We start from the raw sequence: 55,988 nt of genomic DNA, 5'->3' as shown, positions 1-55,988 counted from the left end.
TCCGGGTTCGGGGCGAGCGGCTCTTCCGGGTTCGGGGCGAGCGGCTCGTCGGGGAAGAGCGGTGAGGGCTCGTCGGGGTTCGACGGGGAGGGGGAGGTGTCGGTCATGTCGGTGTCCTTTCGCTGAATCACGCCATGTATAGGCGAGTTCAGCAGGGCGCGACCGCGGTGTCTGCTCCCTTGCGCTGCGGTGAGGGATGTGGTGAGGCGGGTCTTCCACGCCTGCCACCAAGGACGACTGTGGATAACTTCGGACCCGGGTTGCGGATTGTTGCGAGGATGCCGGGGTGAGTCGTCCTTCCGCCCTCGTCGCCGAACGTGTGCGGATGCGTCTGCGGTCCGAGGGGATCGATCCGACCGTTGATCCGGACTCGGCGTGGCGGATCACCCATGCGGAGGTGCGTCGTCATGATGACCTCGCCCTGGCGCGGGGGGAGGCGCTGATCGAGGATGAGGCGGCATGTGTGCGCGACGTGCTGGCATCCCTGAGCGGATTCGGGGCGCTCCAGCCGCTGCTGGACGATCCCGAGGTCGAGGAGATCTGGCTGAACGGCACCGGGCACGTGCACGTGGCACGGGAGGGCGTGGCGGAACGGACCCGGCTGCGCCTCGACGAAATCGCGGTGCGCGACCTGGTGGAGCGGATGCTGCAGTCCACCGGACGACGCGTCGACATCAGCCAGCCGTTCGTCGACGCGTCGCTGCCCGACGGCTCTCGCCTGCACGTGGCCATCGCCGATGTCGTGCGCGGCTCCTGGGCAGTCAACATCCGCAAGTTCCTGCCGAAGTACCGGTCGCTCGAGGCGTTGACCCAGCAGGGCATGCTGCCCGCCGACGTGGCGGAGCTGCTGCGTATCGCGATGAACGATGGCCGCAGTGTCATCGTCTCTGGAGCGACGCACGCCGGCAAGACGACCGTGCTCGGTGCGCTGCTGGCCTCGTGCGCCGGATCTCAGCGCATCGTGACCGTCGAGGAGACCTTCGAGCTGGCCGTGGACGGCCCGGACCTCGTCGCACTCCAGGGGCGTCAGGCCAGCCTGGAAGGCACGGGAGAGATCACCCTGCGCCGCCTGGTCAAGGAGGCACTGCGCATGCGGCCGGATCGCCTGGTCGTCGGCGAGGTGCGTGACGCCGAGGCCCTCGACCTGGTGCTCGCGCTCAACACCGGCGTGCCGGGCGCGTGCACCGTCCACGCGAACTCCGCCACGGAGGCGCTCGAGAAGCTGAGCATCCTGCCGTTGCTGGCCGGCCGCAACATCGACCGCGGGTTCATCGCACCCGCGCTCGCGGCATCGGTGGATCTCGTGGTGCACTGCGTTCGCGACCATGCCGGGGGTCGGCGCGTGCACGAGATCGTCGCGCCCACCGGCGATGTCGAGAACGGACGCATCCTCACCGACAGCGTGTACCTTGCCGGGGTCGCGTCGTGACGTTCCTGATCGGGGCGGTCTTCGCCGCCGGCGTCCTCCTCTGCGTGTCACCGTGGATGTGGCCGCCGCGGCCCGATGCCACCCCGACGGTCCCCAGGGCGCGATTGGTCCGGCTGATCGCCGAGGCGGGGTACGACGACGTGGCGTCCCGCGCGGTCATCGTCGTGATCGCCGCCGCCGCGCTCATCGCCGCCTCCACGGCATGGTTGCTGACCGGGCTGCCGGTGCTGGTGCTCCTCGCCGCGTCGGCCGGAGCGATGGCGCCGATGATGTTCCTGCGTGGACGACGGTTGCGACTGCGCCGCCTGCGTCGGCAGTTGTGGCCCGACGTCTGCGATCTCCTCATCGCGTCGATCCGTGTCGGACTCTCGCTCCCCGATGCCGTGGCGAGCCTGGCCGAGTCCGCGCCGTCGATGCTGCGACCCGCATTCGCGGTGTTCGCCAGAGACCTGCAGGCGAGTGGCCGATTCGAGACAAGCCTCGACCGGCTGAAGTCGTCGTTGGCGGATCCGATTGGCGATCGCATCGTCGAGACCCTGCGGATGGCACGTCAGGTCGGCGGCACCGAACTGGTCGGTGTGCTTCGAGCGCTCTCCTCCTCCGTACGCGCGGACGCCGCGCTGCGGGGCGAGGTCGAGGCGCGACAGTCATGGATCCGTGGCGCGGCGGTTCTCGGCGCCATCGCACCGTGGGTCATCCTCGGCCTGCTGGTCATGCGTCCGGAGGGAGCCTCGGCATATGGCACACCGGAAGGCGTGATCGTCATCTGCATGGGCGCGGGGGTCTCGGTCATCGCCTTCCAGATCATGGTCCGTATCGGCCGGCTCCCGGAACCTCGGCGGTGGTTCGGGTGAGCGTGTTCTCTGCACTCGCCGGTGCCGTGCTCGTCGGTGGGGCCTTCGCGGCCGGTGTGCTGAGCATTCTCACCGCCCTCCCGCGCTGGAGGGCCGCCTCGCTGAGCGTGCGGATCGGGCCCTACATCCGTGACGTGGTCGCGGATGAGAACCTTCCGCGGGGAGTTCTCCCGCTCGCGGGTACATTGCCCGCGAGCGCCCGAACGCTGTGGGGTCGATCGCGAGATGCGTTCGCGCGCATGGTGGGTGGGGGAGAGGCGCTTCGACAGCGAATCTCCCAAGCGGGTGCCACCTTGGAACCGGCGACGTTCCGCGGCAGGCAGTTGGGCTGGGCGCTCGCCGGTATCGGTGCGGGTGCGGCCGTTTTGATCGTGCTCGCCCTTCTCGGACGATTTTCCGTTCCCACCGGTGTGATGCCGTTGCTGTGCGGCGCGGCCGCCGCCACCGCATATGACCTGCAGCTGTCGGCGCGAGTCAAGGCGCGCCGCGTGCGTCTCACCGAGGAGCTTCCGACGACTCTCGAGTTCCTGGCCCTCTGCCTGTCGGCCGGCGAGGGATTCCTGGATGCTCTGCGTCGTGTGGCCGCAGTCGGCTCCGGCGAGCTGACCGGTGAGCTTCGCCGGGTGGTGCTCGCGGTCGGCACCGGATCGCCGCTGTCCGACGCGCTGAGCGAGATGGCGCGACGCCTCGACCTGAGCGCGCTGTCGCGCGCCGTCGACCAGGTGATCGCCGCCCTCGAACATGGCGCGCCGCTCGCTGCAGTGCTGCACGCGCAGGCAGGAGACGCGCGCGAAGATGCGAAGCGAACGCTGATCGAGCAGGCGGGGCGCAAGGAGATCCTGATGCTGCTGCCGCTCGTCTTCCTCATCCTCCCGTTGTCGGTGTTGTTCGCCGTCTATCCGGGACTGTTCATCCTCCGACTCGGCATCGGCTGATCGGCTGATCGGCTATGAAAGGACGACCATGATCGCACCACCGCAGGACACCCATCGCGGCCAGAGCACCCGTCGACGCCTTTGGCGCTCTGTGGTGAGCCGTCTCGATGCGTTCGCCCGCGACGAGACCGGAGACGTACCCGGGTGGGTGCTCGTGACATTGATGACGGCCGGGCTGGTCGTGCTGATCTGGGCGGTCGCCGGCCCCGCACTGACCGCGCTGTTCGAGCAGGCGATCCAACGGGTCTCCGGGCTCTGACGTGCGCCTCGCGCGGTCACTCGCCGACGACCGAGGGTCCAGCCCGGTCGAGTTCCTGCTGGTCGGGACGCTCCTGACGGCACTGACGCTCGGAGTCCTCCAGCTCGCACTCGCGGTCTACGTGCGCAACGTCGTCCACGACGCGGCGGTGGAGGGTGCGTATCACGCGGCCCTCGCCGACACGACGCAGGAGGAGGGGATCGAGCGCACGAGGGAAGTCATCACCCGCGCGGTCGGCGCGTCGTATTCCGAGGACATCCGGATCGGCTCCTCGGGTGCTCGGGGTCAGGAGACCGTCGACGTGCGAGTGCGCTCGACCTTTCCTCTGCTCGGGCTGATCGGCGTGCCCTTCGCGATGGAGGTGGAGGCACATGCACCGGTGGAGGCGTTCGGCGGGCGATGACGCCGGTTCCGCGGCACTCGAGTTCATCACCGTCGGTGTGATCCTGCTGGTGCCGCTGATCTACCTCGTCGTCGCACTCGGCACCATCCAGGAGCAGATGCTCGGCGCGGAGGCTGCCTCCCGCCACATCGCCCGTGCCATCGCGCAGGCTCCCGATGTCGCGTCCGCGGCGGCACGCGGCGACGTCGTGCTCGCCGACGTGATCGACGAGTACGGCCTCGATCCGGACGCCGTCGATCTGTCGCTGTCGTGCACGCCGTCGGGCGTTGAGTGTCCCTCGGCAGGAGCGACGATCACCGTCCTGGTCAGCACCCGCGTACGGCTCCCACTGGTACCGGAGGTGCTCGGTCTCGAGCGTTCCACGGCGATCCCCGTGCAGGCGGAGGCTGTGCAGAAGGTGTCGCGATCGTGGGGCGCCCCATGAGCAGAGACGCGCGCGGGTCACGGGAGGCTCTCGGGAACGACGAGGGCACCACACTGCTGCTCACCCTCGGATACGTGCTGCTCGCGTTGGCGGTGATCTTCGTGTGCGTGTGCGCCACGGACCTCTACCTCGCTCAGAAGCGGCTGGACGCGCTGGCCGATGCCGCCGCGCTCGCCGGGGCTGACGGGTTCACCCTGGTGGCGGTCGACGACGCCGTTCGTGCGGAACTGACCGATGCCGGCGTGGAGGAGCAGGCGGCGGCGCTGGTGCAGTCGATTTCGGGTCCTGCCTCGATCGTGGCCGCGGGAACACCGGATGGTGTCTCGGCGCAGGTCACCGTCGTCGCGGACTGGCGTCCCCCGCTGCTCGGCCCGTTCATGCGTGAGGGCGTCGAGTTGGAGTCGACCGCCACGAGTCGCACGGCTCTTCGCTGAGGGTGCGTCGGATCACCGAGGACGCTTTTCCAACGGTACGAACGCGACGAGAACTCCGGCCGCGAGAGCTCCGAGCCCGCCGAGGGCCATGTCTCCGATCGTGTCCTGGTAGGTCACGAAGATCTCGGCGGTGACGAACGTGCGTCCGGCCCATTCGATCATCTCCCAGACAGCGCTGACGGCGAGACCGAGGATCGTGCAGAGGACGATCGGGATCCGCGGACGGAACTCCGGCGCGCCCTGAGGCACGACGACACCGAGCCTGGCGAGCACCGTGTAGCCGGTCGCAGCGATCGCCCCGGTGCACACGAAGTGCACCACGAGGTCCCACCCCGGCACCGTGCGGTAGAGGTCGAAGACGTTGCTCGCCCCCGCGACGAGCACGATCACGCCGACCGCCAGGTCGACGCCACCGCGCATCCCGAGCGCACGGGGGAGCATGAGCGCGGGCGTGGTGAGGGCGAGGATCCCCGCGTCGGTCGGCGTGGACCAGATGGCCGCGACGAGGACGCTGAGCACTCCGATCACGCGTACGGCATCGGCACCGTACTCCGCGACCGTGCGCGGGGGTCTCAGGAAGTCCGCTTTCACGGCGCCTCCTCTTCGGGTGAGTCGGCAGGGCAGGAGGCGAGGTTGAACAAGGCCTGCACCGGCAGATGATCCGAGGGCCACCCGCGCTCGTACTGTCGCCCGTTGATGCCCGCGCGGCGCACAGGCAGTTCGGGCGAGGCGAGGATCGCGTCGATGCGCCGTCCACTTCGTGGGGCACGGTAGCGCGCGAACGTACCCCAGGCCGGGGTGCACCGCGCCGCGGACGCCGTCCAGGAGTCGGAGAGCAGGCCGCCCTCCTGGAGAGCGCGCCACGGGGCTGAGCCGGCACGCGCATTGAGGTCACCGAGGACGAGGACGGGCGACGTCGCCTCGCTCGCGCGGCCGCGGATCGTCTGTGCCTGGCGGAGCCGTGCCCACGGGGAGAACGCGTCCAGGTGGGTGTTCAGGACGGTGATCTCGCGGCCCGTGATCCGATCGCGGAGGATCGCCTCGACCACGATCCGCGGAGCGGCGCTGAGCCACGACGACGAGCCCTCCCGCTCCGGGTGACGCGACAGCGCGCACTGGCGCCAGTCGCGCAGTTCGAGCCGCTCGGCGTCGAAGAACAACGGGCAACCCTCACCCCGTCGACCGGGGCGCCGGCCGTGTCCGACCATCCGATACGACGGGCCGAGCGCGGCGCCGATGAGCGATGCCTGTGCAGGCAGCGCCTCCTGCACGCCGACCACGTGCGGTCGCTCGGCGCGCAGCAGCGCCGAGACGCGCCGTTGTCTCGTGGGCCACCGGTCAGCACGCGGCCAGGCCAGCGTCCCGAGGTCCCGCCGTACGTTCAATGTCATGACGTGCAGGTCGCCGTCGCGGTGAGAGCCGAGAAGAGGGGCGGTCATCGCCGGGCTCCTGGAGCGGGAACGCCGAGCCGATGGAGTATGCGCCGCAGCACGAGGCGCACCCAGCGCACCGGAGGGAGATCCTCGGGCCAATGCACGACCACGGTGCGGAAGCCGGCGGCGATGCGACGCAGAAACGAACGCCCATTCCCGAACGGCCGCATCGAGATGCCCATCCCTGTGCTGCGGATCCAGCGGATGCGGTGGCGTTCGCCCACGTGGAAGGCGAGGTCGAGGTCGTCGTGCAACGCCGGGTCGTCGCGGTGCACGTGCTCGCGCACCGCGAGCCAGGTCGAACGGCGCAGCGCGAGGTTCGAACCGAAGAGCGGGGAGTGCCCGAGCGCGACCCCGCACACCAGCGCATACGCGAGGAGATATGCCGCGGCCAGGGGGCGGCGGAGCGCCCGGGGGCCGTCGATGAAGTGCGCACCGCCGGTCCACGCCCCGACCCGCGGATCCCGTGTGCACGCGGCCATCATCGACTCGATCCACCGCGGATCCGGCACGCCGTCGGCGTCGAGACGCAGGATCACTTCGCCGGCCGCCGCGTCGTAGCCGGCAGCACTCGCCGCCGGAATGCCGTCGTCCTCGCATCGCACGACGCGAGCCCCGTGCCGCACCGCGACGTCGGCCGAGGAATCGGTGGAGGCGTTGTCGACGATGATGATCTCGTCCGCGGGCAGTGTCTGCACGGCGAGGGCGCGCAGGCATCGCTGCAGCGCGGCCGCGTCGTCCTTCACCGGGATGACCACGCTGATCGTGGGCTCGGGGTCGGCTGGTGTGGCGCGCTGCACATCGTCTCCTCGCGTGTGGACGTCTCAGCCTAGGGAGTGCCCCTGGCCGGGACGAGCTGGTTGACACGCGGCTCATCTTCGAGCAACGCGGCGCGCAGCGCCTGGACGCGCTCGCCGACTCCGCCGCGCTCTCAGCGCGGATCGCGCAGCTGCTCGAGCAGCCCGTCGAGCCTCGGCTCGAGCTGCGGCGGTATCTCGGCAGGCAGGGCGTCGACCGGCCACCAGCGCAGATCCTCGGACTCCTCGCTGACGGTGAGCGCCGCATCTCGATCGACCACGACGGCGATCCCGATGTCGAGGTGCGAGGTGCACGTACCGAAGCGAGACGACAGCCCATGGTGGTCGAGGTCATAGGCGAGCGGTGCGACCGGGGGGTCGACCAGGAGGCCGGTCTCCTCGCGTAGCTCGCGAAGCGCGGCCGCCACGACCGACTCATCCGTGTCGTCCACGTGACCGCCCGGCTGCACCCAGAACTGACCCTTGCGATGGAAGACGAGCAGCGTGTGCTCGAACGACGCATCGAAGACGACGCAGGACGCGGTGAGATGGTCGGGGCCGGAACCGCGATGCACGGGCCCGTGATCCGGCCGGAAGAACGAGGCGAAATCCGCCTGTGCGCGGATCTCCCGGTCCGAGCGGGGCTCGAAAGTCGAGACCAGGCGATGGGCCTCAGCCTGCAGGGCCGAGATCATTCGTCTTCCTCCTCCGTCGATGTGCCGCCGGAGTCCGGCCGCTCCCGCGGCACGAACCGGGGGATCCAGCGCAGGAACCCTGCCGCGCCGACGAGGCCGATCACACCCATGGCGGCTGCGGCGAACGGAAGAGCGGCCACGGCGGTGATCGCCGAGACCAGCAGTGGCGCGATCGCACCGCCGGCATCCGTCAGCGTCCGCCAGGATCCGAGGAATGCCGCGGGTTCCCGCTTCGGGGCGACGTCTGCGCCGAGGGTGAGCAGGATGCCGCTGGACAAGCCGTTGCCGACGCCGAGCATCGCCGCGAACATCCCGAACCACAGCACCGCCGCATCGAGATCGTGGGTGAACGAGAGGGCGAGGAAGCCGGCACCCATCAGCACCATCGCGGGCATCGCCGCCCACAGCCGTCCGAAGCGGTCCATCACCTGGCCGCTCGCATAGAACAGCGCGAAGTCGATCGCTCCGGAGACGCCGACCACGAGGGCGATGGTCGAGGCATCCAAGCCCAGCGAGAGCCCCCACAGCGGGAGCACGACCTGTCGGGCCGATCGCACAGCGGACAGAGAGGCGGCGGCCAGCCCCAGTCGCCCGAGCACCGCGCGCTGGCGCCACATGGTCTGGAAGATCCCCAGGCGCTCGATCGTCGGGATCGATCCGCTCACGGCCTCGCCGGAGTCCTCCAGATAGCGCTCGTGCGTGGTCGTCGGGACGGGAGGGATCGTCTTCTCCGGATCGGGACCGAAGAGGACCAGGACGACCATGACCACGAGGCAGCCCAGGAAGAACCAGATCGCCGCGGCCTCGCTGCCGAACAGCTGCAGGAGCCCCGCGGGGACGAACGGTCCGATGAAGATGCCGAGCCGGAAGCTCCCGCCGAGCAGCGAGAGGGAGCGGGCACGGAAGGCGACCGGCACCCGGGTGGTCATGAAGGCGTGACGCGCGAGGCCGAAAGCTGCCGCACAGATGCCGAGCAGGAAGACCGACGCCGCCAGCACGCCGAGCGACGGCGCGAACACCATCCCGACCCCGGCGATGATCGCGATCATGCCGGCGATCACCATCGTGTACCGCTCGCCGATCCGGCCCACCGCCCACCCGGCAGGGAGGTTGCCGCACAGCTGGCCGATCACGAGGGCGGATGCCACGAGTGCGGCGAAGGCCACGTCGGCACCCATGGAAGCCGCCAGCACCGGGATGAGCGGGATCACGGCGCCCTCGCCGAGCGCGAACAGGACCGTCGGCAGATACACCATGGGTCCGAACTGTCGAAGGACCGCCGATGCACTGCTCACGTCTTCACGCTACTCCGGCCGATGTGCCGTCGAAGACGACGTCCCCGCGTAGGCAGGCGGCACGTTAGGCTGAGGTGTCATGCTCGAACTAGATCTCTCCGCCGAAATCCAGGCGCTCAGGCACACCTTCGGCGACATCAGCGAGGTCGTCGATGTCTCCCGTCTCCGCGACGACATCGCGCGTCTCAGCGAGGAGGCCGGCGCCCCCGACCTCTGGGACGACACCGAGAACGCGCAGAAGGTGACCAGCGCACTCAGCCATCGTCAGTCCGAGCTCGCCCGCATCACCGGCATCGCTCAGCGACTCGACGACCTCGAGGTGCTCGTGGGTCTCGCGAACGAGATGGGGGATGAGGACTCCGCGCAGGAGGCCCGCGCCGAACTCGCCGCGCTCACCGACCTCATCAACCAGCTCGAGGTGCAGACGCTGCTCGACGGCGAGTACGACGAGCGCAGCGCCATCATCACGATCCGCTCCGGTGCGGGCGGCGACGACGCCACCGACTTCGCCGAGATGCTGATGCGCATGTACCTGCGCTGGGCCGAGCGGCACAAGTACCCGGTCAAGGTCATGGACACCTCGTATGCCGAGGGCGCCGGCATCAAGTCGGCGACGTTCGAGATCGACGCGCCCTACGCCTTCGGAACCATCTCGGTCGAGGCCGGCACGCACCGCCTCGCGCGCATCAGCCCGTTCGGCTCCGCCGACAAGCGCCAGACCTCGTTCGCCGCGGTCGAGGTAATCCCGCTGATGGAGGAGGCGACCGAGGTCGACATCCCCGAGAGCGACATCCGAGTCGATGTGTTCCGTTCCTCCGGCCCCGGCGGTCAGTCGGTCAACACGACCGACTCCGCTGTGCGTCTGACGCACCTTCCTACCGGCATCGTCGTATCGATGCAGAACGAGAAGTCGCAGATCCAGAACCGCGCCGCCGCCATGCGCGTGCTGCAGACCCGCCTACTGCTGCTGCAGAAAGAACAGGAAGCAGCGAAGAAGAAGGAGCTCGCGGGTAACATCACGGCGAGCTGGGGCGACCAGATGCGCTCGTACTTCCTCTACGGTCAGCAGCTGGTGAAGGATCTGCGCACCGGCCAGGAGTCGGGCAACCCGGCTGCGGTGTTCGACGGTGACCTGGATGATTTCATCTCCGCGGGCATCCGCTGGCGTAAGCGCAAGATCGAGGATTGAACCTATGAAGAAGGCCCCGGATCACTCCGGGGCCTTCTTCATTTGAGTGTCGTCAGTACCCGGCACCCTCGAGGCTGCCGGTCACGTCTTCATAGCTGAACAGGATGCACTGGACCGCGCGATCGTCTGCGCGGGCCCAAGACGTCTCCGTCGGCTGATAGGTGTAGAAATCCAGCACCGAGTCTTCGTAGGCGATGCCGACGTATGCGTCGAACTGCGCGGCACAACCATCCCACGCCGCCTCGCCGAGAGCATCGTCGCCGGGGAACTCCTCGTCGTCGACGTCGAAGATGAAGTACACCTCGTCCGTGTGCGGCTGATCGCACGGGACGACAGGAAGCTCGTAGATCTGCCCCGTGTCCCCGTAGTCGACGAAAGGCAGGCAGTCGCCGATCTCGAGTTCGGCGAACGGCACCATGTCGGCCCCCTCGATCGAGGAGGGATCCGTGCCCTCTCCGGCTCCCTCGTCGTCATCGGCCGGGACCGAGACGGTTGCGATCAGAACCAGCGACACGGCGAACGCGAGCACCGCTCCGAGCACGGAGACCGCCAGCCCAGCGATCCCCGGCCACTTCCGGCCGCGCAGGAACAGGGAGACGAGCGACAGCACGAATCCGACGCCGAGAAGCGCCCAGCCGACGATCGAGGTCAGCGGGATGCAGGCGCAGACGACGCCGACGACCACGACTGCGAGACCGATGAGCCCGAGCACCGATACCCCGGGCGTGGGCGGCTGCGGTGCCGGCGCTACCCACGCCCCGTCGGGTGCGCCGACGCGGTCGGGCGCGATCACCCGTTCGGTCGACGTGCCCGACGGGGGCAGCGTGTAGGGCGGGGTGAACGGCGCCATGGCGGGAGACGACGCGTCGGAGGGAGCCGGCTCCACAGACGGTCGTTCCGGGGCCACCGGCGCTCCGTCAGAGGTCCGCACGTGTGCGGTCCACTGTGTGCCGTCCCACCACCGCAGGCTGCCGGTGCCGTCGTCGTACCAGCCGGCAGGCGTCGTCATCAGATGGTTCCGCTCGTCAGACGGCTCAGGGGGCGAAGCACGCGGTGACGGCTTCGGTATCGCCCAGCACCTCGGCGAAACCGTACGCGGCGTCGACATCCGTCAGCGTGCCGTCGCTCTCCGCGATCGCGCGCAGCGTCGAGTTGTCGAGATCGGACTCGACGAGCAGATCCGAGAGGCAGGTGATCTGCGGCTCGGTGTAGCCCTCCGTGCCCTCGGCAGCCAGGATCGCGGTCAGGCCGACCGCCACCTCGGCCGAGGTCGGACGCGTGCCGTCGTCGGCGCCGTCGGTGCCGTCGGTCTCGCCCGGCTCGGTGGCCTCGATCGACGGCGAGGAACTGGGCAGGTTGTTCAGCTCGTCACTCGCGTTCTGGGCGATCGCGAAGAAGAAGACGAAGAACATCACGGCGCTGATGATGCCGCCGACCACCGAGAGGATCAGGCCGGCGATTCCCGGCCACTTCTTCCCCTTCAGGAAGAGCGAGATGAGGGAGACGATGAATCCTGCGCCGAGGAGGATGAAGCCGATGAAGCCGATCAGCGGGATGAACGCCAGGATCGTGCCGACGGCGGACAGCCCGAGTCCGACGAGTCCCAGAATCGAGAGCTTCTTGGGAGCTTCCGGTTCTGTCTGGAGGTAGGGCCCGGCCGCCGGATAGGCGGGCTGCGCATCCACACCCGGGTAGGCCGGCGCGGTGCCCGGGTAGCTCGACGCGGGCTGGTCGGGTGTGGCCGGTGCGGAGTACGCGGGGACATCGTCGCCGAGCGGCGTGGTCGCCGCGGTCGGCGCCTCGGCGGAGTCGTGGAGCACGGTGTCATCGGTGGACGGCGCTTCCGGTGCGTCGTAAGACGGCGCTTCGCCGGCGGTGGGAGCCTCGGTCGGCGTCTCGATCGCGGACGATCCCTCCGCTGCTACCGGTGCTTCCGATGCCGAGTCGGCCTCGGTCGCGGAGGCCGCCTCCGGAGCGAAGTGCTCCGTCCACTGCTGACCGTCCCACCACCGCTGGCGTCCGCTGCCGTCGTCGTACCAACCTGCTGGTGTCGTGCTCATGGGTCCCCCTCGAAGACGATTCGGCCGCTCCATGGTGCGACCGCACCCTTATGTATAGCAGTGGCCGGTGACTTCCCAGGGTGTTCAGGATGGGGAGCAGTCCCCATCGTCTCCCGAAGCGGACGCGCCGGTGCGGGGTGTCGCTCGCGGTGAGCCGGAGGGCCGCGCTTAGGCTCGAAGCGTCATGATTCGGTTCGAGAACGTCACGAAACGCTACCGCGGGACGTCGAAGCCCGCCCTCTCCGGTGTCGACTTCGAAGTGCAACGCGGGGAATTCGTCTTCCTCGTCGGCGCCTCGGGCTCCGGCAAGTCCTCCTGTCTTCGCCTGATCCTGCGCGAGGACGTGCCGACGGCAGGCCGTGTCGCCGTGCTCGGCCGGGACCTCCGCTCGCTCGCCAACCGCAAGGTGCCCTACTTCCGGCGCCACATCGGTTCGGTGTTCCAGGACTTCCGCCTGCTGCCGTCGAAGACCGTCTACCAGAACGTCGCCTTCACCCTGCAGGTGACCGGCTCCTCGCGCGGCTTCATCCAACAGGCCGTACCCGAGGCGCTCGCGCTCGTCGGCCTCGACGGCAAGCAGAAGCGCATGCCGCACGAACTCTCCGGCGGAGAGCAGCAGCGCGTCGCGATCGCTCGCGCCCTCGTCAACCGTCCGCAGGTTCTGCTCGCCGACGAGCCCACCGGCAACCTCGACCCCGCGACCTCCGTCGACATCATGCAGCTTCTGGCCCGTATCAACGCCGGAGGCACGACCGTCCTGATGGCCACGCACGAGGCCGGCTTCGTCGACCAGATGCAGCGCCGAGTGATCGAGCTGCGCGACGGGGAGATGGTGCGAGACGAGGTGCACGGTGGCTACGGCGACACGTCCAACATCCCGCGTCTCGTGCCGGAGCAGGTGCGCGGTGCGGCCGCAGCAGCGGCACTGACGGCGGTGCAGGAGGTCCAGCGCCAGACGGCGGACCTCTCCTCGGTCCGCGCGGCTCTCGCCGAGGAGCTCAGCATGCAGCGGAAGGCCGCCGCCGCGGAAAGCGGTTCGGCCGCAGTTACAGACGCCCCTCAGACGGTCGAGCCGCCGGAGTCGCCCTCCGTGCCGGAGCCCGAGACGGTCGCGGATGTCGTCGAACCGCCTGTGGTGGAACCGCCCGCTGTCGTCGAGCCGCCGACCGCGGTGGAGCCGCCGGCGGTCGTCCGACCTCGCACCCACCCGATCACCCTCCCGACCGTCGACGTCGCCGAGCTCGGAGTCGCCGACCGACTCGGACTCTCGGATGAAGACGACGAGGAAGTGGGCCCGACCTCATGAGAATCGGACTCATCCTGACCGAGGCCCTGGGTGGCCTTCGGCGGAACATCTCGATGGTCATCTCGGTGATCCTCGTCACCTTCGTCTCTCTCACCTTCGTCGGTGCGGCGATCCTGATGCAGTCGCAGATCGGTGTGATGCGGGGTTACTGGGCCGAGCGTGCCCAGGTCGCCGTGTACATGTGCTCCGCGGTCTCGGAATCCGACACGTGCATCGACGGTGCCGCGAGCGAGGAACAGGTCGCCGCAGTTCGCGCGCAGCTCGAAGGGGACGCGCTGGCGCCGCTCATCAGCTCGCTGACCTTCGACACCAAGGAGGACACGTACGCCAAACTCGTCGATCAGCTCGGCGAGGATCAGGCGAGTGTCCTCACGGCCGACCAGGCGTTCGAGGTCTTCTTCGTGACGATGAAAGACCCGGGGCAGTCGCAGGTGCTCACCGAGGCATTCAGCGGCCAGGCCGGGGTGGAGCAGGTCAAGGATCAGCTCCAATATCTGGAACCCCTGTTCTCCGCCCTGACCGTCGCCACGTACATCGCCGTCGGCATCGCCGTGCTCATGCTGATTGCGGCGACCCTGCTGATAGGTACGACGATCCGATTGTCCGCGTATGCGCGGCGCAAGGAGATCGGCATCATGCGGCTCGTCGGTGCCTCGAACCGGTTCATCCAGACACCGTTCGTCCTCGAAGGCGTGTTCGCCGCGTTCCTCGGCTCGGCGCTGGCCAGTGCCGCGGTCGTGGCCGGGATGCACTTCGGAGTGAACGGCTACCTGCGCGGTCGGGTCCCGTTCATCACGACGTGGGTGACGATGCAGGATGCGATGCTCGTGGTGCCGGTGCTGATCGGCATCGGCATCGTGCTGGCCGCGCTGTCCGCCGGCTTCGCGATCAGGCGCTGGCTCCGTACCTGATATCCTGAAAGGCTGCTCGGTCGGAAAGATCGATCGAGCTCATCACGGCAACAGGAGAGCATCATGCCCAGGGAACGCGGAGAGAAGGTCGTCGCGACCAATCGTCGCGCACGTCACGACTACACGATCGAGAAGTCGTACGAAGCGGGGATGGTGCTCACCGGCACCGAGGTCAAGTCGCTGCGCCAGGGGCGCGCCAACCTCAGCGACGGCTACGCGTTCGTGAAGGGCAACGAGGTCTTCCTCGACTCCGTGCACATCCCGGAGTACTCCCAGGGCCACTGGACCAACCACTCTGCGAAGCGCATCCGCAAGCTGCTGCTGCATCGCGAGGAGATCGCCAAGATCGCGCATGCCGTCTCGGCAGGCGGATACACCCTGATCCCGCTGAAGCTCTATTTCTCCGACGGCCGGGCCAAGGTCGAGATCGCCCTCGCCAAGGGAAAGCGCGAGTACGACAAGCGTCAGACCCTGCGCGAGCGCCAGGACACCCGCGAGGCGGATCGTGCCATGCGCCTGCGCAATCGCGTGGGCGAGTAGCGGCCGGTCGTCACAGCGTCGGCTCGAACCCGAACACGCGGCCGAGGAAGGTCAGCTCGCGCTCGAGCGCGTCGATGATCGTGTCGGCGCTGCGGAAGCCGTGCCCCTCTGCGGGGTAGAGGACGTATTCGTGGTCGACGCCCCGCGCGGCCAGCGCGTCTCTGATCGCCTCGGACTGCGACGGCGGGACCACCCGGTCCTCCCCGCCCTGCAGCAGCAGCACGGGGACTCCGATGCGATCCGCATGGGTGAGTGGTGATCGTTCGACGTAGACATCCTCGTACTCGGGGAGGGGCCCCACGAGACCGTCGATGTATGACGCCTCGAAATCGTGGGTCTCGGCGACCAGCATCCGCAGGTCGGCCACGCCGTAGCGGCTGATTCCCGCGGCGAAGGCTCCGCCGCGTACCAGCGCGGACAGCACCGTCCAGCCGCCCGCCGAACCTCCGCGGATGGCGATGCGGGACGGATCGGCGAGCCCGGCATCCGCGAGCCCCTGTGCGGCGGCGATCACGTCATCGACGTCCACGACCCCCCACCGGCCGTCCAGACGTTCGCGGTAGGCGCGCCCATAGCCGGTGGACCCGCCGTAGTTGACGTCGAGCACCCCGATGCCGCGGCTCGTATAGAACGCGTTGGCTCCGGACGCCGCACCGGTGACGTGAGCGGTCGGCCCGCCGTGCACCAGCACCACGTACGGAGGGAGTTCATCGGCGGAGGCTGTCGCGTCGGGGTTCGCCGGCGGGTACGCGAAAGCGTGCACCACGCCGTGCCGCCCGTCGACGTCGATCGGCACGGCATGCGGCATCCAATCGGCATCCACGGGCTCGCCTCCACGCACCACGACGGTCTCGCCGGAGTCCACATCGACGCACCACAGGCCGGCGGTCACCCCGGAGCCGTTGCCGGACAGCAGCACGCGGGAACCGTCGACGTCGTCGACGCTGACGTGTCCGTCGGCCGGGACATCGATCGGGTTCACGACGCCGTCCGGAGCAATCACGACGATCTCGTCGCGCCCGTTGGTGCGGACCGCGACGATCCGCTCGTCGGCGAGCGGCCGATACCAGCGGTTGCCGAGCACCCAGAGTCCGTAGCCGGTGTCGGCGTCGCTCGGGGTGAGCGCGCGCGGTGCGCCGAGCGGTGAGAATCCGTCGAGCTCGATGCGGTACAGGCCCCAGCGGTCGTCCGGATCATCGGCGAACACCAGCTCCGCGTCGCTGAGCCACTCGGGCTGCAGCGCCGCTCGAGTGGGGATCTCGTGCACATCGCCGCCGTCGCTCTTCGCGATCTGCAGGTGCGCGGCCTCCCACGGCATCCGTCCGCGGTTCCAGGCGACCCAGGCGATGCGGGTTCCGTCCGGCGAGAGCGCGGGATGTGCGAAGAAACCGTCGCCCTCGACGATCACTCGAATTCCGGACGGGTCCTCCGCCGCGGAGCCGTCGATCGGGATCTCGACGATCGCGCGGGTGTGCGGCGCGGTCGACAGATCTTCGCGCACCGCGAGCAGACGGCCTTGCTGCACGCGGAGGCCGCCGTGCGACGGTCCCGCCGGTGTCAGCGGAACGGGCTCGGCCCCGGGGGCCATGCGATGCACACGCTGATCGCCGGCATCGACGAAGTACAGGGTGCCTGCGGCATCGGCGGTCCATGCTCCGCCTCCGTACTCGTGCACCCGGGAGCGCGCGCTCCAGGGAGCCGGGAGGACCTCGGTTCCGGAAGAGCTTCGCACCGTGACCCGCCCCTTCTCGGCGGGCACGGATTCTCCCCACCAGATCTCGGAGCCGACGAAGCGCGCCCCGTCGATCCGCGGGGAGGACGCCGCGACGGAGGCCGCGGAGAAGGGTGAGGGCCAGGAACCGTACGGGGACGACATGCCTCGAGCCTATGGCGGACGTCAGACGGCGCGCAGCACCGCCACGACCTTGCCGAGCACCACGGACTCATCGCCGAGGATGGGCTCGAAGGAGGAGTTGCGGGGGAGGAGCCAGGTGTGGCCGTCGCGACGGCGGAGCACCTTGACGGTGGCCTCGCCGTCGAGCATCGCGGCCACGATCTCGCCGTTCTCCGCATTGTTCTGCGAGCGAACGACGACCCAGTCGCCGTCGCAGATCGCGGCGTCGATCATCGACTCTCCCGAGACCTTGAGCATGAAGAGGTCTCCCTTGCCCACCAGTTGACGGGGGAGGGGGAAGATCTCCTCCACCTGCTGATCGGCGGTGATCGGCACGCCCGCGGCGATGCGACCGACCAGGGGTACGAGAGCCGCGTCGCCGACCGGGGTCGCCACGTCGGCGGGATTCTCGCCGCTGGCGCCGGGGAGATCGATCAGGACCTCCATCGCACGCGTCTTGCCCGGGTCGCGCCGGAGGTAGCCGCTCAGTTCGAGCTGACCGAGCTGGTGGGTCACGCTCGAGAGGGACTTCAGGCCGACGGCGTCGCCGATCTCGCGCATGCTCGGCGGGTAGCCGTGGTGGGCGATGGAGTTCTGGATGACCTCGAGGATCGCCATCTGCTTGGGGCTCAGGCTCTTGCGGCGGCGCGTCCGCGGTGCCTCCGACTCGGGGGCCGAGTTCTCGCTCATGGTGCTCCTTAAGTGCGGTGTTCCGACGTCGCTCTTCGAATGTCGGAGGCCCGTGGTGTGGTGTTCTCATCGAAACCGTATCCGAGAAACGGCCCGATCTGGAAGATCTGTTCGAGCGTGTCGGCAGAATCGTGCATCCGGTTTCGAAGACAACTTGACAGATGTTCGAACTCGAAGATATCTTCGGTACGTAGCTTCGCATTCACGGCTCCCGGCCGAGACGGGAATGCGAACGCTACGCCAACTTCCCCGGCAGCCTCACTGCTCCGGGACAGGCTAAGGAGCACCACATGAGCAGCATCGGCTTCAGCACCGCAGCAGTCATCCCGGCGTCGACCCGTCCTTCGACGCGACTCCGACTGACGACGCGTGGCCGCGCCGTGCTGCTGGTGGTCGCCTCCGTGCCGCTCGCGATCGGCATCGCCTTCGCCGCACTCAGCGGCGGAAGCGCGATCGCCTCGGGTGCAGACACGGCGGCCGTCAGCGTCGAGACCGTGACCGTCATGCCCGGCGACACTCTCTGGTCGATCGCCACCGGGGTCGCCCCCGACGCCGACCCGCGCGACGTCATCGGTGCGATCAGCCGGATGAATCTGCTGCGTGGCGGCGAGCTCCAGATCGGCCAGACGCTCGCCATCCCGGCCCAGTACGCCAACTGATCCCGTCGCGGCGGCGCTGCGGCAACTTTGCGTCATCGACTCCGCGCGCCGCTTAACATGGGAAGGGTGACCCTCTCACTCAACGATCTCCCGCTACGTGACGATCTTCGCGGACTGACGCCCTACGGCGCTCCGCAGGCGCCGCTCCCGATCGCCCTCAACGTGAACGAGAACACGCATCCCATCCCGGAAGCGGTCGCGAGCGACATCCTCGACGACATCGCCCTGGCGATCCGTGACGTGAATCGGTATCCGGATCGGGAGTTCACCACGTTGCGCGAGGCGTTCGCGGAGTACCTGGGGCACGGGCTCTCCGCGGAGCAGATCTGGGCGGGCAACGGCTCGAACGAGGTGCTCCAGCACATCCTGCAGGCCTTCGGTGGCCCCGGGCGCACGGCCTTCGGCTTCGCGCCGACGTACTCGATGTACCCACTCATCGCACAGGGCACGGGCGCGCGCTGGATCGCCGGGACGAGGCAGCCCGACTACACGATCACGCCGGAGGAAGCTGTCGAGCAGGTGCGCGCCGCCGACCCCGACGTGATCATCCTCTGTTCGCCGAACAACCCGACGGGAACTCCGCTCGGCCTGGACGTCGTCGAAGCCGTGTACGAAGCGGCGCGGGGCATCGTGATCGTCGACGAGGCCTACCAGGAGTTCGCACCGCACGACGCGCCTTCCGCGCTGACGCTGCTCGACGGGCGCCCGCGCCTGGCGGTCTCCCGCACCATGAGCAAGGCCTTCGCCTTCGCAGGGGCCCGAGTCGGGTATCTGGCGGCGGACCCGACGTTCATCGATGCGCTGCGATTGGTCCGCTTGCCGTATCACCTGAGCACGCTCACGCAGGCTGCGGCCGTCGCCGCGCTGCGCAATTCCGACGTGATGCTCGGCATGGTCGAGGAGATCGTCGAACAACGCGATCGCATCACCGCGACCCTCGAGGCCCTCGGCTACGCACCCCACGAATCCTGGTCGAACTTCGTCCTCTTCGGCGGCGTCGCCGACCCGCGGGCGACGTGGCAGCAGCTCTACGATCGCGGTGTGCTCGTGCGTGACGTCGGGATCCCGGGTCACCTCAGGGTCAGCGCGGGCACCGAGGCCGAGACCACCGCGTTCCTCGATGCCCTGGCCTCGATAGGATCGGCATCATGAGCACCCCGTCACCGACCCCGCGCACCGCGAGCCGCGTGCGCAGCACGTCGGAGTCCACCGTCGAACTCGAGCTGAACCTCGACGGCACCGGCGCGAGCCGCATCGACACCTCGGTGCCGTTCTTCGACCACATGCTCACCGCCTTCGCGAAGCACTCGCTGACCGACCTGACCGTGCGCGCGTCCGGCGACACGAACATCGACGCACACCACACCGTGGAGGACGTGTCGATCGTGCTCGGGCAGGCGATCCTCGAAGCTCTGGGAGACAAGTCCGGCATCTCCCGCTACGGCGATGCCCTCGTCCCGCTCGATGAGGCCCTCGCGCAGGCGGTCGTGGACATCTCGGGGCGTCCGTACCTCGTGCACACCGGGGAGCCCGCAGGTTTCGAGCACCACCTGATCGGCGGGCACTTCACCGGCTCGCTGGTGCGGCACTCGTTCGAGGCGATCACCTTCAACGCTGCGCTGACCGTGCACGTGCGCGTGCTCGGCGGCCGCGACCCGCACCACATCGCCGAGGCGGAGTACAAGGCGTTCGCACGAGCCTTCCGGCAGGGTAAGACGCTCGACCCGCTGGTCGACGGCATTCCGTCCACCAAGGGCGCACTGTGAGCACTTCACCCCGCGTCGCCGTCTTCGACTACGAGTCCGGCAACGTCCACTCGGCGGTCAAGGCGCTGGCCGCGGCCGGCGCGGATGCCGTGCTGACGCGCGATCGCAAGGTCGCACTCGAGGCCGATGGCCTCCTGGTGCCGGGGGTCGGTGCGTTCCAGGCGGTTCGTGACGCGCTGCACGCACACGGCGGCGACGAGATCATCGACCGCCGTCTGGCCGGCGGGCGACCGGTGCTCGGGATCTGCGTCGGCATGCAGGTGCTCTTCGAGCACGGCGTCGAGCGCGGGCACGACACCGCGGGCCTCGGCGAGTGGCCAGGAGCTGTCACCGAGCTCAACGCACCCGTCCTGCCGCACATGGGCTGGAACACCGTCGAGCCCGGCGCCGACAGTGTTCTCTTCCGCGGCCTGGAGCGGGAGCGGTTCTACTTCGTGCACTCCTATGCTGCGCAGTCCTGGGAGCTCGACGTCATCCCGCCGTTCCCCGAGCCCGTGCTGACCTGGACGACCTACGGCGATCCCTTCCTCGCGGCGGTCGAGAACGGCCCGCTCTCGGCGACCCAGTTCCACCCGGAGAAGTCGGGCGAAGCGGGCATCCAGTTGCTGCGCAACTGGGTCGGGAGCCTCTGACCCCCACCGTGGACGTCATCCGTTTTGTCACCCGCCGTCCGGCGGACTACCCTCGACTCTCGTGCCCGTTCCGGGCTGCAGACCTTCCCTAGCCAAGGACCCCATGAACGACTTCGCGCAGTCTCCCTCGCTCACGCTCCTTCCCGCGGTCGACGTCGCCGGGGGCAAGGCCGTCCGCCTCACCCAGGGGGAGGCCGGAACCGAGACGAGCTACGGCGACCCGCTCGACGCCGCGGGGGAGTGGGCAGCGCAGGGCGCGAAGTGGATCCACCTCGTCGACCTCGACGCCGCCTTCGGTCGCGGGAGCAACGCGCCGATCCTGCGCAAGGTGATCAAGCAGTTCAAGGGCGTCAACATCGAGCTCTCCGGCGGCATCCGCGACGACGCGACCCTCGAGGCCGCGCTCGAGAGCGGCGCCACCCGCATCAACCTCGGCACGGCCGCTCTGGAGAACCCCGAGTGGGCCGCCGATGTGATCGGTCGCTACGGCGAAGCGATCGCGGTGGGCCTCGACGTGCGCGGGACGACCCTCGCGGCACGCGGCTGGACCAAGGAGGGTGGAGACCTCTGGGAGGTCCTCGACCGCCTGGAGGATGCCGGGTGCAGCCGCTACGTGGTCACCGACGTGACCAAGGACGGCACGCTCCGCGGCCCGAACCTCGAGCTCCTCCGCGAAGTGACCTCGCGCACGCCGAAGCCGGTCGTCGCGTCCGGCGGAATCTCCAACCTCGACGACATCGCCGCGCTCCGTGACCTCGTGCCCCTGGGCGTCGAGGGTGCGATCGTCGGCAAGGCCCTGTACGCCGGCGCGTTCACGCTGGCTGAGGCACTGGATGTCGCAGGAGACTGACGCGCACGCCTGCGGGCCCGAGTCGCGCGATCAGGGCGACTCGGCCGGCGTTCCCTGGGAGGGACGCAGCTTCGAGTCGAACCCGCATGCGTCGGACGACGGATCGGCCGACCCGGCGCTGCTCGCCGCACTGCAGCGTTTCCGTGCGGGCGAGGGCAGCCAGGTCGAAGTCGTCGACGCATTCCGGGCTGCCCGCGTGCTGATCCCGCTCATCGCCGAGAAGGGCGAGGAGGGCGTCGCGCCCAACGGTCTCGCCGTCGACAAGACGCAGGAGCTGTCTATCGTCACGGTCGCGGCTCCCGACGGGCGGCGGGTGCAGCCGGTGTTCTCGTCCGTCCAGGCCATGCAGAAGTGGGATCCCACCGCACGCCCCATTCCCGTGGAGGCGCTCCGGGCGGCGCTGGCGGCATCGGCCGAAGACACCGACCTGATCGTGCTCGACCCGACCTCCGACACGGAGTTCGTGATCCGGCGCCCCGCCGTCTGGGCGATCGCTCAGGAGCATGCCTGGGAGCCGAGCTTCCTCTCCACCGAGGTCTACACCGCGCTCCAGGAGAGCGTGGCCCACGAACTGGCCGTGATCGATGTGGCGGTGGCGTCCGGAGACCCCGACGCACGGCTGCGTGGACCGGAGCTGATCGTGGTCCTGGAACTCGTCGACGGTCTGGAGCGCGAGGTGCTCGATTCCGTGCTCTCGCGTCTGGCTCAGCGCTGGGCGTCGGACGACCGCATCGCCGTGCTCGCGGACTCCCTCACCGTGAAGCTCCGCCGCAGCGTCTGAACGCGTTCGCTACCATCGGGGCATGCTCCGTGGTGTGATGCGTGCCATCGCGATCGTCGTGCTTCTCGGCGGCGCGCTGACGACCGCGACGGGGTGCGTGACCTTCGGTGCCTGTCCGGCGATCGGATGGACGAATGCTGTCGCGCTCGACACCAGCGCCGTCGCGGGGGTGGTGTCGGTGCAGTTCTGCGTCGAGGGGGAGTGCTCCCCGGCTTCGGGTACAGAGCCGACTTCGTCGACCAATCTGTTCATGGTGACGCCGCAGGACGATGGGACGTGGGTGCTCGGGTTCGACATGTCGAACCCCGACGTCATCGACCTCCGCCTGTTCGACGCCCAGGACACGCTCATCCACGAGTCCGAGGTGTCGATCTCGTGGACGCACTCGACCGAGCCGTGCGGTGGCCCCGCCACGGCGGACCCGATCGTCCTCTAACTCTGAACTAGTTGACCGGACCGGTCCACTTCTCGCCCGGACCCTTGCCGATGGGGTCGGGGATCGAGGAGGCTTCGCGGAAGGCGAGCTGCAGGGAGCGGAGTCCGTCGCGCAGCGAGCGCGCGTGCATGTCGCTGATCTCGGGTGCGCCGGCCGTGATGAGTCCGGCGAGGGCGTTGATGAGCTTGCGGGCCTCATCGAGGTCGAGCTGCGCCGCCGCGTCGGGGTCGTCGGCGAGGCCGAGCTTGACGGCTGCCGCGCTCATGAGGTGCACGGCCGCGGTGGTGATCACCTCGACAGCGGGTACGTCGGCGATGTCTCGAGTGGCCGACGATGCGGCCTCCTCCTGACGTGCCCAGCGCTCTTCGCGCTCGCGTGCGGCCTCGTCCGGTGCCTGGTTCGTCACTTCGCCTTGCTTTCTGTTAGACTTTGGCGGGCTCCGGAGCGTCATGCTCCGGATCGAAAGAGGATTCACTTCCCACCCGCGCTTGCCGTTCAAGGCTACCGGGTCTTGCACTCCACCGGCTCCGTTCGCAAGACGGACCCGGCAGGCAGGGTGCGGAGCCGGCGTCTGAATGCCGGTGGGTGGGACGATTCCGATTTCGCCCGTGATGCAGACAGCATCGCGGTGGCCGAATCACATCGTCTAAGGAGTTCCGCATCAGCGATCCCCGTACCAATGAGCGCATCCGCGTCCCCGAGGTCCGCCTCGTCGGCCCCGCGGGTGAGCAGATCGGCGTCGTCCGCATCGAGGCAGCGCTGCGCCTCGCGCAGGAAGCCGATCTCGACCTCGTCGAGGTCGCCCCCAACTCGAAGCCGCCCGTCGTCAAGATCATGGACTACGGCAAGTTCAAGTACGAGGCCGCCCAGAAGGAAAAGGAAGCGCGCCGCAACCAGGCGAACACGATCCTCAAGGAAGTCCGCTTCCGTCTGAAGATCGAGGCTCACGACTACACGACCAAGCTGAAGCGTGCCGAGGGCTTCCTCAAGGCCGGCGACAAGGTCAAGGCCATGATCCTGTTCCGTGGTCGCGAGCAGTCGCGTCCTGAACAGGGTGTGCGTCTGCTGCGCAAGTTCGCCGAAGACGTGGCCGAGCTCGGAACGGTCGAGTCGAACCCGACCATCGACGGACGCAACATGGTCATGATTGTTGCTCCGCTGAAGAGCAAGTCCGAGGCCAAGCAGGAGCAGAACGCGGTTCGCGACGCACAGCGCGCAGCGAACAAGCAGGCCTCCCGCGACGCCAAGAGCGATGCCGACGCACCGGCAGCAGCTGCCGCGGAGTAGATCCGCCCCCAGAACTCCCGCACCGCGGGTTGACACCGTCGCCTGAGAAGGCGCCATACGAAGGAAGAGAAGATGCCGAAGCAGAAGACCCACTCGGGTGCTAAGAAGCGCTTCAAGATCACCGGCAGCGGAAAGCTGAAGAAGCAGCAGGCCGGGATGCGCCACAACCTCGAGCACAAGTCGAGCCGTCGCACCCGTCGTCTGAACCAGGACCAGGTGCTCTCGAAGGCTGACACCAAGGTCGCGAAGAAGCTTCTCGGCCGCTGACGCGCCCGACGCACGATAGGAACACAGGAAAATGGCAAGAGTCAAGCGGGCAGTAAACGCCCACAAGAAGCGCCGGGTCATCCTCGAGCGCGCAAAGGGTTACCGCGGTCAGCGTTCGCGCCTCTACCGCAAGGCCAAAGAGCAGGTCATCCACTCGCTGGTCTACTCGTACCGTGACCGTCGCAAGCGCAAGGGTGACTTCCGTCGCCTCTGGATCCAGCGCATCAACGCTGCGGCTCGCCAGAACGGCATCACGTACAACCGCTTCATCCAGGGCCTCGGCCTCGCGGGTGTCACCGTCGACCGTCGCATGCTCGCCGACCTCGCGGTCAACGACGCTGCCACGTTCACGACGCTGGTCGAGACGGCGAAGAAGGCTCTGCCCTCCGACGTCAACGCACCGAAGTCGGCTGCGTAAGCATCTCGCTCTGAACGGGCGTCTTCCTTCGGGGAGGCGCCCGTTTCGCGTATCCGGCGCCCACGGTGACCCTAGACTGTGAACGTGCTGGAGAACCCCCGTTCGCCCCGAGTCCGTGCCGTCGCGAAGCTGACCAAGCGCAGTGCGCGAACCGAGACGGGCCTCTTCCTTCTGGAAGGCCCGCAGTCGGTGCGTGAGGCGCTCACGTATCGTCCGGAGGCGATCGTCGAGCTGTTCGCGACGCCGAACGGGTGGGAGAAGCACCCCGACATCCGTGCGAAGGCCGTCGACGCCGAGATCGACGTCGAGTACGTCACGGAATACGTGTTGAACGCGATGGCCGACACGGTCACTCCGCAGGGGCTGGTCGCGGTCGTCCAGCAGACGCCGACCTCCGTGCGCGACATCTTCGACGCCTCGCCGCGTCTGGTCGCGATCTGCGAAGAGGTGCGCGACCCCGGGAACCTGGGCACGATCATCCGGGCGGCCGATGCGGCCGGAGCGGACGCCGTCGTGCTGACCGGCCGGACCGTCGACCCCTACAACCCGAAGGTCGTACGCGCCACGACCGGTTCGCTGTTCCACCTCCCGGTCTCGGTCGGGGGAGACCTCGACGATGTCGTGAAGCGCGCGCACGCAGCGGGTCTGCGCATCCTCGCCGCCGATGTGAAGGGCGACGACCTGCTGGAGGCCCGAGCCGAGGGCGTGCTCGCGGAGCCGACCGGATGGCTCTTCGGCAACGAGGCGCGTGGTCTGGAAGACGAGGCTCTCGGTCTCGCCGACCGGGTGCTGCGGCTGCCGATCTTCGGCAAGGCCGAGTCTCTCAACCTGGCCACCGCTGCCAGCGTGTGCCTGTACGAGAGCGCGTTCGCGCAGCGGGCGGCGTCGGTCGGCTGACGGCCGACCGACGGAGGAAGCGGGTAGCGGGGTCGATGAGGATTCTGATCGTCGAAGACGACGACCGAGTCGCTGCGGCGCTCGAAGCGTTCCTCGCGAGGTCCGGTTATGCGACGGTCCGCGCGTCCGACGGGACGACGGCGCTGGAGCTCGTCGGGGCCGAGACCGAGGTCGTGCTCCTCGACCTGGGCCTTCCCGATATGGACGGCGTCGATCTGTGTCGTCGCATTCGTGCCCGCTCCGAGGTTCCGATCATGATCGTGACCGCGCGAAACCAGGTCGCCGAGCGCATCAAGGGACTGCGCGCCGGTGCCGACGACTTCGTCGTGAAGCCCTACGACGTGCACGAGCTCCTGGCCAGGATCGAGGCAGTGACCCGGCGTTCGCGACCGATGCTCCCGGAGTCCGACGCGCGCGTGCGGCTCCTCGACGGATCGCTGGAGATCGACCTCGTCGGGCGGCAGGTGCTGGTCGGCGGTGCGCCGATCGAGCTCACCCGCAAGGAGTTCGACATCATCGCGGTGCTCGCGCGCTATCCCGGCGTGGCGGTCCCCAAGGAGCGTCTCATCCGCGAGGTGTGGAACACGGATTGGCGGGGCTTCGGGCATTCGCTCGAGGTGCACGTCGGTGCGATCAGGAAGAAGACCGGGTCTCGCGGTGTGATCGAGACCGTGCGCGGAGTCGGCTACCGCCTCGTGGGGGCCTGAGCGATGCGTCGGCGTCTCGTCATCGTCTTCCTCGTACCGCTCGTGGCGATCCTGGTCGCGCTGGGCGGTGCAGCCGGATGGAGTGCGGCACAGAGCGTGCAGCAGTCCTTCTACGCCCAACAGCTCGGCGACCTCGGCTACTTCGTCACGAGCGCGCGTCAGTCGCTGCGTTCCGGCAGTTCGGCGGTGATCGACGCCGAGGTCGACCGCTTTCAGGAGGTGTACGGGATCGAGGTGACGGTGTTCGATCTCGGAGGTGCGCCGTGGGCTGCGGGGGAGTCCGGCTCGGCCGTGCTCGCGGAGGACGACGCGGAACGGGTGCGGCTGGCGCTCTCGGGGCGACGCGCCGAGCAACCCGCGGCCGTGTTCCCCTGGACAGTGGCGGATGCCGCGCTGGCGGAGCCGGTGTTCGACGATGGCGACGTGATCGGTGCGGTGCTGGTCGCCGGAGATGCCGATGCCCCGCGGGCCGCGATCATGCAGCAGCTGCTGGTCATCTCCGCCATCGCGCTGGTGCTGATCGCCCTGGGTGTGCTGCTCGTCTTCCGGCTCGCCCGGTGGGTCCTTTCTCCCGTCAGACGACTCGACGAGGCGATGGTGGCCATCGAGCGAGGCGAGATGGACGCGCGTGTCGCCGAAGACGCCGGCCCACCGGAACTCCGCCGCATGGCGCGGGTCTTCAACGGCATGGCCGATCAGATCGAGCGCGTCATGACGCGCCAGCAGGAGTTCGCGCTCAACGCCTCGCATGAGTTGCGCAACCCGCTCAACGCTCTGCTCCTGCGCGTGGAGCACCTCGCGACCGGGCTCGGACGGGAGTGGCGCGATGATGTGGAGGAGACGAGGGAGGAAGGCCGTCGGATGACGAGGATCCTCGAGACGCTGCTCGGCCTCGCACGGGGCGGACGTGTGGACTCCACGGTCTCCGCGGTCGACCTCGCGACGCTGTCCGCGCGCCGACTCGATGCCTGGCGTGACGTCGCGGAACGGCGCGGGATCGCCCTGCGCTCGACGGGTGAGCGGACGGTGATGAGCGTGACCGACCGGACGGTCGTGGAGAGCGCGCTGGACGCCGTGATCGACAATGCCGTGAAGTTCTCGCCGGATGGCGCCGGCATCGACATCGGGGCGCGTCGCGAGGGAGGCGTCTGCCGGATCACGGTCCGCGATCATGGTCCCGGGCTGACCGCCGAGCAGGCTGCGGCTGCGACGGACAGATTCTGGCGGAGCGCCGAGAGCGAGGACACGCCGGGCACCGGACTCGGGCTCGCGATCGCGACCGACCTGCTGGCGACGGTCGGCGGCGAGCTGACGGTGGCTGCGGCCGAGGGCGGCGGGCTCGAGGTCGTGCTGCTGCTTCCCGACAGGACGACCCCATGATGGCCGCGGTGCGACGGATGGTGGCGGGAATCCTCTCGCTCGTGCTCCTCGGGACGCTCGTCGCCTGCAGTCAGCGTGCGAGCGAGTGGACCGACGCGGAGTATGCGATCGCGGCCGGCGGTTCCACGGGCGTCTACTACGAGTACGGCAGCCATCTCGCCGACGAGCTCTCTGCGGACCTGGATATCCGTGTCGTCGGGCAGGAGACGGCCGGATCCGTGGACAACCTGCTGCGCGTGGACTCCGGCGAAGCCCTGATCGGGTTCGCGCAGGGTGACGCAGCAGCTGATGCCGTGGCGGGAACCGGTGCCTTCGACGCGCCCCTCGAAGTGCGGGCTCTGGCGCGTCTCTACGACGAGTACGTGCAGGTCGTGGTGCGCGGCGACTCCGATGTGACGAGCCTCCCGGATCTTGCGGGGCGGACGGTCTCCCTCGGCGCGGAGAACTCGGGAGTGAACGTGATCTCCGCACGGGTTCTGGATGCCGCGGGCGTCGACGTCGGATCTCTTCAGGATCCTCAGCTCGACCTCGGCGAGTCGATCGCGGCGATGGAGCGCGGGGAGATCGACGGGTTCTTCTGGGTGGGTGGGCTGCCGACGCCGGGAATCGCCGCCCTCTCGCAGACGACAGCCGTGCGCCTGCTCCCGATCGAGCAGGACTGGGTGAACGAGGTGAACGACCGCTACTCGGATGCGTATCGTCCCGCCGATGTCCCGGCCGGCACCTACGGCATCGCGGCCTCGGCGCCGACGATGGCCGTCCCGAACTACCTCGTCACCGCGTCGTCGACCCCGCGCGGGATCGTGCGTGACATTCTGACCGGACTCTTCGATGCCCGTCTGCGGATCGCGGGGGAGGTTCCTGCCGCCGCTCTGCTGGACCGCCGATCGGCGATCTTCACGGGACCCGTCCCGTTGCATCCGGGTGCGGTCGACTATTACCGCGACCTGCGCGGCTGACTTCTCAAGAAATCCTCAAGAAGTCTGACACCGGGCCCGTGGCTCTGCCAATGTGAGGTCGATCGCGAGCGATCGGATCCTGCAGCTCCGCTGTCGCTGGGGGGCGAGGCCGCAGGACGATCCCGCGGCCCGTGGGGGCGGGCCGTGGGGTACCCGTGCAGAGCAGCATTGGTACCGCGATCAGGTGATTACGAACGTGTAAATCTCACCGAGGCGCCTGGAGACCCGCGTCCGACGTGGCTAGTTTGGAGAAATGATGACCTCTGATACACCCCTCGTCGTGGTCGAGAACGTCCAGAAGCACTACGGAGATTTCCAAGCTCTCGCCGACATCGACCTCACGGTCAACTCGGGAGAGGTCGTCGTCGTGATCGGCCCGTCCGGCTCCGGCAAGTCGACCCTGTGTCGCACGATCAACCGACTCGAGACGATCACCAGCGGCACCATCCGCATCGACGGCAAGGAGCTGCCCGCCGAGGGCAAGGGCCTCGCCCACCTCCGTGCGGATGTCGGCATGGTTTTCCAGTCGTTCAACCTGTTCGCCCACCTCACGATCCTCGAGAACGTGACCCTGGGACCGATCAAGGTCCGTGGCCTCAAGAAGGCGGATGCCGAGGCCGACGCGATGATGCTGCTCAAGCGCGTCGGCGTCGCCCAGCAGGCATCGAAGCTCCCCGCGCAGCTCTCCGGCGGCCAACAGCAGCGTGTGGCGATCGCCCGGGCGCTCGCGATGCAGCCGAAGGTCATGCTCTTCGATGAGCCGACCAGCGCGCTCGACCCCGAGATGATCAACGAGGTCCTCGACGTGATGGTCGAGCTGGCCCACGAGGGCATGACCATGATCGTCGTCACGCACGAGATGGGCTTCGCCCGCAAGGCCGCCGACCGAGTGGTCTTCATGGCCGACGGGCGAATCGTGGAGGAGGCGACTCCCGAGGAGTTCTTCACGAACCCGAAGAGCGACCGTGCCAAGGACTTCCTGTCGAAGCTCCTGACGCACTGACGCACCCGACCACACAGACCCTGCACACACAGCACACGAAGGAGACGCACATGCGACGCACACGGACACTGGCAGGCATCGGAATCGCAGCGGTGGCACTGCTCGCGCTCACGGCCTGCAACAGCGGCACGCCGTCGAGCTCGGGAGCCCCGGAAGACGGCGGCGAGGAGGAGACCTCCAGCACGCCCTGGACCGTCCTCGAGGATGTCAGCATCGACGGGAGCCCGACGTTCGATCGGATCTCGTCCTCCGGCACCATCAAGGTCGGCGTCAAGGAAGATCAGCCGGGTCTCGGATACCTCGACCCGGTGACGGGTGACCGCACCGGCTTCGACGTCGACATCGCCCGCTGGATGGCTGCTTCCCTCGGGGTCGACCCGGAGAAGATCGAATTCACGGCGATCGCCTCGGCGAACCGCGAGCAGGCGATCGTGAACGGCGACATCGACTACTACGTCGGCACCTACTCGATCACGGACAAGCGCAAGGAGCAGATCGCCTTCGCCGGGCCGTACTTCCTGACCGGACAGGGTCTCCTCGTCGGTGCCGACAGCGACATCGAGAGCGTGGACGACCTGAGCGACTCGACGACGGTGTGCTCTGTGACCGGCTCGACGCCGATCCAGAACATCAACACCAACTACCCGGACGTTCCCACGAAGGAGTACGACACGTACTCGAAGTGCGTCGAGGACCTCAAGAACGGGCAGGTGGATGCCGTCACGACCGACGAGGCGATCCTCATCGGCTACGCGGCACAGGACCCGGACAAGCTGAAGGTCGTCGGCGAGCCGTTCAGCGAGGAGCGCTACGGCATCGGCCTCGCCAAGGGTGATGACGCGCTGGCCGAGTACTTCAACACGCAGCTGACCGACGGTGGCGACATCTGGCAGCAGATCTTCGACAACAACCTCGGCGCCTCCGGCGTCGAAGCCGAGCAGCCCGAGGTCGACCCGATCGGTTGATCGCATGGGGCGGCCGACACCATCGGCCGCCCCATCCATCAGCAGGATCGTCGCGAGAACACGAATCGACAGGAGCAGCCGTGGGAGTCATCAGCGACCACCTCGATCTCTGGGGTGAAGCACTGTGGGGAACGATCGTGCTGTTCCTGGGCGGCGGTCTCATCGCCCTGGTGCTGGGATTGATCGTCGGGGCGGCACGGGTGTCCCCGGTGCCGATCGCCCGGGCGGTCGGCGGCGTCTACGTGAACTGGATCCGCAATACCCCGCTCACCCTCGTGATGTTCTTCTTCGCGTTCTGCCTGCCGATCCTCCTGGGCGAGCGGGTGAACGCCCTGCTGCTCGCCGTCATCGCGCTCGGTCTCTACACCGCGACCTACGTCGCCGAGGCGTTGCGGGCCGGTATCAACACGGTGCCGGTCGGGCAGGCCGAGGCGGCGCGGGCGATCGGCCTCAACTTCGGTCAGGTCATGCGCTACGTCATCCTGCCGCAGGCCACGCGCTCGGTGGTCCCGCCGATGATGAGCGTCCTCATCGCCCTCATGAAGAACACCACGGTGGCGGCCGGATTCTCGGTCGTCAACCTCGGCACCATCCGCGCCGCACTGAGCGAGCGCGGCGAGAACGCCCTCGTCGTCCTGCTGTGGGTCATGGTCATCTTCGTGGTGCTGGTGCTGCTGCTCGCATGGGTGCAGCGCACGCTCGAGAACAAGTGGAGGATCGCGCGATGAGTTCCGTCCTGTTCGACGTCCCCGGCCCCCGTGCCGTCGCCCGCAACCGTCTCATCGGAGTCGCGACGGTCGTCGTCGTCCTTGCCGTGCTCGGCTGGGTCGTATGGCGGCTGTTCGCCACCGGACAGTTCACCGCCGAGAAGTGGAACATCTTCACGTTCTCCGCCGTCTGGGTCCGTTTCGGCGAAGGTCTGCTGGCCACGCTGGCCGCCTTCGGCGCCGCGGGGGTCGGTTCGATCATCCTCGGCTTCGTGCTCGGCATCGGTCGTCTCTCGGAGCACGCCTGGGTGCGTGAGCCCGTGCGCTGGATCATCGAGGTCCTGCGAGCGGTGCCCGTGCTCATCCTCATGATGCTGCTGTACTACGGCCTGCCCGTGCTCGGTGTGAAGATGCCGCCGTACTGGGCGGTCGTCATCGCGCTCATCGTCTACAACGGCTCGGTGCTCGCCGAGGTCTTGCGCGCCGGCATCGAGTCGCTGCCTCGCGGGCAGGCGGAAGCCGGGTATGCGATCGGACTGCGCAAGACCGGGGTGATGTACTTCATCCTGATCCCGCAGGCCGTGCGGGCCATGATGCCCGTGATCATCGCGCAGCTCGTCGTCGCCCTGAAGGACACCGCGCTCGGGTTCATCATCACCTATCAGGAGCTGCTCTACGTCATCAACCAGATCGGCAACCAGGCGCCGTACGGCTCCCCGCTGATCCCCGCCGCCATCATCGGCGGATCGATGTACGTGGCCGTGTGTCTGCTCCTCTCCTACGTCGCCTACCGCCTGCAGCGTCGGGCGAAGCGCTCGCCGAAGGCGGGACCGGCTGTGCCGGATCCCCGACAGCACGGCGGGGAGACGAACACCTCCCTCATCGTGCTGCAGGGCGACGGGCCTGAGGCGCAGCGCTGAGCCGCGAAAGGGAGCCGCGCGCCCCCGGTAGACTCGATTCTCGTGTCAGAGTCTCCTGAAATCACCCCGGAAGCGGTCGAAGCCGCTGTCGCCGACGCCCTCGCGGCGATCGCCACAGCCGCAGACACCGCCGAGCTGAAGGCGGCTCGTGCCGCACACGTCGCGGAGGGTTCGCCGCTCGCGGTCCTGAACGCCTCGATGCGCCAGGTCGCCCCCGAGAACAAGGCCGCATTCGGCAAGCTCGTGGGCCAGGGACGCGGGCAGGTGACGCAGGCGCTCGCGGCCAAGGAGGCAGAGCTGGCCGCCGCTGAGGTGGCTGCGCGTCTCGAGGCCGAGCGTGTCGACATCACCGCTGTGCCCTCGCGCACGCGGGTCGGCGCCCGGCACCCGCTCACGCTCCTCCAGGACCAGGTCTGCGACATCTTCGTCGGCATGGGATGGGAGATCGCGGAGGGACCGGAGCTCGAGCACGAGTGGTTCAACTTCGACGCCCTGAACTTCGACGTCGACCACCCGGCACGTCAGGAGCAGGACACCTTCTACGTCGACCCGACCTCGCGTCACCTGGTGATGCGCACGCACACGAGCCCGGTGCAGGTGCGCTCGATGCTCGACCGCGAGGTGCCGATCTACGTGCTGTGCCCGGGGCGCGTATACCGCACCGATGAATTCGACGCCACGCACCTGCCGGTGTTCACCCAGTTCGAGGGACTCGTCATCGACAAGGGCATCACGATGGCGCACCTCAAGGGCACGCTCGACCACTTCGCGAAGCAGCTCTTCGGTCCCGAGGCCGAGACGCGCTTCCGCACCAACTACTTCCCGTTCACCGAGCCCTCCGCCGAGCTCGACCTGTGGCACCCGACCTTCAAGGGTGGCGCGCGCTGGATCGAGTGGGGCGGCTGCGGCATGGTCAACCCGAACGTGCTGCGCGCGGCCGGGATCGACCCCGAGGTGTACAGCGGCTTCGCGTTCGGCATGGGCATCGAGCGGGGCCTGATGTTCCGCAGCGATGTGCAGGACATGCGCGACATGGCCGAGGGCGATGTCCGATTCAGCGAGCAGTTCGGGATGGTGGTGTGATGCGCGTCCCGCTTTCGTGGTTGCGTGAGTACGTCGATCTGGCAGCGGATGCCACGCCCGAGGATGTCCTCGCGGCGCTGGTGACGGTCGGCTTCGAAGAGGAGGAGGTGCACCGCTTCGAGATCGCAGGTCCCGTCGTCGTCGGGCAGGTCGTCTCGATCGAGGCCGAGTCGCAGTCCAACGGCAAGACCATCAACTGGTGCCAGGTCGATGTGGGCGAGGCGAACGGCGGCATCCGCGGGATCGTCTGCGGCGCGCACAACTTCGTCGCCGGCGACAAGGTCGTCGTGACGCTGCCGGGCGCGGTGCTCCCGGGGCCGTTCCCGATCGCTGCGCGCAAGACCTACGGTCATGTCTCCGACGGCATGATCGCCTCCGCGCGCGAACTGGGCCTGGGTGACGAGCACAACGGCATCATCGTGCTCTCCGACCTCGGCATCGATGCGCCGGTCGGCACCGACGCGATCGCGCTGCTCGGCCTCGACGACGTCGCAGTGGAGATCAACGTCACTCCCGACCGCGGCTACGCGTTCTCCCTGCGCGGTGTCGCCCGTGAGTACGCACACGCCACGGGGGCGGAGTTCCGTGACCCCGCCGAGCGCGACTTCGCTGAGCTCCAGCCGGGAACCGGACACACGACCGTGGTCGACGACGTCGCCCCCGTGCGGGGACGCGTCGGCGCGAGCGAGTTCGTGACCCGCGTCGTGCGGGATGTCGATCCCTCGCGCCCGACTCCGCCCTGGATGATCGCGCGGCTCAGCCTCGCGGGCATGCGCTCGCTGGGCGTCCTGATCGACATCACCAACTACGTGATGCTCGAGCTGGGTCAGCCGCTGCACGGTTACGACCTCGACAAGCTGACGGGGGGAATCACTGTCCGCCGCGCCACCCCGGGCGAGAAGATGACCACCCTCGACGGGGTGGAGCGCTCGCTGCACGTCGAAGACCTCCTCATCACCGACGGGTCCGGCCCGATCGGCCTGGCCGGCGTCATGGGCGGCGGCACCACGGAGATGAGCGACACCACTCGCAACGTGCTCATCGAGGCCGCGAACTTCGACCCGATCACGATCGCCCGCACGGCGCGTCGGCACAAGCTCCCGAGCGAGGCATCCAAGCGCTTCGAGCGCGGCGTCGACCCGCTCATCCCGTTCGTCGCCGCGCGCCGGGCTGCCGACTTGATGGTCGAGCTCGCCGGAGGCACGCTCACGGAAGAGGGCGGTGCGCTGTTCGCCGAGGTCTTCGTCGCAGACATCGAGCTGCCCGCCGGCTTCGTGCAGGGACTCATCGGCGTCGACTACACCGACGACGAGATCACCGGTGCGCTGACCACGATCGGCGCGGACGTCACCGCGGCGGAAGACGGCTCCGGCTGGACCGTCATCCCGCCGACCTGGCGCCCCGACCTCACCGACAAGTGGACGCTGGCCGAAGAGGTCGCCCGCATCCACGGTCTCGACCGCATCCCCTCGGTGCTGCCGACGCCGCCGTCCGGCCGTGGGCTCACCGCTCACCAGCAGGGCCGTCGCCGCGTGGCCGACGCCCTTGCCGCCGCCGGACTGGTCGAGACGCCGTCGTTCCCGTTCACCACAGAGGCGCAGAACGACCTCCACGGCTCCGCCTCGGGAAAGCACCTGCCGAGCATCCGCCTGGCGAACCCGCTCGACGGGCAGGCGCCGTTCCTGCGCCGCTCGCTCATCCCCGGACTGCTGCAGACCGCGCACCGCAACATCTCGCGCGGACTCACCGACCTCGCGATCTTCGAGACGGGCGCCGTGTTCCTTCCCGAGCCGGGCGTCGAATACGGCACGGACGAGGTGCCGCCGTTGGGGGAGCGCCCCTCCGACGAGACGCTCGCGGCACTGAACGCCTCGATCCCGCCGCAGCTCCGGTTCATCTCGGCGCTGCTGACGGGTCATGTCGCACCGCGCCAGCCCGGCCGTCCGGCCGAGGCGGCAGGACTCGTCGAGGCGCTGGACGCCGTGCGGGTGATCGCGGCCGCCGCCGGTGTCGAGATCGATGTCGTGCAGGCGGAGCGCGCCGCCCTGCACCCGGGTCGTACCGGGTCGCTGCGTGTCGCCGGCGAAGAGGTCGGCTACGTCGGCGAGCTGCACCCGGCCGTGGCCGAGGGAGCCGATCTCCCCGGGCGCGCGACCGTGCTCGAACTCGACCTCGACCGCCTCCTGACGCTCGCGGGTGGCCGGGTCGTCGCGGCATCGCTCTCGACGTTCCCCGCTGCCACGCAGGACGTCTCGCTGACGCTGCCGGCGGAGGTGCCGGCCGCCGACGTGCAGGCCGCACTCGCCGAGGGCGCGGGCGCGCTGCTCGAATCGGTGCGCTTGGTGGACGACTATCGCGGCGAAGGCGTGCCGGAGGGCTCGAAGAGTCTGACGTTCGCGCTGCGCTTCCGCTCCGGCGACCGCACACTCACGGCAGCTGAGGCCACCGCAGCGAAGCTCGCAGGTGTCGAGGTCGCAGCCGAGCGCTTCGGAGCCGCGCTGCGCGACTGATCCTCCTCCGGGTGCATACCAAAACGGGATGCACTCGGAGTAGAGTGGCCGCATGAGCACGCAGATCGCCCTCAGGCTTTCCGACGAGATGGTCGCAGAGCTCGATGCTCTGGTCTCCGCCGGTGCCGCTCCCAGCCGGACGGCTCTGGTCTCCGTCGCGATCGCCCGCGAACTCCGTCGGAGGGCAGCCGAGCACGACGCAGAGATACTGAATACGCAGGGTGCGGGCGACGATCTCGATTCGCTCGTGGACTGGACCGTCGGTCACATCGTGATCGAGCGCTGACGGTGCGCGAGATCTGTCTGGCGCGGCTCGACAAGACCCGCCCAGTGGTGATCCTCACGAGAGATGCCGCCCGCCCGGCGATGACGAAGGTGACGGTGGCGCCGATCACCTCCACGATGAAAGGTTTGAGCAGCGAAGTTCCGGTCGGGCCGACCAATGGTCTCGACCACGAGTGCGCGGTGTCGATCGACAACCTGATCACGATCCCCGTCTCTGCCCTGGGACGCACGATCGGGTACCTCTCCGAGAAGCAGGAGGTGCAGCTCGCGACCGCTGTGATGCTCGCTTTCGACCTCGATCTGCCCCTCCAAGGATGATCGCCCTGATCTGCTCTGAGCGGAAGGGCTTCCGCGGGTGCCGCGATCCTGGTGACATGGGTCCATGACGCACGTGCTGATCCTCGGTGGAACGGGCTGGCTCTCCGGGCGCATCGCCCACCGGTGGCTGGATGCGGGGGCGACGGTGACCTGTCTCGCTCGCGGTGGGCGCCCCGCGCCGGACGGTGCCGTGCTCGTGCGCGGAGACCGCGACGATCCCGAGGTGTACGACCGGCTCGCGGGCCGGGAGTGGGACCACGTGGTTGACATCTCGTCGCAGGCATCACACGTCGAGGCCGCCGTCGAGGCTCTCGGCGAGCGTGCCGAACGGTGGACCTACGTGTCATCCATGTCGGTGTACTCCGACGACGAGACGATCGGTGCCGACGAGTCGGCACCGCGGCATCCGCCCGCTCGCCCCGGCGACGAGTACGAGTACGGACCGCAGAAGGCGGCGGCCGAGGACGACGTGGGCGTCCTGGGCGATCGCGCGCTCATCGTGCGGCCGGGGCTCATCGTCGGCGACGGCGATCCCAGTGATCGATTCGGCTACTGGGCAGCGGCGTTCGCGCGGGCGGGTGCGGAGCCGGTGCTGCTGCCGCCGCTCGACGGGCGGAGCGCACAGGTGATCGATGTGGACGATCTCGCCGACTTCATCGCCACCGCCACCGTGAGCGGGCCGGTGAACGCGATCGGGGACGAGCATCCCCTCGGCGACGTGTTGCAGGCTGTCCGGTCGGCCGCGGGGCACACCGGCGAGACCGTGGTCGCCGAGGAGGAGTGGCTCGTCGCACACGAGGTCGGGTACTGGGCGGGGCCGAGATCCCTGCCGCTGTGGCTCCCGCCGGAGATGACGGGCTTCATGACCCGGTCGAATACCGCCTACCGCGATGCGGGTGGACGGCTGCGGCCGCTGAACGACACCATCCGGTCCGTCGTCGCCGATGAGCGAGAGCGCGGGGTCGACCGCGACCGTCGTGCTGGACTCACCCGAGCGGAGGAGCGGGCCCTCCTGGCCGATCGATAGACGCTTCTAGCCGATCGCTAGACTCTGAGCAGTGACACGGGGTGCCGCATCCGCGGCTGAGAACAGACCCGTCGAACCTGATCTAGTTCGTACTAGCGAAGGGATGTCGCGATGAGCGATTTTCTGCGTCCTGATTCCACCACCGATCTGCCCGGTGCCGCCGCGGCGCTGTGGGGGGTGCTGCGCGGGACGCCCCCGCTGACGCACTGCATTACCAACACCGTCGTCACCGGGTTCACCGCCAACGTGCTGCTCGCCCTGGGTGCCGCCCCGGCCATGGTCGACATCGTCGGGGAAGCCGAGATGTTCGCCGGCGTCGCCTCCGGTGTGCTGATCAACCTGGGCACGCCGACCCCGGAGCAACGCGCGGCGAGTCTCGAGGCCGTGGCCGGAGCCGCGGCATCCGGCACTCCCTGGGTGCTCGACCCGGTCGCCATCGGGGCCCTCCCGATCCGTACCGCCCTGGCGCACCGGCTGGCCGAACTTCGACCGACGGCGATCCGCGGCAATGCCTCCGAGATCCTCGCGCTCGCCGGCCTCAGTGCGGGTGGGCGCGGAGTCGATGCGACGGACAGCACGGATGCCGCCGCCGATGCGGCCGCTGCGCTCGCGCGAAACACGGGCGCCGTGATCGCGGTGTCCGGTCCGGTCGATCTCCTCACCGATGGGGAGCGGGTGCTGTTCCTCGCGAACGGCCACGAGCTGCTGACCCGGGTCACCGGCGGGGGCTGTGCTCTCGGGGCCGTGATGGCCGCATTCCTCGGTGCTGCGCGGAACACCGGACACGACGCGCTCACGGCCGTCGCCTCCGCGAGCCTCGTCTACACGATCGCTGCGGAGCGCGCGGCTGCGGTCTCGAACGGTCCCGGCAGCTTCGCCGTGGCACTGCTGGACGCACTCGCCTCGCTGGGGCCCGCCGACGTGATCGCGGACGCCCGTGTGGAGGCGGGTGCGCTGTGAACGCCGATCTCTCCCTCTACCTCGTCACAGATGCGGAGCTCTGCGGGGACCGCGGTGTGGTCGAGACCGTCCGCCGCGCTGTGGACGGGGGCGTCCGCATCGTGCAGCTTCGAGACAAGAGCGCATCCGACGCCGAGACGGTCGACCAGCTCGTCGCGCTGTCGCAGGCCATCGACGGCCGCGCACTGCTCGTCGTGAACGACCGGCTGGATGCCGCGATCGCCGCCCGCGCCCGTGGTGCGCGCATCGACGGCGTGCACCTGGGACAAGGGGATGCGTCGGTGCTGCGCGCGCGTAAGGCTCTCGGACCGGATGCGCTGATCGGCCTCACCGCGAACACCCCCGAGCACCTCGATGCCGTCCGCGCCCTGCCCGCGGGAACCGTCGACTACCTGGGCGTCGGCGTCATCCGCCCGACCTCGACGAAGCCGGATCATCCCGAGCCCCTCGGCGTGGGAGGGTTCCGCGACTTCGTGGCGCGCAGTCCGCTCCCGTGCGTGGCGATCGGCGGTGTCGGCATCGAGGACACCGAAGCCCTCCGCGATGCCGGTGCCGCCGGCCTCGCCGTGGTCTCGGCGCTGTGCGCGGCGGAGGATCCGGCAGCGACCGCCGAGGAGTTCCGGCGACGGTGGCGCGCCGGCACCGTGCCGCGGGTACTCAGCATCGCCGGGAGCGACCCTTCGGGCGGGGCGGGCGTCCAAGCCGACCTCAAGTCCATCGCCGCGAACGGCGGATACGGCATGGCCGTCCTGACCGCGCTGACCGCGCAGAACACGCGAGGTGTCCGGGCGGTGCACGTGCCGCCCGGGGACTTTCTCCGAGCTCAGCTCGATGCGGTATCGGACGACATCGTGATCGACGCCGTGAAGATCGGGATGCTCGCCGAGACGGAGGTGATCCGCGCAGTGGGCGAGTGGCTCGACCGGGTGCGTCCGCCCGTCGTCGTGCTCGACCCGGTCATGGTCGCGACCTCGGGGGACAGGCTCCTCTCTCCGGATGCCGAGGCCGAGCTGCGCGGTCTGCTGGGCCGGGCGACGCTGGTCACCCCGAACCTCGCCGAGCTCGCGGTGCTGACCGACCGGGACATCGTCGACTGGGCCGACGGCATCGTCGCCGCGGAGGAGTTGTCGGCTGAGATCGGTGCCGCCGTGCTCGTCAAGGGCGGTCACCTCACGGGCGACGAGGCTCCGGACGCGCTGGTCGACGCGCGTCGCGGCCTTCGCCAGGAGTTCACCGGACCGCGCATCGTGACGGCGAGCACGCACGGCACGGGCTGCTCGCTCTCCTCGGCGCTGGCCACGCTGTTGGGCCGGGGGAGTGAGCCCGAGGAGGCGGTGCGCCAGGCACGCGCCTGGCTCCGTGAGTCCCTCCGGGCAGGGGATGGGTTGCGCGTGGGGCGTGGGCACGGTCCGATCAGTCATTTCGCCGGTCTCTGGGATCGGGGGCGCACAGCGACGCGACCGGAGGCGACCGACATCGCCGCGGACTGGTGGCAGGAGGTCGCCGGCATCCGTGCAGGGATCGACGAGCTGCCGTTCATCCGCGCGCTCGCCGACGGCTCTCTCGAGCGCACGCCGTTCCTGTCCTACCTCGCGCAGGACGCGCTGTATCTGCGCGACTACGCCCGGGTGCTGGCCGAAGCCGCCCGCCTCGCGCCGACATCGGCGGAGCAGGCATTCTGGGCGGAGTCCGCCCACGGCTCGATCGTCGGCGAACTCGAACTGCACGCGTCGTGGCTGACCCCGTCACAGGGGGTGAGCGCGGCGACATTCGCGGCGGACCCTTCCGCGGTGACCACGGCGTACCTCGATCACCTGCGGTCCGTCGCATTCGGCGGTGACTACGGCGAGATCGTCGCCGCAGTACTCCCGTGCTTCTGGCTCTACACGGACCTCGGCCGGCGTCTGCACGCGGGAGAGCTCGGCGAATACGCGACGGATCCGCAACATCCGTACGCCTCGTGGCTCGCGACGTACGCCGACCCCGCATTCGAGCGGGCGACCCGGACGGCGATCGAGTACGTGACCGCAGCTGCCGCGGCGGCGGATGCCGGCACCAGGGCGAGGATGCGGCGGGCCTTCGTGTCGTCGAGCGCGCACGAGCTCGCCTTCTTCGCCGCACCGCTGGAGTCGTCGCTCCCTCGATGACGAGCCGGATTTGCGGTGGCTGCCGAGGCCGCGCTACTGTCGCGACATGCCTTCGGCCGCCACCGCTTCTTCGACGCTCGCTCCGAGCGTCATCGCTGTGCGCCGACGCCGCGGCCGCCGACTGTAGGCGACCCCGCCCTCCTGCCCGCGCCCGCGCGGCGGTCGAGAGCCGGTGTCGCCGCCTCCGGCCCCGCCCCCGGTCCTCCTTTCGAGGAAGGACCCGACCGTTAAGGTAGAAGCATGACGTATTCCGTCGCCGTCTCCGGCGCATCCGGCTACGCAGGCGGCGAGATCCTACGCCTCCTGGCCGACCATCCCGACATGGAGATCCGCACCGTCACGGCGCATTCGAACGCCGGACAGCTTCTCGTCGACCATCAGCCGCATCTGCGTTCACTCGCGCACCTGACCCTGCAGGACACGACGCCGGAGATCCTCGCGGGTCACGACATCGTGTTCCTCGCGCTTCCCCACGGGCAGTCGGGGCAGTACACCGATGCGCTGGGTGACGCGCCGCTCGTGATCGACGCGGGCGCCGACCACCGCCTCACCTCGGCATCGGCCTGGGATGCGTTCTACGGCGGTGCGTTCCACGAGCCGTGGACGTACGGCGTCCCCGAGCTCCTGGTCGACGGCGTGAAGCAGCGTGAGCACCTCCGCGGGGCGACGCGCATCGCCGCCCCGGGCTGCAACGCCTCCACGGTGAGCCTCAGCCTCGCCCCGGGCGTCGCGGCCGGAGTGATCGACCCCTCCGACATCGTCTCGGTGCTGGCGGTCGGGCCGTCCGGAGCCGGCAAGAGCCTGAAGACGAATCTGCTCGGCAGCGAGATCCTCGGCACCGCGAACCCCTATGCGGTCGGCGGTACCCACCGGCACATCCCCGAGATCCGTCAGGCGCTCGCCGCGGCGTCCGGGGCGGATGCCGCGGGCATCCGCATCTCCTTCACCCCGGTGCTCGTGCCGATGTCGCGGGGGATCCTCGCCACCTCGACCGCGCCGATCGTCGAGGGCACGACCGACGCGCAGATCCGCGACGCCTGGCAGAGCGCGTACGGCGACGAGACGTTCGTGCAGCTGCTGCCGGAGGGACGATTCCCGCGCACGGCCGACGTGCTCGGCGCCAACACCGCGCTCATCGGCCTCGCGATCGATCGTGCCGCCAACCGCGTCACGGTGGTCACCGCCGTCGACAACCTCGTCAAGGGCACCGCCGGCGCTGCCATCCAATCCATGAACATCGCGCTGGGTCTCCCCGAGAACCGCGCCCTCTCAGTGAACGGAGTCGCGCCGTGAGCGTCACCGCCCCCGCAGGATTCGAGGCGGCTGGAGTCGCCGCCGGCCTGAAGTCCACCGGCAAGCCCGATGTCGCCGTCGTCGTGAACCGGGGGCCGCGTAAGGTCGGTGCCGCCGTCTTCACCAGCAACCGCGCCAAGGCCAACCCGATCATCTGGTCGCAGCAGGCCGTCGCCGACCGCATCGTCGAGGCCGTGGTGCTGAACTCCGGCGGGGCGAACTGCTTCACCGGCGCCTTCGGGTTCCAGACCACGCACCAGACCGCCGAGAAGGCCGCCGAGCTCCTCGGAGTGAGCGCCGGTGACGTGCTGATCTGCTCCACCGGACTCATCGGCACCGGAGACGAGACGTTCCGGCAGCGGGTGCTCGCGGGCACGGAGCAGGCGATCGCCGCACTCAGCACCGACGGCGGCGACGCCGCGGCGCAGGCGATCATGACCACCGACACCGTGGCGAAGACCGCCGTGATCAGCCGCGACGGCTGGACGATCGGCGGCATGGCGAAGGGGGCGGGCATGCTCGCTCCCGGCCTCGCCACCATGCTCGTGGTGATCACGACCGACGCCGTCCTCGAGCCGCTGCAGGCCGACGAGGTGCTGCGCCGCGCGACGGGGCAGACCTTCGACCGGCTCGACTCCGACGGCTGCATGTCGACGAACGACCAGGTCACGCTGCTCGCCAACGGCGCATCCGAGATCGTCCCCGACCTCGACGACTTCGCCGCGGCATTGACCGAGCTGTCGCAGGAGCTCGCGGTGAAGCTGCAGGGCGATGCCGAGGGCGCGAGCCACGACATCACCATCGAGGTGCAGCATGCGGTGTCCGAGCAGGACGCCGTCGAGGTCGGCCGGTCGGTCGCGCGCAACAACCTCTTCAAGGCCGCGATCTTCGGAAACGACCCGAACTGGGGCCGTGTGCTCGCCGCGATCGGGACCACGAACGCGCAGTTCGACCCCTACGACGTCGACGTCTGGATGAACGGCGTGCGCGTCTGCACCGAGGGTGGCCCCGACCGTCCGCGCGAGGAGGTCGACCTGACGCCGCGCGCCACGCACCTCGTGATCGACCTCAAGGTCGGGGATCAGACCGCCATCGTGCTCACCAACGACCTCACCCACGACTACGTGCACGAGAACAGCGCGTACGCCTCATGACCGACATCCAGGACACTCCTGCCGAGGTCGCCGCGCAGAAGGCCACCACGCTGATCGAGTCGCTGCCGTGGCTGAAGAAGTTCCGTGACCAGATCGTCGTGATCAAATACGGCGGCAACGCGATGGTGTCGGAGGAGCTGCAGGACGCCTTCGCTCAGGACATCGCCTATCTCCGCTACGTCGGAGTGCTGCCGGTCGTCGTGCACGGCGGCGGTCCGCAGATCTCGAACATGCTGCAGAGGCTCGAGATCCCCAGCGAGTTCAAGGGCGGCTACCGCGTCACCAACACCGAGGCGATCAGCGTCGTGCGGATGGTGCTCACCGGTCAGGTCAACCCGCAGCTCGTGACCAAGATCAACTCGCACGGTCCGATCGCGACCGGACTCAGCGGGGAGGATGCCGGGCTCTTCGGCGGCCGCCGCCGCGGCGTCGTGATCGACGGCGAAGAGGTCGACCTCGGCCGCGTCGGCGACGTCGTGGAGGTCGATCCGACGCCCGTGCTCGATCACCTCGCGGCCGGCCGCATCCCGGTCGTGTCGAGCATCGCCCCCGACCTCGACCACCCGGGTCAGTCGCTCAACGTCAACGCGGATGCCGCGGCCGCCGCTCTCGCGGTGTCGCTGAACGCGCGCAAGCTCGTGATCCTCACGGATGTGCCCGGCCTCTACGCCGACTGGCCCAACCGTGACTCGCTCGTCTCGCACCTGACCTCGGAAGCCCTCATCGAGATGCTGCCGAAGCTCGAGTCGGGGATGATCCCGAAGATGCGCGCCTGCCTGGACGCGGTCGAGGGCGGCGTCGATGCGGCGGCGATCATCGACGGGCGGGTGCCGCATTCGGTGCTCGTCGAACTTTTCACCAGCAAGGGAATCGGGACCGAAGTGGTCCTGGGAAAGAATGAGGTGACGGCATGACCGTCTGGCAGGACGACGCGGCACGCGATCTCGTGCTCAACGCAGGGGACCGGCTCGCGATGCTGGTCCGCGGTGAGGGCTCGCACGTCTGGGACGCCGACGGCCGACGCCACCTCGACTTCCTCGCCGGCGTCGCGGTGACCTCCCTCGGGCACGCGCACCCGGTCTTCGTCGAAGCCGTCTCGAGGCAGGCGGCCACGCTCGCGCACGTGTCGAACTACTTCGCGACGCCGCCGCAGCTCGCCCTCGCTGCTCGCCTCAAGCGCCTGGCCGGTGCCGGCCTCGACGGTCGGGTGTTCTTCTCGAACTCGGGCGCCGAGGCCAACGAGGCCGCGTTCAAGCTCGCGCGTCTGCATGGCGGCACCGAGCGTCCGCGCATCCTCGCGCTCGAGAACGGCTTCCACGGCCGCACCATGGGGTCGCTCGCGCTGACCGCGAAGGTGTCGATGCGCGCGCCGTTCGAGCCGATGCCCGCGGGTGTCGAGCACATCCCCGCCACGATCGAGGCTTTGGAGGCGGCGATGGACGACCGTGTCGCCGCGATCATCGTGGAGCCGATCCAGGGTGAGGCCGGTGTCGTCGAGCTGCCGGCGGGCTACCTCGCCGCCGCCCGCTCGCTGACGCTCGCGCACGGTGCGCTGCTCATCCTGGACGAGATCCAGACCGGCGCCGGTCGTACCGGCGCGTGGTTCGGTTTCAGCCATGAGGGCATCACCCCCGACGCCATCACGCTCGCGAAGGGCATCGGCGGCGGCTTCCCGATCGGCGCTCTGGTCACCTACGGGGCTGCCAGCTCGCTCTTCACCCCGGGGTCGCACGGCTCCACCTTCGGGGGCAACCCGCTCGCGACCGCGGTCGCCGACGCGGTGCTCACCGAGATCGAGAGCGCGGGTCTGGTGGAGAACGCGGCGCGCCGCGGTGCGGAGCTGCGCGAGATTCTGCTCGGCATCGACTCCCCGTTGATCGACGGAGTCCGCGGCCGTGGCCTCCTGGTCGGTGTCGCGCTGACCGAGCCGGTGGCCGGTGCCGTCGTCGCCGCAGCGCAGGAGCGCGGGCTCATCGTCAACGCCGCCAACCCCGAGACCGTACGCATCGCACCGGCTCTCACGATCGGCGACGCCGAGCTCGCCGAGTTCCGCGAGCTGTTCACCGCCGCTCTCGCCGACGTCCAGGCCTCTGTTGCCGGAAAGGTATCCGCATGACCCGCCACCTGCTGCGTGACGACGACCTGACGCCCGCCGAGCAGGCCGAGATCCTCGATCTCGCCATCGAGCTGAAGAAGGATCGGTGGGCCGACAAGAGCCTGGCGGGTCCGCAGACGGTCGCGGTGATCTTCGACAAGTCCTCCACGCGCACCCGCGTCTCGTTCGCGGTGGGCATCGCCGACCTCGGCGGTTCCCCCCTCATCATCTCGACCGCGAGCAGCCAGCTCGGCGGCAAGGAGACGCCCTCCGACACCGCGCGGGTGCTCGAGCGCCAGGTCGCGGCCATCGTGTGGCGCACCTACGCGCAGTCCGGGCTCGAGGAGATGGCGGCAGGCACGCGCGTCCCCGTGATCAACGCACTCTCGGACGACTTCCACCCGTGCCAGCTGCTCGCCGATCTGCTGACGATCCGCGAGCACAAGGGCGAGCTGAAGGGGCTCACGCTCACGTTCCTCGGTGACGGAGAGAGCAACATGGCGCACTCCTACGCGCTCGCCGGCGTCACGGCGGGCATGCACGTGCGGATCGCCTCTCCGGAGGACTACGCGCCCCGCGCGGATGTCATCGAGGCCGCCGACCGCCGTGCCGCCGAGACGGGCGGTTCGATCACGCTGTACACCGATCCGGTCGAGGCCGCGGCCGGTGCCGACGTCGTGGTCACCGACACCTGGGTCTCGATGGGTAAGGAGGAGGAGAAGCTCGCGCGCATCCGCGACCTCGGCGGCTACAAGGTCACTCCCGAGACGATGACCCTCGCCGACCCCGAGGCGATCTTCATCCACTGCCTCCCCGCCGACCGCGGCTACGAGGTCGACTCCAGCGTGATCGACGGCCCGCAGAGCGTGGTCTGGGACGAGGCCGAGAATCGGCTGCACGCGCAGAAGGCGCTCCTGGTCTGGCTGCTCGGCAAGAAGGACGCGTGATGAGCGAATCGACGCACGAAGGCACCAACGAGGGCGCGCTCTGGGGCGCGCGCTTCGCCACCGGGCCGTCGCCCGAGCTGGTGGAGCTCAGCCGTTCGACGCACTTCGACTGGATCCTCGCGCCGTATGACATCGCCGGCTCCCACGCGCACGCCACCGCGCTCGAGGCGGCCGGGTACCTCGAACCCGACGAGGCGCGACGCATGCACGAGGGGCTGGATGCCGTGGCCCGCAAGGTCGCCGACGGCACCCTGCGCCCTGTACCGACCGATGAGGACGTGCACGGCGCGCTCGAGCAGGCGCTGATCGCCGAGCTCGGTCCGGAACTGGGTGGTCGCCTGCGTGCCGGTCGCAGCCGCAACGACCAGATCGCGACGCTGGTGCGCATGTACCTGATCGACCACGCGCGGGTGATCGCCCGCGACATCCTGCGGGTGATCGACGCGCTGGTCGCTCAGGCCGAGGCGCACCCCGACGCCATCCTCCCCGGGCGCACGCACCTGCAGCATGCGCAGCCCGTGCTCCTCGCCCACCACCTGCAGGCGCACGGCTGGCCGCTGGTGCGCGAGCTCGAGCGCCTCGTGGACTGGCGTCGTCGTGCCGGTGTCTCGCCCTACGGCGGGGGAGCGCTGGCCGGCTCGACGCTCGGTCTCGACCCCGCGCTCGTCGCGACGGAGCTGGGCCTGGACCGCCCGGCCGAGAACTCGCTCGACGGAACAGCCGCGCGCGATGTCGTGGCGGAGTTCGCCTTCATCACGGCCATGACCGGTGTCGACGTCTCGCGCCTGTCCGAGGAGATCATCCTCTGGAACACCCGCGAGTTCGGGTTCGTCACGCTCGACGACGGGTACTCGACGGGTTCGAGCATCATGCCGCAGAAGAAGAACCCCGACATCGCCGAACTCGCCCGTGGCAAGTCCGGCCGTCTCATCGGCAACCTCTCCGGGCTCCTGGCCACGCTCAAGGGACTCCCGCTCGCGTACAACCGCGATCTGCAGGAGGACAAGGAGCCCGTCTTCGACTCGGTTCAGACCCTCGAGGTCGTGCTCCCCGCCTTCGCCGGCATGGTCGCGACGCTGCGTTTCGACACCGAGCGGATGGCGGCGCTGGCACCGCAGGGCTTCTCCCTCGCGACCGATGTCGCGGAGTGGCTCGTGAAGCGGCGGGTGCCGTTCCGTGATGCCCATGAGATCTCGGGCGCCCTCGTGCGCGCGTGCGAGGAGCAGGGGATCGGGCTGGAAGACGCGTCCGACGAGCTGTTGCTGTCGGTGTCGCCGCATCTGGTGCCGGACGTGCGCGAGGTCCTCACGATCGAGGGGTCGGTCGCATCGCGGACCGGTGTCGGCGGGACCGCCCCGGTGCGGGTCGCCGAGCAGCGAGCGGAACTCGTCGCCCGCGCTCAGGCCGCCGCCCACGCCCTCGGCTTGTAGTCGGTCGCGACGATCCACCGAGGGACGGACGATCCACCGAGTAATTCATCGAATTCCTCGGTAGATCGTCTCTTCCTCCGCGGATCGTCGTCCACCGGAGGCGGTTCCTTCCTCGTCGACGACTACCTGGGCCGGGGCAGACGCCGAAGCGCACCGCCGATGGCGGCCTTCACGCTCGGCCAATCATGGACGATCTGCGCGTAGTCGAAGCGGAGCGTCTCGTATCCGAGTCGGGAAGCCATGGCGTCCCGCGCTCGGTCACGGTGACGGTGTGAGGACGAGCCGTGATTCTCTTCGCCGTCAGCTTCGAGGATCAGCCTCCCCGCGACGACGAAGTCGACTCTCCCGACACCGTCGATCGTGATCTGGCAGTCCAGACGAAGACCGAGCAGATGAAGTCGCAGGCGAAGCAGGGATTCCAGGCCGCTGTCCGCGTCGGATCGCGCCAGATCGATCAGCCATCGCGCGGTGCGAGGGAGCGCTGCTCTGATTCGTGACCGGCCGGCAGAGGTGAGGGCTCCCAGCCGCCACGCCGACTCATAGGCCGCGAAGAAGGCCTCGTCACCGGCGCAGCGTCGCAGATGCAGCAACGCCGTCTCGACGGGTGCCGAGCCCAGCGGTGGCGTCCCTCGGTAGTAGTGCGAGACGCACGTGCAGTGCGGATGCCGTAGTGCATGCCGGTCTGGCCCGAGCCAGACGTGCGGGGCGTCTTCGGTGGGAAGCACCCAGATCCCGTACGTCCGCAGCACACTCACGCAGGTCAGAGCACCGCCGTGCTCGATGGCCGAGCGGACCTGTGCGCTCAGCGGACCGATCGCGAAGACACCGTCGCGCACTCGCTCGATCTCGCCGCGTCCGACCGACGACGCAAGCGTCTGCCGAGAGAATCCGAGAGCCTGCAGCCTCTTTCCCTGTGCGATGCCGCCGAGGTGTCTGATGGTGTCTGTCACTGAGAGCATCCGTCCACGATGGGGGACGCGACATTCCGAAGCTCACTCGCCTTCCGGTAAGTGTGGGCAATCTGTTTCGTAGTCCGGCTGTGCAGACATGACGGAGTGGGGTGTGGTGACGATCCTCCGAGGACCTGACGATCCGCCGAGGTCAAGCCGGTGATTTGTCCGCAGAACGTCGGTGCCTCGGCGGATCGTCGCGCCGGTCAGTCGCGGACGGCGGCCTTCCGAGTTCAGTGCAGCTCGGCGTCGGCAGCCGACCGTTCCCATCGGGTGAACCGCACGGTGAGTCCGGCGCGGGTCGGCGCGGCGAGGAACGGCCCGGCGGATGCCGCAGCCTGGCCGTCGAACGGAGCGACGCGCACCAGCCGCCACGGTTCATCGTCGGCGCGCGCCCGGACGATCACGGCATCCGCCCACCGGCTCACGCGCACCGTGATCTCGCGGTCGTGCCACTCGTCGACGAATCCGACCGACCAGTCGGATCCTCCGGCGGTGACGACGGCACCGAGCCCGAGATGATCGTCGGCGTACTCGAGGCCGGTCTTCACCCAGTGCTCGTCGTCGATACGCACGAAGACCCCCGCCTGGTCGAACTGGCCGTCCCACGGTGCACGGAACGACACCTCCATCGCCTCGCCCACAGCGAGCGGGGCAAGCAGAGCGTGCTCGGTGTCGTGCACGAATCCATATGCGGTGTGCCGCCAGGCGTCGCTGCCTTCGACGGCGGTGACGTCGAGGTGCTCGGCGTCCTCCACGGCGGCAGGGGCATGGGTCCAGGTTCCTTCGGACCATGCAATCATGCTTCTATGAGGCATATTTCCAATCCATAACCTAATAACGCATATATCAACGAATATTCGTGATAAGGTTATCGCATGGTCATAGCCGTGATCGCAGACATCGTGGGATCCCGGGAGCTCGGGGATCGTGGAGCGGCGCAGCGCGTGCTGGACGAGACCATCGCGCAGGCCGAGACCGACCTTCCCCTGGCCGTTCAGCCGTTGACCCCCACGGTGGGAGACGAGCAGCAGGGCGTCTACCGGGAGCTCCGCGATGCGCTGACCTCGCTCTTCCTGATCCAGCTGCGGCTGCCCGATGGGATCGCCTTCCGATTCGGCATCGGCGTGGGGGAGGTGCGCGCCGTCGCCTCCGTGCACGGCGAACTGGCCGACGGGCCCGGCTGGTACGCCGCGCGAGCGGCGATCGAGACCGTGCACTCCCGTGAGCAGCGCGCCGTACCGCGGACGCGCACCTGGATTGTCGGAGCGCCGGGGCAGGATGAGGTCATGGCTTCGACGATCGCGGTCTCCAACGCCTATCTGCTCGCACGTGACGAGCTGGTGGGAGCGATGAGTGCGCGCGAGCGCCGACTCACCTACGGGCGCCTGGTCGGCCGATCGCAGCAGGAGCTCGCGGAGCAGGAGGGCATCTCCCAGCCGAGCATCTCGAAGTCGCTGCGACGCGCCGGATCCGCCGCGCTCATCGAAGGACTCGCTGCGCTCAGGGAGGAGTCGGCATGATCCTCGCCGGGTTCGTCCTGCTCGCCATCGGAGCCGCAGACCTCGTGCGGCAGTTCGTTCCCCGTCGCTGGATCGGATATCTGGCCGCTGCTGTCGTGCTGCTGCTGCTCGGCAGCGTCAGCGACGCTCTGCTGCCGATGATCGCCGCGCTCGTGGCCGGCGCGCTCTGGATCTGGTGCATGCCCGACGATCGACCGTCGCGCGCGGGATTCTGGCCGGCCGTCGTCCTCGCCGTCGTCGTCGTGGGAGCTGTGATCTGGACGGGTGGGCGGGCGCATGCCGGCCTCATCGGCGCGGTGTGGCAGCTGCGTTCGCCGTTCGGTGAGGTCACGTTCGATCTGGCGATCCTGGTGCTCGGAGTGACGGCGTTCCTCTTGGAGTCCGCGAACCTCGTGGTGCGTGCGGCTCTCGACGGCGAGCACACCTGGCGTCCGGCGGAGCAGATCGCGGAGCCCGATTCCGGCTCTGACGACGCATCCGTCCCCGAAGCCGCATCCCGCGCCACGGAACCGCATCCGACGGTCGCCGGACCGACCGACGATCAGCCGTCTGCGGTGGCGACCGCCCCCGACCCCCGAACCGGTTTCCAGGGCGGGCGACTGATCGGCCCGCTCGAGCGCATCCTCGTCCTGATCCTCACCCTCGCCGCGGCGTACCCGATCCTCGCGGCGATGCTGGCGGCGAAGGGCATCGTCCGCTTCCCGGAGATCTCGCGCGACGGCGAGACCGGCGCCAGGGCCGAGTACTTCCTCGTGGGGAGCCTCGTCAGCTGGGTCATCGCCCTCGGCGCAGCATTCCTCGTCTGGTGGGCGGCGCACAGCTGACGGCGGGTCAGTCCAACGATCGGTACCAGTCCAGCTTCTCTGCCAGACGCCGTTGCTGCGCGAGAACCTCGGCGAGCTGTTTCTCGACGGTCATCGCGTGCTCCTCGAGAAGCGCGATCCGCTCCGGGATCGTGTCCTCGCGCTGGCAGAGTCGACCGTAGCGGCGCAGGCGTTCCACCGGCATGCCGGTCTCGCGGAGGCACTTGAGGAACTCCAGGAGTCCGAGTTCGGCATCGGTGTACGCGCGATGTCCGCCGGCCGTGCGCGACACCGCGGGCAGGATGCCCTCGCGCTCGTAGTACCGGAGGGTGTCGATGCTGAAGCCGGACCGGGCCGCGGTCTCCGCCGGAGTGTACGTCGTCATGAGCAGAGCATAGGGCTTGACCTGGAGCGCGCTCCAGGTTGCACAGTGAAGTCATGACCAACCTGAACACCCCTGTATCCCCGCTCGTTCTCGGAGCGATGTCCTTCGGAACGCTCGTCGATGAGGAGACCTCTTTCGCCCTGCTCGACCGCTTCGTCGAACGCGGCGGCATCTGGATCGACACCGCCGACTGCTACAGCTTCTGGGCCAGTGAGACGGGGCACGGAGGGGCCTCCGAGGCGGTGCTCGGTCGCTGGCTGGCAGCGCGACCGGGTGCACGCGCGCAGGTCCGTATCTCCACCAAGGTCGGCGCCGAACCCCTCTGGCCCGGATCCTGGCCCGAGCGCCGGACCGGACTCTCTCCGCGCGCGATCCGCGCTGCGGTCGAGGGGAGTCTCGAACGCCTGGGCGTCGACAGGATCGACCTGCTCTGGCTGCACCAGGAGGATCGGGCGGTCACGATCGAGGACACGGTGGACGCTCTCGCGGAGCTCACCGCCGACGCCACGGTGAGCCGGGTCGGCGCCTCCAACCACCCGGCCTGGCGCATCGAGCGCGCCCGTGCGCACGCGAGGTCCATCGGAAGCGTGCCCATCGACGCGTTCCAGTTGAACAGCACGTACCTGCGCACGCGTCCGGGGACGCTTCCGCCCGGCGTCGCTCACCCCTTCGGTGTGCTGAGCGATGAGCAACGCGACTTCGCCCGGGCGAACGGGATCGAGATCTGGGCGTACACCCCGCTGCTGTCCGGCGCTTACGACAATCCGGCGAAGGCCGTGCCCGAGGTGTACGACCACCCCGGGACTGCACGTCGGCTCGCGGTGCTGGACGAGATCGCGGCGGCGCGGGGTCTCGGCCGAGGGCAGGTCGTGCTGGCGTGGCAGCTCGCGCGCGGCATCCGTCCCATCCTCGGCGGCAGCAAGCTCGATCAGCTGGATGTGGCGCTGGATGCCGCGTCGATCTCCTTGTCCGCTGAGGAGATCGAGCGCCTCGACGAGCCGGTCTGAGGCGATTCGGTGCTGCTCTGCGCTGATAGCCTGGAACGCGTGTCAACTCCCGCTCTGACGACCGCACCCCAGGCGATCGACCCCACGTTCGAGAACGTGTGGGACGAACTCGTGTGGCGTGGCCTGGTCCAGGTGTCCACCGACCAGGAGGCGCTGCGTGCCCTGCTCGCGGGAGACCCCATCACGTATTACTGCGGGTTCGATCCGACCGCGCCGAGCCTGCACCTGGGCAACCTCGTGCAGCTCCTGACGCTGCGTCGCATCCAGCTCGCCGGGCACAAGCCTCTCGGCCTGGTCGGTGGTTCCACCGGTCTGATCGGCGACCCGCGTCCGACAGCGGAGCGCACCCTCAACACGCGGGAGACCGTCGAGGAGTGGGTGGGACGTCTGCGCACGCAGGTCGAGCGCTACCTGAGCTTCGAGGGCGACAACGCGGCCCGTATCGTGAACAACCTCGACTGGACGGCGCCGCTGAGCGCGATCGACTTCCTCCGCGAGATCGGCAAGCACTACCGTGTCGGCACGATGCTCAAGAAGGATGCGGTCGCCGCGCGTCTGAACTCCGACGAGGGCATCAGCTACACCGAGTTCAGCTACCAGATCCTGCAGGGGATGGACTTCCTCGAGCTGTACCGCCAGTACGACTGCGTGCTGCAGACGGGCGGGTCCGACCAGTGGGGCAACCTCACCAGCGGGACGGACCTGATCCGCCGCGCCGAGGGAGCGTCGGTGCATGCGATCGGCACTCCGCTGATCACCAACAGCGACGGCACGAAGTTCGGCAAGAGCGAGGGCAATGCCGTCTGGCTCGACGCCGAGATGTGCAGCCCCTACCGGATGTACCAGTTCTGGCTGAGCACGGCGGACGCCGACGTGATCGAGCGCCTCAAGGTCTTCACGTTCCTGAGCCGAGCGGAGATCGAGGAATACGCCGAACTCGTGGCGACGGAGCCGTTCCGTCGCGCGGCGCAGAAGCGTCTCGCGCTCGAGGTGGTGGCGACCGTCCACGGGGCCGATGCGACAGCCGCGGTGATCGCGGCATCCGAGGCGCTGTTCGGGCAGGGTGATCTGACCGCGCTCGACGCGGCGACGCTTCGCACCGCGCTGGAAGAGCTTCCGAATGCGACCGTCGCGTCCGGCACTGCGGTGGTCGAGGCTCTGGTCGCGACCGGCCTGGTCGCCAGTCTCTCCGAGGCGCGGCGTGCGATCACGCAGGGCGGCGTCACGCTCGACGGCAGTCGTGTCGACGACGATGCCGCCACGGTCCAGGGAACTCTTCCCGGAGGAGTGTCCGTGCTCCGCCGCGGCAAGAAGACTCTCGCCGGCGTCTTCCTCGGCTGAGCCTTCGCTCTTCGGATAGCAGAGCCGCATGCCCTTCACTCCCAGTCACGCGCTCGTCGCGCTGCCGTTCATCCGTACGCCGTTGGTGCCCGCGGCGATCGCGATCGGCGCCATGACCCCGGATCTGCCGCTGTTCGTGCGCGGTGTCGGGCTGAATTACTCGTTCACCCACACCTTCGGCAACATCCTGTGGACGGCACTGCTCGCCTTCGTCCTCTTCCTCCTCTGGCGCGTGATCCTGCGACCGGCGGTGCCGGAACTCGCGCCGCTGTGGCTGGCGCGCCGGTTGCCGGAGGACTGGAGTGAGGGCGGTGCGGAAGCCGCAGGACGAGCCGTCGGTGTGGGCGAGAAGCGCGGGTACCCGGTGTTCCTCGCGGTGTCTTTCCTGATCGGCGTGGCCTCGCACATCGTCTGGGATCTCTTCACGCACGAGGATCGCGCCGGCGTGCAGCTGCTCCCCGGTCTCGATGCGATGTGGGGTCCGCTGCCCGGATTCAAGTGGCTCCAGCACGGGTCGAGTGTGATCGGCCTGCTGATCATCGGCGTCTGGGCGCTGCTGTGGCTGCGTCGGCGGGACGCGCGAGCGGATGTCACGCAGTCGCTGCCGCAGGGGCTGCGCATCGCGTGGTGGGTCTCGCTTCCGGTGATCCTGGTCGCCGCGCTCGTCTGGGGGATCATCGCGTTCGGCCCCATCGACGGCGAGTTCACCGTGCAGCATCTGGCCTATCGGGTCCTGCCTCCGGCGTGTGCCGTGTGGGGTGCGATCACGTTCGTGCTCTGCATCGTGCTGGCGGTTCGCGGGCGTCGTCACCAGATCGGCTGATCCGACCCCCAGGGGTGCGGGGCGCCGAACTCGAGTCCGGTCATCGCCGGTCGCGCGGTGACGAGGGATCTGCCGTCGACCTCGAAGCGCGCGAGGTGCGGGCCGACATCGAACTCGACGTCGTCTTCCGGCTCCCGGCGGCGCGGCATCCCGAGCAGCTCGGCGGCGATGCGGCGGAGCGAGGTGCCGGTGTACCAGGAACCGCCTTCGCGTGCGCGGCGCAGAAGCTGCGTGGTCACCGCAGCGGCGAGCAGGTATCCGGCACTGTGGTCGAGCGCCTGGGCGGGAAGCGTCCCGGGGCGGTCGCCGTCCGGTGACTCGACGAGCGCGATACCGGATGCTGCCTGCACGAGGCTGTCGAAGCCGGCGCGATCGGGATGCTCGGTACCCCAGGCGCTGAGTTGTGCGACGACCAGGCCCGGATAGCGTTCGGCGAGTACGGAGGGGTTGAGCCCCAGCCGGTCCAGCGCCGCGGGGCGGTAGCCGAGCACGACGGCGTCGGCAGCTGCGAGCAACTCGTGCATCTGCGGCGTGCGCGCATCCAGCCGAGCCGATCGCTTGCCGTGACCGGTGTCGAGGTGCTGCCACTCGGGCTCCGGGAGGTGCGGCGGATCGATGCGCAGAACGTCCGCGCCGAGGAGAGCGAGCGTGCGGGTGCACACGGGACCGGCGATCACGCGGGTGAGGTCGAGCACGCGCATACCGGCGAGCGGGAGACGATCGTCGTGCGTCGGCATTGCGCGTTCGGGCCGCCGGTATCGAGGTGTGGGGCCGGTGATGTGTCGGACGTCGAGAAGCGGCGCATCACGAAGCGCTCGATCAATCGCCGGATCCTCGGCGGTCACGGCTACGGCGAGCCCTCCGGCGCGCGTGACCGCTGCGACGGCCTCCGCCGTCGCCCGTTCGTGGAGCGCAGCCCGAACCGCATCCGCGTCGGCGTCATCGTGCACTCCGAGAGCGGCACAGAGAGCGGTTGCGTGATGCGGGTAGTTCCCGTGGGTCCTGATCCATCCGTCCGCAGTCCGCCAGAACCCCGAGTGGGGCGACCACACCGGGGGAGCGACACCGTCGATCGCGAGCACGCGGTCGCTCCGATATGCGGTGGCCGCGCGGTGGGGGTCGATGGCCGCGGGGGAGCGGCCGGCGGAGAGCATGGCCGAAGCGACACTCGCCCAGGCGAGTTCGTCGGTCGCCAGTCGAGAGGGGAGCGGGACCGCCGCGTGAGCGTCGGGCGCTCCCTCGGCGGGAGGGAGATCGAGCAGGAGCCTGACCCGATCGAGCAGCGCAGCCCCCGGACTGATGGCCGGGTCATCGGTGGGCGGGCGCATGCCCAGATCGTACTCTCGAGCGGATGCTGCGCCGGAAACCGCGGCTGATCCGGCGTAAAGCGTCTGAGGTGCTGAGTCGACACGCCCGGGCTGTATGCCCCGATTTGCCAGAACCCCGGAACCCACGTAACTTATTACTTGTTCGCCCCACAGGGAAGCGGAGGAGCCAAGAGCTTCACCCCCCTCAAGCGGAGAACCACTCCCGATCCACTCTCACTTGAGAGATCAGACGCTTGCGTCTAGGATAGGGAATCCACCTCTTCTGCGGCTGTCATCAGCTGCGCTGCGGATCTCTGATCCGCACGGCGCGCCGATTTGACAAGCGAGACAGGGTGGGTAAGATAGAGAAGTTGCCCTGCGGGCCTGGCTGTGATGGCTGGGTCGTGGGAGCATCCGG

At 69.0% G+C, this 55,988-nt stretch carries 61 protein-coding genes and 1 riboswitch; of the genes, 47 read left to right on the top strand and 14 right to left on the bottom strand.

Features of this window, described 5'->3' with window-relative positions; all coding sequences use genetic code 11:
* The first annotated feature begins 286 nt into the window (after positions 1–286).
* Genes DW298_RS06900 through DW298_RS06870 form a run of 7 tightly spaced genes read left to right on the top strand, consistent with a single transcriptional unit; the run spans position 287 to position 4,738 of the window.
* Positions 287–1,429 (top strand): ATPase, T2SS/T4P/T4SS family, encoded by a 1,143-nt coding sequence (locus DW298_RS06900; RefSeq protein ID WP_240745040.1) that lies wholly within the window; start codon positions 287–289, stop codon positions 1,427–1,429.
* A complete protein-coding gene (locus DW298_RS06895; protein WP_136041715.1) occupies positions 1,426–2,283 on the top strand; it encodes a type II secretion system F family protein in 858 nt (285 codons plus the stop codon). The genes DW298_RS06900 and DW298_RS06895 overlap by 4 nt, the downstream gene beginning before the upstream one ends.
* A complete protein-coding gene (locus DW298_RS06890; protein ID WP_136041714.1) occupies positions 2,280–3,218 on the top strand; it encodes a type II secretion system F family protein in 939 nt (312 codons plus the stop codon). The genes DW298_RS06895 and DW298_RS06890 overlap by 4 nt, the downstream gene beginning before the upstream one ends.
* A gap of 28 nt (positions 3,219–3,246) precedes the next feature.
* A complete protein-coding gene (locus tag DW298_RS06885) occupies positions 3,247–3,477 on the top strand; it encodes a hypothetical protein (protein WP_136041713.1) in 231 nt (76 codons plus the stop codon).
* A 1-nt stretch (position 3,478) separates the two neighbouring features.
* Positions 3,479–3,880 (top strand): TadE/TadG family type IV pilus assembly protein, encoded by a 402-nt coding sequence (locus tag DW298_RS06880; protein WP_136041712.1) that lies wholly within the window; start codon positions 3,479–3,481, stop codon positions 3,878–3,880.
* On the top strand, positions 3,849–4,304 hold the full coding sequence (locus DW298_RS06875; RefSeq protein ID WP_136041711.1) for a TadE family protein: 456 nt from the start codon (positions 3,849–3,851) through the stop codon (positions 4,302–4,304). Before DW298_RS06880 ends, DW298_RS06875 begins: the two co-directional genes overlap by 32 nt.
* The gene (locus DW298_RS06870; protein ID WP_136041710.1) at positions 4,301–4,738 is read left to right on the top strand and encodes a pilus assembly protein TadG-related protein; all 438 of its coding nucleotides are present in this window, start codon (positions 4,301–4,303) and stop codon (positions 4,736–4,738) included. The genes DW298_RS06875 and DW298_RS06870 overlap by 4 nt, the downstream gene beginning before the upstream one ends.
* A 12-nt stretch (positions 4,739–4,750) precedes the next feature.
* Here DW298_RS06870 and DW298_RS06865 read toward each other — a convergent pair whose 3' ends face one another.
* The 5 genes from DW298_RS06865 to DW298_RS06845 form a co-directional block, all read right to left on the bottom strand.
* Positions 4,751–5,329, bottom strand: coding sequence for a hypothetical protein (locus tag DW298_RS06865; RefSeq protein WP_136041709.1), 579 nt, complete (start codon positions 5,327–5,329; stop codon positions 4,751–4,753).
* Positions 5,326–6,177 carry an endonuclease/exonuclease/phosphatase family protein gene (locus tag DW298_RS06860; protein WP_205820282.1) on the bottom strand — a complete coding sequence of 284 codons (852 nt, stop codon included), beginning with the start codon at positions 6,175–6,177 and terminating at the stop codon, positions 5,326–5,328. Before DW298_RS06860 ends, DW298_RS06865 begins: the two co-directional genes overlap by 4 nt.
* The gene (locus DW298_RS06855; RefSeq protein ID WP_136041708.1) at positions 6,174–6,971 is read right to left on the bottom strand and encodes a glycosyltransferase family 2 protein; all 798 of its coding nucleotides are present in this window, start codon (positions 6,969–6,971) and stop codon (positions 6,174–6,176) included. The genes DW298_RS06860 and DW298_RS06855 overlap by 4 nt, the downstream gene beginning before the upstream one ends.
* A gap of 131 nt (positions 6,972–7,102) precedes the next feature.
* On the bottom strand, positions 7,103–7,663 hold the full coding sequence (locus tag DW298_RS06850; protein ID WP_136041707.1) for an NUDIX domain-containing protein: 561 nt from the start codon (positions 7,661–7,663) through the stop codon (positions 7,103–7,105).
* Positions 7,660–8,919 carry an MFS transporter gene (locus DW298_RS06845; RefSeq protein ID WP_136041717.1) on the bottom strand — a complete coding sequence of 420 codons (1,260 nt, stop codon included), beginning with the start codon at positions 8,917–8,919 and terminating at the stop codon, positions 7,660–7,662. The genes DW298_RS06850 and DW298_RS06845 overlap by 4 nt, the downstream gene beginning before the upstream one ends.
* A gap of 118 nt (positions 8,920–9,037) precedes the next feature.
* Here DW298_RS06845 and prfB point away from each other — a divergent pair, with 118 nt between their 5' ends.
* Entirely contained in the window at positions 9,038–10,147 is a 1,110-nt protein-coding gene (gene prfB / locus DW298_RS06840; protein ID WP_029260598.1) for a peptide chain release factor 2, read from the top strand.
* Positions 10,148–10,199: 52 nt separating this feature from the next.
* On the opposite strand, the gene DW298_RS19495 is transcribed toward prfB, so the two are convergent.
* Both DW298_RS19495 and DW298_RS06830 read right to left on the bottom strand, forming a co-directional pair.
* Positions 10,200–11,156, bottom strand: coding sequence for a DUF2510 domain-containing protein (locus DW298_RS19495; protein ID WP_205820281.1), 957 nt, complete (start codon positions 11,154–11,156; stop codon positions 10,200–10,202).
* A 25-nt stretch (positions 11,157–11,181) separates the two neighbouring features.
* Entirely contained in the window at positions 11,182–12,207 is a 1,026-nt protein-coding gene (locus DW298_RS06830) for a DUF2510 domain-containing protein (protein WP_136041705.1), read from the bottom strand.
* A gap of 184 nt (positions 12,208–12,391) precedes the next feature.
* Between DW298_RS06830 and ftsE the strand changes: the two genes are divergently transcribed.
* The 3 genes from ftsE (at position 12,392) to smpB (ending at position 14,964) form a co-directional block, all read left to right on the top strand.
* Positions 12,392–13,513 (top strand): cell division ATP-binding protein FtsE, encoded by a 1,122-nt coding sequence (ftsE, locus tag DW298_RS06825; RefSeq protein ID WP_136041704.1) that lies wholly within the window; start codon positions 12,392–12,394, stop codon positions 13,511–13,513.
* Positions 13,510–14,424: a permease-like cell division protein FtsX gene (ftsX, locus tag DW298_RS06820; protein ID WP_136041703.1), complete on the top strand. Its 915-nt coding sequence runs from the start codon at positions 13,510–13,512 to the stop codon at positions 14,422–14,424. The genes ftsE and ftsX overlap by 4 nt, the downstream gene beginning before the upstream one ends.
* Before the next feature lie 63 nt (positions 14,425–14,487).
* Entirely contained in the window at positions 14,488–14,964 is a 477-nt protein-coding gene (smpB, locus tag DW298_RS06815; RefSeq protein ID WP_021199784.1) for an SsrA-binding protein SmpB, read from the top strand.
* 10 nt (positions 14,965–14,974) lie between these two features.
* Here smpB and DW298_RS06810 read toward each other — a convergent pair whose 3' ends face one another.
* Together DW298_RS06810 and lexA are read right to left on the bottom strand one after the other, a co-directional pair.
* Entirely contained in the window at positions 14,975–16,840 is a 1,866-nt protein-coding gene (locus DW298_RS06810; RefSeq protein WP_136041702.1) for a prolyl oligopeptidase family serine peptidase, read from the bottom strand.
* A gap of 21 nt (positions 16,841–16,861) precedes the next feature.
* Positions 16,862–17,548, bottom strand: a complete 687-nt coding sequence (gene lexA, locus DW298_RS06805) for a transcriptional repressor LexA (protein WP_029262496.1) — start codon at positions 17,546–17,548, stop codon at positions 16,862–16,864.
* Positions 17,549–17,838: 290 nt separating this feature from the next.
* Between lexA and DW298_RS06800 the strand changes: the two genes are divergently transcribed.
* The 7 genes from DW298_RS06800 (at position 17,839) to DW298_RS06770 (ending at position 22,672) form a co-directional block, all read left to right on the top strand.
* Complete coding sequence (locus DW298_RS06800; protein ID WP_136041701.1) at positions 17,839–18,207, top strand: LysM peptidoglycan-binding domain-containing protein; 369 nt, start codon at positions 17,839–17,841, stop codon at positions 18,205–18,207.
* Positions 18,208–18,273: 66 nt separating this feature from the next.
* On the top strand, positions 18,274–19,359 hold the full coding sequence (locus DW298_RS06795; RefSeq protein WP_136041700.1) for a histidinol-phosphate transaminase: 1,086 nt from the start codon (positions 18,274–18,276) through the stop codon (positions 19,357–19,359).
* Complete coding sequence (gene hisB, locus DW298_RS06790; RefSeq protein WP_136041699.1) at positions 19,356–19,973, top strand: imidazoleglycerol-phosphate dehydratase HisB; 618 nt, start codon at positions 19,356–19,358, stop codon at positions 19,971–19,973. The genes DW298_RS06795 and hisB overlap by 4 nt, the downstream gene beginning before the upstream one ends.
* The gene (gene hisH / locus DW298_RS06785) at positions 19,970–20,605 is read left to right on the top strand and encodes an imidazole glycerol phosphate synthase subunit HisH (RefSeq protein ID WP_136041698.1); all 636 of its coding nucleotides are present in this window, start codon (positions 19,970–19,972) and stop codon (positions 20,603–20,605) included. Before hisB ends, hisH begins: the two co-directional genes overlap by 4 nt.
* Before the next feature lie 103 nt (positions 20,606–20,708).
* Positions 20,709–21,455, top strand: coding sequence for a bifunctional 1-(5-phosphoribosyl)-5-((5-phosphoribosylamino)methylideneamino)imidazole-4-carboxamide isomerase/phosphoribosylanthranilate isomerase PriA (gene priA, locus DW298_RS06780; protein ID WP_136041697.1), 747 nt, complete (start codon positions 20,709–20,711; stop codon positions 21,453–21,455).
* Positions 21,439–22,236, top strand: coding sequence for an SseB family protein (locus tag DW298_RS06775; RefSeq protein WP_136041696.1), 798 nt, complete (start codon positions 21,439–21,441; stop codon positions 22,234–22,236). Before priA ends, DW298_RS06775 begins: the two co-directional genes overlap by 17 nt.
* Positions 22,237–22,258: 22 nt before the next feature.
* The gene (locus DW298_RS06770; RefSeq protein ID WP_136041695.1) at positions 22,259–22,672 is read left to right on the top strand and encodes a hypothetical protein; all 414 of its coding nucleotides are present in this window, start codon (positions 22,259–22,261) and stop codon (positions 22,670–22,672) included.
* A gap of 7 nt (positions 22,673–22,679) precedes the next feature.
* On the opposite strand, the gene DW298_RS06765 is transcribed toward DW298_RS06770, so the two are convergent.
* Positions 22,680–23,078 (bottom strand): DUF1844 domain-containing protein, encoded by a 399-nt coding sequence (locus tag DW298_RS06765; protein ID WP_116636340.1) that lies wholly within the window; start codon positions 23,076–23,078, stop codon positions 22,680–22,682.
* A gap of 230 nt (positions 23,079–23,308) precedes the next feature.
* On the opposite strand from DW298_RS06765, the gene infC reads away from it, so the two are divergent.
* The 24 genes from infC (at position 23,309) to argH (ending at position 47,431) form a co-directional block, all read left to right on the top strand.
* Positions 23,309–23,959, top strand: a complete 651-nt coding sequence (infC, locus tag DW298_RS06760; protein ID WP_342589071.1) for a translation initiation factor IF-3 — start codon at positions 23,309–23,311, stop codon at positions 23,957–23,959.
* 72 nt (positions 23,960–24,031) lie between these two features.
* Positions 24,032–24,226, top strand: coding sequence for a 50S ribosomal protein L35 (gene rpmI, locus DW298_RS06755; RefSeq protein WP_017828564.1), 195 nt, complete (start codon positions 24,032–24,034; stop codon positions 24,224–24,226).
* 31 nt (positions 24,227–24,257) lie between these two features.
* Positions 24,258–24,644, top strand: a complete 387-nt coding sequence (gene rplT, locus DW298_RS06750; protein WP_029262486.1) for a 50S ribosomal protein L20 — start codon at positions 24,258–24,260, stop codon at positions 24,642–24,644.
* A gap of 84 nt (positions 24,645–24,728) precedes the next feature.
* Entirely contained in the window at positions 24,729–25,541 is an 813-nt protein-coding gene (locus DW298_RS06745) for an RNA methyltransferase (RefSeq protein ID WP_136041693.1), read from the top strand.
* 35 nt (positions 25,542–25,576) lie between these two features.
* Entirely contained in the window at positions 25,577–26,248 is a 672-nt protein-coding gene (locus DW298_RS06740) for a response regulator transcription factor (protein WP_136041692.1), read from the top strand.
* Between the two features lie 3 nt (positions 26,249–26,251).
* A complete protein-coding gene (locus tag DW298_RS06735; RefSeq protein ID WP_136041691.1) occupies positions 26,252–27,628 on the top strand; it encodes a HAMP domain-containing sensor histidine kinase in 1,377 nt (458 codons plus the stop codon).
* On the top strand, positions 27,625–28,587 hold the full coding sequence (locus DW298_RS06730) for a TAXI family TRAP transporter solute-binding subunit (protein ID WP_136041690.1): 963 nt from the start codon (positions 27,625–27,627) through the stop codon (positions 28,585–28,587). The genes DW298_RS06735 and DW298_RS06730 overlap by 4 nt, the downstream gene beginning before the upstream one ends.
* 256 nt (positions 28,588–28,843) lie before the next feature.
* Entirely contained in the window at positions 28,844–29,590 is a 747-nt protein-coding gene (locus DW298_RS06725) for an amino acid ABC transporter ATP-binding protein (RefSeq protein ID WP_136041716.1), read from the top strand.
* A 50-nt stretch (positions 29,591–29,640) separates the two neighbouring features.
* The gene (locus DW298_RS06720) at positions 29,641–30,555 is read left to right on the top strand and encodes a glutamate ABC transporter substrate-binding protein (RefSeq protein WP_136041689.1); all 915 of its coding nucleotides are present in this window, start codon (positions 29,641–29,643) and stop codon (positions 30,553–30,555) included.
* A gap of 80 nt (positions 30,556–30,635) precedes the next feature.
* A complete protein-coding gene (locus DW298_RS06715; protein WP_136041688.1) occupies positions 30,636–31,283 on the top strand; it encodes an amino acid ABC transporter permease in 648 nt (215 codons plus the stop codon).
* Positions 31,280–32,182, top strand: coding sequence for an amino acid ABC transporter permease (locus tag DW298_RS06710; RefSeq protein ID WP_136041687.1), 903 nt, complete (start codon positions 31,280–31,282; stop codon positions 32,180–32,182). The genes DW298_RS06715 and DW298_RS06710 overlap by 4 nt, the downstream gene beginning before the upstream one ends.
* A 42-nt stretch (positions 32,183–32,224) precedes the next feature.
* A complete protein-coding gene (gene pheS, locus DW298_RS06705) occupies positions 32,225–33,265 on the top strand; it encodes a phenylalanine--tRNA ligase subunit alpha (RefSeq protein WP_136041686.1) in 1,041 nt (346 codons plus the stop codon).
* Positions 33,265–35,775: a phenylalanine--tRNA ligase subunit beta gene (gene pheT, locus DW298_RS06700; RefSeq protein ID WP_136041685.1), complete on the top strand. Its 2,511-nt coding sequence runs from the start codon at positions 33,265–33,267 to the stop codon at positions 35,773–35,775. The genes pheS and pheT overlap by 1 nt, the downstream gene beginning before the upstream one ends.
* Positions 35,776–35,827: 52 nt before the next feature.
* Positions 35,828–36,061 carry a hypothetical protein gene (locus tag DW298_RS06695; protein WP_136041684.1) on the top strand — a complete coding sequence of 78 codons (234 nt, stop codon included), beginning with the start codon at positions 35,828–35,830 and terminating at the stop codon, positions 36,059–36,061.
* A 2-nt stretch (positions 36,062–36,063) separates the two neighbouring features.
* Positions 36,064–36,378: a type II toxin-antitoxin system PemK/MazF family toxin gene (locus DW298_RS06690; RefSeq protein WP_136041683.1), complete on the top strand. Its 315-nt coding sequence runs from the start codon at positions 36,064–36,066 to the stop codon at positions 36,376–36,378.
* Between the two features lie 64 nt (positions 36,379–36,442).
* On the top strand, positions 36,443–37,405 hold the full coding sequence (locus DW298_RS06685; protein WP_136041682.1) for an NAD-dependent epimerase/dehydratase family protein: 963 nt from the start codon (positions 36,443–36,445) through the stop codon (positions 37,403–37,405).
* A 27-nt stretch (positions 37,406–37,432) separates the two neighbouring features.
* Positions 37,433–37,526: riboswitch (TPP riboswitch) on the top strand.
* Positions 37,517–38,365 (top strand): hydroxyethylthiazole kinase, encoded by an 849-nt coding sequence (gene thiM, locus DW298_RS06680; protein WP_136041681.1) that lies wholly within the window; start codon positions 37,517–37,519, stop codon positions 38,363–38,365. Its footprint overlaps the riboswitch before it by 10 nt.
* Complete coding sequence (locus tag DW298_RS06675; protein WP_136041680.1) at positions 38,362–40,512, top strand: bifunctional hydroxymethylpyrimidine kinase/phosphomethylpyrimidine kinase; 2,151 nt, start codon at positions 38,362–38,364, stop codon at positions 40,510–40,512. Before thiM ends, DW298_RS06675 begins: the two co-directional genes overlap by 4 nt.
* A gap of 240 nt (positions 40,513–40,752) precedes the next feature.
* Positions 40,753–41,805 (top strand): N-acetyl-gamma-glutamyl-phosphate reductase, encoded by a 1,053-nt coding sequence (gene argC / locus DW298_RS06670; RefSeq protein ID WP_136041679.1) that lies wholly within the window; start codon positions 40,753–40,755, stop codon positions 41,803–41,805.
* Positions 41,802–42,959 (top strand): bifunctional glutamate N-acetyltransferase/amino-acid acetyltransferase ArgJ, encoded by a 1,158-nt coding sequence (gene argJ / locus DW298_RS06665; protein ID WP_136041678.1) that lies wholly within the window; start codon positions 41,802–41,804, stop codon positions 42,957–42,959. The genes argC and argJ overlap by 4 nt, the downstream gene beginning before the upstream one ends.
* A complete protein-coding gene (gene argB, locus DW298_RS06660) occupies positions 42,956–43,873 on the top strand; it encodes an acetylglutamate kinase (RefSeq protein WP_091030447.1) in 918 nt (305 codons plus the stop codon). The genes argJ and argB overlap by 4 nt, the downstream gene beginning before the upstream one ends.
* Positions 43,870–45,075: an acetylornithine transaminase gene (locus DW298_RS06655; RefSeq protein ID WP_136041677.1), complete on the top strand. Its 1,206-nt coding sequence runs from the start codon at positions 43,870–43,872 to the stop codon at positions 45,073–45,075. The genes argB and DW298_RS06655 overlap by 4 nt, the downstream gene beginning before the upstream one ends.
* Positions 45,072–46,001, top strand: coding sequence for an ornithine carbamoyltransferase (gene argF / locus DW298_RS06650; RefSeq protein ID WP_136041676.1), 930 nt, complete (start codon positions 45,072–45,074; stop codon positions 45,999–46,001). The genes DW298_RS06655 and argF overlap by 4 nt, the downstream gene beginning before the upstream one ends.
* Complete coding sequence (argH, locus tag DW298_RS06645) at positions 46,001–47,431, top strand: argininosuccinate lyase (protein ID WP_136041675.1); 1,431 nt, start codon at positions 46,001–46,003, stop codon at positions 47,429–47,431. Before argF ends, argH begins: the two co-directional genes overlap by 1 nt.
* A gap of 122 nt (positions 47,432–47,553) precedes the next feature.
* Here the strand turns inward: argH and DW298_RS06640 are convergent, their stop codons facing one another.
* A complete protein-coding gene (locus tag DW298_RS06640) occupies positions 47,554–48,390 on the bottom strand; it encodes a DUF559 domain-containing protein (RefSeq protein ID WP_136041674.1) in 837 nt (278 codons plus the stop codon).
* 224 nt (positions 48,391–48,614) lie between these two features.
* On the bottom strand, positions 48,615–49,184 hold the full coding sequence (locus tag DW298_RS06635) for a DUF1349 domain-containing protein (protein ID WP_240745039.1): 570 nt from the start codon (positions 49,182–49,184) through the stop codon (positions 48,615–48,617).
* A gap of 75 nt (positions 49,185–49,259) precedes the next feature.
* Between DW298_RS06635 and DW298_RS06630 the strand changes: the two genes are divergently transcribed.
* The gene (locus tag DW298_RS06630; RefSeq protein ID WP_136041672.1) at positions 49,260–49,904 is read left to right on the top strand and encodes a SatD family protein; all 645 of its coding nucleotides are present in this window, start codon (positions 49,260–49,262) and stop codon (positions 49,902–49,904) included.
* A complete protein-coding gene (locus DW298_RS06625) occupies positions 49,901–50,728 on the top strand; it encodes a hypothetical protein (RefSeq protein ID WP_136041671.1) in 828 nt (275 codons plus the stop codon). Before DW298_RS06630 ends, DW298_RS06625 begins: the two co-directional genes overlap by 4 nt.
* Before the next feature lie 7 nt (positions 50,729–50,735).
* On the opposite strand, the gene DW298_RS06620 is transcribed toward DW298_RS06625, so the two are convergent.
* Positions 50,736–51,092 carry a MerR family transcriptional regulator gene (locus DW298_RS06620; protein WP_136041670.1) on the bottom strand — a complete coding sequence of 119 codons (357 nt, stop codon included), beginning with the start codon at positions 51,090–51,092 and terminating at the stop codon, positions 50,736–50,738.
* Between the two features lie 53 nt (positions 51,093–51,145).
* On the opposite strand from DW298_RS06620, the gene DW298_RS06615 reads away from it, so the two are divergent.
* The 3 genes from DW298_RS06615 to DW298_RS06605 are packed head-to-tail and all read left to right on the top strand — an operon-like array spanning position 51,146 to position 54,263.
* Positions 51,146–52,099: an aldo/keto reductase gene (locus DW298_RS06615; RefSeq protein ID WP_136041669.1), complete on the top strand. Its 954-nt coding sequence runs from the start codon at positions 51,146–51,148 to the stop codon at positions 52,097–52,099.
* 39 nt (positions 52,100–52,138) lie between these two features.
* Positions 52,139–53,440: a tyrosine--tRNA ligase gene (gene tyrS / locus DW298_RS06610; RefSeq protein ID WP_136041668.1), complete on the top strand. Its 1,302-nt coding sequence runs from the start codon at positions 52,139–52,141 to the stop codon at positions 53,438–53,440.
* Between the two features lie 28 nt (positions 53,441–53,468).
* Entirely contained in the window at positions 53,469–54,263 is a 795-nt protein-coding gene (locus DW298_RS06605) for a DUF4184 family protein (RefSeq protein ID WP_136041667.1), read from the top strand.
* On the opposite strand, the gene DW298_RS06600 is transcribed toward DW298_RS06605, so the two are convergent.
* Entirely contained in the window at positions 54,248–55,591 is a 1,344-nt protein-coding gene (locus DW298_RS06600; protein WP_136041666.1) for a CoA transferase, read from the bottom strand. The two genes, DW298_RS06605 and DW298_RS06600, sit on opposite strands and share 16 nt — an antisense overlap.
* Between the last annotated feature and the right edge of the window lie 397 nt (positions 55,592–55,988).

Source organism: Microbacterium sp. A20 (assembly GCF_004794515.1).
Lineage (GTDB): Bacteria > Actinomycetota > Actinomycetes > Actinomycetales > Microbacteriaceae > Microbacterium.
The sequence above is the reverse complement of the archived record's forward strand: the minus strand, read 5'-3'. Positions and strand labels throughout refer to the sequence as shown.

Coding starts and splice junctions, on each gene's coding strand:
- DW298_RS06885 (WP_136041713.1), top strand. CDS start 3,247: ATGATCGCACCACCGCAGGACACCCATCGCGGCCAGAGCACCCGTCGA.
- DW298_RS06875 (WP_136041711.1), top strand. CDS start 3,849: ATGCACCGGTGGAGGCGTTCGGCGGGCGATGACGCCGGTTCCGCGGCA.
- DW298_RS06870 (WP_136041710.1), top strand. CDS start 4,301: ATGAGCAGAGACGCGCGCGGGTCACGGGAGGCTCTCGGGAACGACGAG.
- DW298_RS06860 (WP_205820282.1), bottom strand. CDS start 6,177: ATGACCGCCCCTCTTCTCGGCTCTCACCGCGACGGCGACCTGCACGTC.
- DW298_RS06850 (WP_136041707.1), bottom strand. CDS start 7,663: ATGATCTCGGCCCTGCAGGCTGAGGCCCATCGCCTGGTCTCGACTTTC.
- DW298_RS06845 (WP_136041717.1), bottom strand. CDS start 8,919: ATGGTGTATCTGCCGACGGTCCTGTTCGCGCTCGGCGAGGGCGCCGTG.
- prfB (WP_029260598.1), top strand. CDS start 9,038: ATGCTCGAACTAGATCTCTCCGCCGAAATCCAGGCGCTCAGGCACACC.
- DW298_RS19495 (WP_205820281.1), bottom strand. CDS start 11,156: ATGACGACGCCTGCCGGCTGGTACGACGACGGCACCGGCAGCCTGCGG.
- DW298_RS06830 (WP_136041705.1), bottom strand. CDS start 12,207: ATGAGCACGACACCAGCAGGTTGGTACGACGACGGCAGCGGACGCCAG.
- ftsE (WP_136041704.1), top strand. CDS start 12,392: ATGATTCGGTTCGAGAACGTCACGAAACGCTACCGCGGGACGTCGAAG.
- ftsX (WP_136041703.1), top strand. CDS start 13,510: ATGAGAATCGGACTCATCCTGACCGAGGCCCTGGGTGGCCTTCGGCGG.
- smpB (WP_021199784.1), top strand. CDS start 14,488: ATGCCCAGGGAACGCGGAGAGAAGGTCGTCGCGACCAATCGTCGCGCA.
- DW298_RS06810 (WP_136041702.1), bottom strand. CDS start 16,840: ATGTCGTCCCCGTACGGTTCCTGGCCCTCACCCTTCTCCGCGGCCTCC.
- lexA (WP_029262496.1), bottom strand. CDS start 17,548: ATGAGCGAGAACTCGGCCCCCGAGTCGGAGGCACCGCGGACGCGCCGC.
- DW298_RS06800 (WP_136041701.1), top strand. CDS start 17,839: ATGAGCAGCATCGGCTTCAGCACCGCAGCAGTCATCCCGGCGTCGACC.
- hisB (WP_136041699.1), top strand. CDS start 19,356: ATGAGCACCCCGTCACCGACCCCGCGCACCGCGAGCCGCGTGCGCAGC.
- priA (WP_136041697.1), top strand. CDS start 20,709: ATGAACGACTTCGCGCAGTCTCCCTCGCTCACGCTCCTTCCCGCGGTC.
- DW298_RS06775 (WP_136041696.1), top strand. CDS start 21,439: ATGTCGCAGGAGACTGACGCGCACGCCTGCGGGCCCGAGTCGCGCGAT.
- DW298_RS06770 (WP_136041695.1), top strand. CDS start 22,259: ATGCTCCGTGGTGTGATGCGTGCCATCGCGATCGTCGTGCTTCTCGGC.
- rpmI (WP_017828564.1), top strand. CDS start 24,032: ATGCCGAAGCAGAAGACCCACTCGGGTGCTAAGAAGCGCTTCAAGATC.
- rplT (WP_029262486.1), top strand. CDS start 24,258: ATGGCAAGAGTCAAGCGGGCAGTAAACGCCCACAAGAAGCGCCGGGTC.
- DW298_RS06740 (WP_136041692.1), top strand. CDS start 25,577: ATGAGGATTCTGATCGTCGAAGACGACGACCGAGTCGCTGCGGCGCTC.
- DW298_RS06735 (WP_136041691.1), top strand. CDS start 26,252: ATGCGTCGGCGTCTCGTCATCGTCTTCCTCGTACCGCTCGTGGCGATC.
- DW298_RS06730 (WP_136041690.1), top strand. CDS start 27,625: ATGATGGCCGCGGTGCGACGGATGGTGGCGGGAATCCTCTCGCTCGTG.
- DW298_RS06725 (WP_136041716.1), top strand. CDS start 28,844: ATGACCTCTGATACACCCCTCGTCGTGGTCGAGAACGTCCAGAAGCAC.
- DW298_RS06720 (WP_136041689.1), top strand. CDS start 29,641: ATGCGACGCACACGGACACTGGCAGGCATCGGAATCGCAGCGGTGGCA.
- DW298_RS06710 (WP_136041687.1), top strand. CDS start 31,280: ATGAGTTCCGTCCTGTTCGACGTCCCCGGCCCCCGTGCCGTCGCCCGC.
- pheT (WP_136041685.1), top strand. CDS start 33,265: ATGCGCGTCCCGCTTTCGTGGTTGCGTGAGTACGTCGATCTGGCAGCG.
- DW298_RS06695 (WP_136041684.1), top strand. CDS start 35,828: ATGAGCACGCAGATCGCCCTCAGGCTTTCCGACGAGATGGTCGCAGAG.
- DW298_RS06685 (WP_136041682.1), top strand. CDS start 36,443: ATGACGCACGTGCTGATCCTCGGTGGAACGGGCTGGCTCTCCGGGCGC.
- thiM (WP_136041681.1), top strand. CDS start 37,517: ATGAGCGATTTTCTGCGTCCTGATTCCACCACCGATCTGCCCGGTGCC.
- argC (WP_136041679.1), top strand. CDS start 40,753: ATGACGTATTCCGTCGCCGTCTCCGGCGCATCCGGCTACGCAGGCGGC.
- argB (WP_091030447.1), top strand. CDS start 42,956: ATGACCGACATCCAGGACACTCCTGCCGAGGTCGCCGCGCAGAAGGCC.
- DW298_RS06655 (WP_136041677.1), top strand. CDS start 43,870: ATGACCGTCTGGCAGGACGACGCGGCACGCGATCTCGTGCTCAACGCA.
- argF (WP_136041676.1), top strand. CDS start 45,072: ATGACCCGCCACCTGCTGCGTGACGACGACCTGACGCCCGCCGAGCAG.
- argH (WP_136041675.1), top strand. CDS start 46,001: ATGAGCGAATCGACGCACGAAGGCACCAACGAGGGCGCGCTCTGGGGC.
- DW298_RS06640 (WP_136041674.1), bottom strand. CDS start 48,390: ATGCTCTCAGTGACAGACACCATCAGACACCTCGGCGGCATCGCACAG.
- DW298_RS06635 (WP_240745039.1), bottom strand. CDS start 49,184: ATGATTGCATGGTCCGAAGGAACCTGGACCCATGCCCCTGCCGCCGTG.
- DW298_RS06630 (WP_136041672.1), top strand. CDS start 49,260: ATGGTCATAGCCGTGATCGCAGACATCGTGGGATCCCGGGAGCTCGGG.
- DW298_RS06625 (WP_136041671.1), top strand. CDS start 49,901: ATGATCCTCGCCGGGTTCGTCCTGCTCGCCATCGGAGCCGCAGACCTC.
- DW298_RS06620 (WP_136041670.1), bottom strand. CDS start 51,092: ATGACGACGTACACTCCGGCGGAGACCGCGGCCCGGTCCGGCTTCAGC.
- DW298_RS06615 (WP_136041669.1), top strand. CDS start 51,146: ATGACCAACCTGAACACCCCTGTATCCCCGCTCGTTCTCGGAGCGATG.
- DW298_RS06605 (WP_136041667.1), top strand. CDS start 53,469: ATGCCCTTCACTCCCAGTCACGCGCTCGTCGCGCTGCCGTTCATCCGT.
- DW298_RS06600 (WP_136041666.1), bottom strand. CDS start 55,591: ATGCGCCCGCCCACCGATGACCCGGCCATCAGTCCGGGGGCTGCGCTG.